This is a genomic window from Cohnella sp. GbtcB17, assembly GCF_019091135.1.
GTDB lineage: Bacteria > Bacillota > Bacilli > Paenibacillales > Paenibacillaceae > Cohnella.
In genome coordinates, this window is the sequence record NZ_JAGXJW010000007.1 from 56,878 (window position 1) to 113,429 (window position 56,552).

Annotated in this window: 57 protein-coding genes, 1 pseudogene and 1 riboswitch (2 of these 59 only partly in view); of the genes and pseudogenes, 45 read left to right on the plus strand and 13 right to left on the minus strand. The window is 60.2% G+C overall.

The window, feature by feature from the left end:
- A protein-coding gene (locus KVT38_RS05385) for a FecCD family ABC transporter permease (RefSeq protein ID WP_217592665.1) crosses the window boundary here: on the plus strand, positions 1-254 show its 3' end. The gene continues 769 nt to the left of window position 1, outside the view; the window shows 254 of its 1,023 coding nt (coding positions 770-1,023); the start codon falls outside the window, past its left edge; the stop codon is at positions 252-254.
- 112 nt (positions 255-366) lie between these two features.
- Here KVT38_RS05385 and yicI read toward each other — a convergent pair whose 3' ends face one another.
- On the minus strand, positions 367-2,715 hold the full coding sequence (gene yicI, locus KVT38_RS05390) for an alpha-xylosidase (protein WP_217592666.1): 2,349 nt from the start codon (positions 2,713-2,715) through the stop codon (positions 367-369).
- 127 nt (positions 2,716-2,842) lie between these two features.
- On the opposite strand from yicI, the gene KVT38_RS05395 reads away from it, so the two are divergent.
- Positions 2,843-3,766: an AraC family transcriptional regulator gene (locus KVT38_RS05395; RefSeq protein WP_217592667.1), complete on the plus strand. Its 924-nt coding sequence runs from the start codon at positions 2,843-2,845 to the stop codon at positions 3,764-3,766.
- A 29-nt stretch (positions 3,767-3,795) separates the two neighbouring features.
- On the opposite strand, the gene KVT38_RS05400 is transcribed toward KVT38_RS05395, so the two are convergent.
- Positions 3,796-4,110, minus strand: coding sequence for a DUF2627 domain-containing protein (locus KVT38_RS05400; protein ID WP_217592668.1), 315 nt, complete (start codon positions 4,108-4,110; stop codon positions 3,796-3,798).
- 292 nt (positions 4,111-4,402) lie between these two features.
- Between KVT38_RS05400 and lpdA the strand changes: the two genes are divergently transcribed.
- From lpdA to lipB, 5 genes are all read left to right on the plus strand, one after another.
- Entirely contained in the window at positions 4,403-5,842 is a 1,440-nt protein-coding gene (gene lpdA / locus KVT38_RS05405) for a dihydrolipoyl dehydrogenase (protein ID WP_217592669.1), read from the plus strand.
- A 278-nt stretch (positions 5,843-6,120) separates the two neighbouring features.
- Complete coding sequence (locus KVT38_RS05410; protein WP_217592670.1) at positions 6,121-7,149, plus strand: thiamine pyrophosphate-dependent dehydrogenase E1 component subunit alpha; 1,029 nt, start codon at positions 6,121-6,123, stop codon at positions 7,147-7,149.
- A 3-nt stretch (positions 7,150-7,152) separates the two neighbouring features.
- Entirely contained in the window at positions 7,153-8,139 is a 987-nt protein-coding gene (locus KVT38_RS05415) for an alpha-ketoacid dehydrogenase subunit beta (RefSeq protein ID WP_217592671.1), read from the plus strand.
- 55 nt (positions 8,140-8,194) lie between these two features.
- On the plus strand, positions 8,195-9,655 hold the full coding sequence (locus KVT38_RS05420) for a dihydrolipoamide acetyltransferase family protein (protein ID WP_217592778.1): 1,461 nt from the start codon (positions 8,195-8,197) through the stop codon (positions 9,653-9,655).
- A gap of 149 nt (positions 9,656-9,804) precedes the next feature.
- Entirely contained in the window at positions 9,805-10,521 is a 717-nt protein-coding gene (gene lipB / locus KVT38_RS05425) for a lipoyl(octanoyl) transferase LipB (protein ID WP_217592672.1), read from the plus strand.
- Here lipB and prli42 read toward each other — a convergent pair.
- A complete protein-coding gene (gene prli42 / locus KVT38_RS05430) occupies positions 10,484-10,582 on the minus strand; it encodes a stressosome-associated protein Prli42 (protein WP_217592673.1) in 99 nt (32 codons plus the stop codon). The two genes, lipB and prli42, sit on opposite strands and share 38 nt — an antisense overlap.
- A gap of 88 nt (positions 10,583-10,670) precedes the next feature.
- On the opposite strand from prli42, the gene KVT38_RS05435 reads away from it, so the two are divergent.
- Positions 10,671-11,801, plus strand: coding sequence for a M20/M25/M40 family metallo-hydrolase (locus KVT38_RS05435; protein ID WP_217592674.1), 1,131 nt, complete (start codon positions 10,671-10,673; stop codon positions 11,799-11,801).
- Positions 11,802-12,730: 929 nt separating this feature from the next.
- Here the strand turns inward: KVT38_RS05435 and KVT38_RS05440 are convergent.
- Positions 12,731-13,804: a serine hydrolase domain-containing protein gene (locus KVT38_RS05440; RefSeq protein ID WP_306795290.1), complete on the minus strand. Its 1,074-nt coding sequence runs from the start codon at positions 13,802-13,804 to the stop codon at positions 12,731-12,733.
- Between the two features lie 180 nt (positions 13,805-13,984).
- Between KVT38_RS05440 and KVT38_RS05445 the strand changes: the two genes are divergently transcribed.
- From KVT38_RS05445 to KVT38_RS05465, 5 genes are all read left to right on the plus strand, one after another.
- Positions 13,985-14,956 carry a LacI family DNA-binding transcriptional regulator gene (locus KVT38_RS05445; RefSeq protein ID WP_217592676.1) on the plus strand — a complete coding sequence of 324 codons (972 nt, stop codon included), beginning with the start codon at positions 13,985-13,987 and terminating at the stop codon, positions 14,954-14,956.
- 169 nt (positions 14,957-15,125) lie between these two features.
- On the plus strand, positions 15,126-16,430 hold the full coding sequence (locus tag KVT38_RS05450; RefSeq protein ID WP_217592677.1) for a sugar ABC transporter substrate-binding protein: 1,305 nt from the start codon (positions 15,126-15,128) through the stop codon (positions 16,428-16,430).
- Between the two features lie 103 nt (positions 16,431-16,533).
- Positions 16,534-17,406, plus strand: a complete 873-nt coding sequence (locus KVT38_RS05455; RefSeq protein ID WP_217592678.1) for a carbohydrate ABC transporter permease — start codon at positions 16,534-16,536, stop codon at positions 17,404-17,406.
- On the plus strand, positions 17,406-18,242 hold the full coding sequence (locus KVT38_RS05460) for a carbohydrate ABC transporter permease (protein ID WP_217592679.1): 837 nt from the start codon (positions 17,406-17,408) through the stop codon (positions 18,240-18,242). The genes KVT38_RS05455 and KVT38_RS05460 overlap by 1 nt, the downstream gene beginning before the upstream one ends.
- Before the next feature lie 54 nt (positions 18,243-18,296).
- A complete protein-coding gene (locus KVT38_RS05465; RefSeq protein ID WP_217592680.1) occupies positions 18,297-19,949 on the plus strand; it encodes a glycoside hydrolase family 13 protein in 1,653 nt (550 codons plus the stop codon).
- A gap of 59 nt (positions 19,950-20,008) precedes the next feature.
- On the opposite strand, the gene KVT38_RS05470 is transcribed toward KVT38_RS05465, so the two are convergent.
- The 5 genes from KVT38_RS05470 to KVT38_RS05490 all read right to left on the minus strand — a co-directional run bounded on the left by KVT38_RS05470 (position 20,009) and on the right by KVT38_RS05490 (position 25,664).
- Positions 20,009-21,559 carry an MFS transporter gene (locus KVT38_RS05470; RefSeq protein ID WP_217592681.1) on the minus strand — a complete coding sequence of 517 codons (1,551 nt, stop codon included), beginning with the start codon at positions 21,557-21,559 and terminating at the stop codon, positions 20,009-20,011.
- Between the two features lie 53 nt (positions 21,560-21,612).
- Positions 21,613-22,137, minus strand: coding sequence for a PadR family transcriptional regulator (locus tag KVT38_RS05475; RefSeq protein ID WP_217592682.1), 525 nt, complete (start codon positions 22,135-22,137; stop codon positions 21,613-21,615).
- Between the two features lie 340 nt (positions 22,138-22,477).
- Positions 22,478-23,521 carry an ABC transporter permease gene (locus tag KVT38_RS05480; protein ID WP_254639016.1) on the minus strand — a complete coding sequence of 348 codons (1,044 nt, stop codon included), beginning with the start codon at positions 23,519-23,521 and terminating at the stop codon, positions 22,478-22,480.
- Positions 23,505-24,500, minus strand: a complete 996-nt coding sequence (locus KVT38_RS05485; protein ID WP_217592683.1) for an ABC transporter ATP-binding protein — start codon at positions 24,498-24,500, stop codon at positions 23,505-23,507. The genes KVT38_RS05480 and KVT38_RS05485 overlap by 17 nt, the downstream gene beginning before the upstream one ends.
- Before the next feature lie 3 nt (positions 24,501-24,503).
- Positions 24,504-25,664, minus strand: a complete 1,161-nt coding sequence (locus KVT38_RS05490) for a COG1470 family protein (protein WP_217592684.1) — start codon at positions 25,662-25,664, stop codon at positions 24,504-24,506.
- Between the two features lie 209 nt (positions 25,665-25,873).
- Here KVT38_RS05490 and KVT38_RS05495 point away from each other — a divergent pair, with 209 nt between their 5' ends.
- Both KVT38_RS05495 and KVT38_RS05500 read left to right on the plus strand, forming a co-directional pair.
- A complete protein-coding gene (locus KVT38_RS05495; RefSeq protein ID WP_217592685.1) occupies positions 25,874-26,476 on the plus strand; it encodes an RNA polymerase sigma factor in 603 nt (200 codons plus the stop codon).
- The gene (locus KVT38_RS05500; RefSeq protein ID WP_217592686.1) at positions 26,469-27,335 is read left to right on the plus strand and encodes an anti-sigma factor; all 867 of its coding nucleotides are present in this window, start codon (positions 26,469-26,471) and stop codon (positions 27,333-27,335) included. Before KVT38_RS05495 ends, KVT38_RS05500 begins: the two co-directional genes overlap by 8 nt.
- Before the next feature lie 85 nt (positions 27,336-27,420).
- On the opposite strand, the gene KVT38_RS05505 is transcribed toward KVT38_RS05500, so the two are convergent.
- Positions 27,421-28,602, minus strand: a complete 1,182-nt coding sequence (locus tag KVT38_RS05505; protein WP_217592687.1) for an MFS transporter — start codon at positions 28,600-28,602, stop codon at positions 27,421-27,423.
- Between the two features lie 110 nt (positions 28,603-28,712).
- Here KVT38_RS05505 and KVT38_RS05510 point away from each other — a divergent pair, with 110 nt between their 5' ends.
- Positions 28,713-29,657 carry a helix-turn-helix transcriptional regulator gene (locus KVT38_RS05510; protein ID WP_217592688.1) on the plus strand — a complete coding sequence of 315 codons (945 nt, stop codon included), beginning with the start codon at positions 28,713-28,715 and terminating at the stop codon, positions 29,655-29,657.
- A gap of 31 nt (positions 29,658-29,688) precedes the next feature.
- Here the strand turns inward: KVT38_RS05510 and mciZ are convergent, their stop codons facing one another.
- Positions 29,689-29,862 (minus strand): Z-ring formation inhibitor MciZ, encoded by a 174-nt coding sequence (mciZ, locus tag KVT38_RS05515; protein ID WP_217592689.1) that lies wholly within the window; start codon positions 29,860-29,862, stop codon positions 29,689-29,691.
- Positions 29,863-29,997: 135 nt separating this feature from the next.
- On the opposite strand from mciZ, the gene KVT38_RS05520 reads away from it, so the two are divergent.
- The 4 genes from KVT38_RS05520 to fur all read left to right on the plus strand — a co-directional run bounded on the left by KVT38_RS05520 (position 29,998) and on the right by fur (position 33,104).
- Complete coding sequence (locus KVT38_RS05520; protein WP_217592690.1) at positions 29,998-30,582, plus strand: NUDIX domain-containing protein; 585 nt, start codon at positions 29,998-30,000, stop codon at positions 30,580-30,582.
- The gene (locus KVT38_RS05525) at positions 30,579-31,793 is read left to right on the plus strand and encodes an endonuclease Q family protein (protein ID WP_368859055.1); all 1,215 of its coding nucleotides are present in this window, start codon (positions 30,579-30,581) and stop codon (positions 31,791-31,793) included. The genes KVT38_RS05520 and KVT38_RS05525 overlap by 4 nt, the downstream gene beginning before the upstream one ends.
- A 65-nt stretch (positions 31,794-31,858) precedes the next feature.
- The gene (gene spoIIM / locus KVT38_RS05530; RefSeq protein WP_217592691.1) at positions 31,859-32,479 is read left to right on the plus strand and encodes a stage II sporulation protein M; all 621 of its coding nucleotides are present in this window, start codon (positions 31,859-31,861) and stop codon (positions 32,477-32,479) included.
- Positions 32,480-32,615: 136 nt separating this feature from the next.
- Positions 32,616-33,104, plus strand: coding sequence for a ferric iron uptake transcriptional regulator (gene fur / locus KVT38_RS05535; protein WP_217592692.1), 489 nt, complete (start codon positions 32,616-32,618; stop codon positions 33,102-33,104).
- A 113-nt stretch (positions 33,105-33,217) separates the two neighbouring features.
- On the opposite strand, the gene KVT38_RS05540 is transcribed toward fur, so the two are convergent.
- On the minus strand, positions 33,218-33,694 hold the full coding sequence (locus tag KVT38_RS05540) for a glutathione peroxidase (protein ID WP_217592693.1): 477 nt from the start codon (positions 33,692-33,694) through the stop codon (positions 33,218-33,220).
- Between the two features lie 271 nt (positions 33,695-33,965).
- Between KVT38_RS05540 and KVT38_RS05545 the strand changes: the two genes are divergently transcribed.
- Together KVT38_RS05545 and KVT38_RS05550 are read left to right on the plus strand one after the other, a co-directional pair.
- Positions 33,966-34,427: a MarR family winged helix-turn-helix transcriptional regulator gene (locus tag KVT38_RS05545; RefSeq protein WP_217592694.1), complete on the plus strand. Its 462-nt coding sequence runs from the start codon at positions 33,966-33,968 to the stop codon at positions 34,425-34,427.
- Between the two features lie 3 nt (positions 34,428-34,430).
- A complete protein-coding gene (locus KVT38_RS05550) occupies positions 34,431-34,895 on the plus strand; it encodes a glutathione peroxidase (protein ID WP_217592695.1) in 465 nt (154 codons plus the stop codon).
- Positions 34,896-35,015: 120 nt separating this feature from the next.
- Here KVT38_RS05550 and KVT38_RS05555 read toward each other — a convergent pair whose 3' ends face one another.
- Positions 35,016-36,233 carry a S8 family peptidase gene (locus KVT38_RS05555; protein ID WP_217592696.1) on the minus strand — a complete coding sequence of 406 codons (1,218 nt, stop codon included), beginning with the start codon at positions 36,231-36,233 and terminating at the stop codon, positions 35,016-35,018.
- Positions 36,234-36,400: 167 nt separating this feature from the next.
- On the opposite strand from KVT38_RS05555, the gene KVT38_RS05560 reads away from it, so the two are divergent.
- The 23 genes and pseudogenes from KVT38_RS05560 to ytfJ all read left to right on the plus strand — a co-directional run.
- Positions 36,401-36,634: a DUF4227 family protein gene (locus KVT38_RS05560; protein ID WP_217592697.1), complete on the plus strand. Its 234-nt coding sequence runs from the start codon at positions 36,401-36,403 to the stop codon at positions 36,632-36,634.
- Between the two features lie 74 nt (positions 36,635-36,708).
- On the plus strand, positions 36,709-37,629 hold the full coding sequence (gene xerD / locus KVT38_RS05565; protein WP_217592698.1) for a site-specific tyrosine recombinase XerD: 921 nt from the start codon (positions 36,709-36,711) through the stop codon (positions 37,627-37,629).
- Between the two features lie 31 nt (positions 37,630-37,660).
- Entirely contained in the window at positions 37,661-38,836 is a 1,176-nt protein-coding gene (locus KVT38_RS05570; RefSeq protein WP_217592699.1) for a phosphopentomutase, read from the plus strand.
- Positions 38,837-38,867: 31 nt separating this feature from the next.
- Entirely contained in the window at positions 38,868-39,692 is an 825-nt protein-coding gene (locus tag KVT38_RS05575; protein WP_217592700.1) for a purine-nucleoside phosphorylase, read from the plus strand.
- Between the two features lie 35 nt (positions 39,693-39,727).
- Entirely contained in the window at positions 39,728-41,038 is a 1,311-nt protein-coding gene (locus KVT38_RS05580) for a pyrimidine-nucleoside phosphorylase (protein ID WP_217592701.1), read from the plus strand.
- A 227-nt stretch (positions 41,039-41,265) separates the two neighbouring features.
- Positions 41,266-41,433, plus strand: a pseudogene (locus tag KVT38_RS35525) (transposase); the annotation flags it as partial.
- A 78-nt stretch (positions 41,434-41,511) separates the two neighbouring features.
- On the plus strand, positions 41,512-42,150 hold the full coding sequence (locus KVT38_RS05585) for a hypothetical protein (RefSeq protein ID WP_254639017.1): 639 nt from the start codon (positions 41,512-41,514) through the stop codon (positions 42,148-42,150).
- A 406-nt stretch (positions 42,151-42,556) separates the two neighbouring features.
- Positions 42,557-43,726, plus strand: a complete 1,170-nt coding sequence (locus tag KVT38_RS05590; protein ID WP_217592781.1) for a D-alanyl-D-alanine carboxypeptidase family protein — start codon at positions 42,557-42,559, stop codon at positions 43,724-43,726.
- 166 nt (positions 43,727-43,892) lie between these two features.
- A complete protein-coding gene (gene spoIIAA, locus KVT38_RS05595) occupies positions 43,893-44,246 on the plus strand; it encodes an anti-sigma F factor antagonist (protein ID WP_090112966.1) in 354 nt (117 codons plus the stop codon).
- On the plus strand, positions 44,243-44,689 hold the full coding sequence (spoIIAB, locus tag KVT38_RS05600) for an anti-sigma F factor (protein WP_217592703.1): 447 nt from the start codon (positions 44,243-44,245) through the stop codon (positions 44,687-44,689). Before spoIIAA ends, spoIIAB begins: the two co-directional genes overlap by 4 nt.
- A 22-nt stretch (positions 44,690-44,711) precedes the next feature.
- Positions 44,712-45,470, plus strand: coding sequence for an RNA polymerase sporulation sigma factor SigF (gene sigF / locus KVT38_RS05605; protein WP_090112963.1), 759 nt, complete (start codon positions 44,712-44,714; stop codon positions 45,468-45,470).
- A 104-nt stretch (positions 45,471-45,574) separates the two neighbouring features.
- Positions 45,575-46,249, plus strand: coding sequence for a stage V sporulation protein AA (locus tag KVT38_RS05610; protein WP_254639019.1), 675 nt, complete (start codon positions 45,575-45,577; stop codon positions 46,247-46,249).
- Positions 46,242-46,676, plus strand: coding sequence for a stage V sporulation protein AB (locus KVT38_RS05615; RefSeq protein ID WP_217592705.1), 435 nt, complete (start codon positions 46,242-46,244; stop codon positions 46,674-46,676). The genes KVT38_RS05610 and KVT38_RS05615 overlap by 8 nt, the downstream gene beginning before the upstream one ends.
- 18 nt (positions 46,677-46,694) lie before the next feature.
- Positions 46,695-48,371 (plus strand): spore germination protein, encoded by a 1,677-nt coding sequence (locus tag KVT38_RS05620; protein ID WP_254639020.1) that lies wholly within the window; start codon positions 46,695-46,697, stop codon positions 48,369-48,371.
- 166 nt (positions 48,372-48,537) lie between these two features.
- On the plus strand, positions 48,538-49,869 hold the full coding sequence (lysA, locus tag KVT38_RS05625; protein WP_217592706.1) for a diaminopimelate decarboxylase: 1,332 nt from the start codon (positions 48,538-48,540) through the stop codon (positions 49,867-49,869).
- Between the two features lie 147 nt (positions 49,870-50,016).
- A complete protein-coding gene (locus tag KVT38_RS05630; protein ID WP_217592707.1) occupies positions 50,017-50,445 on the plus strand; it encodes a peptidylprolyl isomerase in 429 nt (142 codons plus the stop codon).
- Positions 50,446-50,658: 213 nt separating this feature from the next.
- A riboswitch (FMN riboswitch) is annotated at positions 50,659-50,842 on the plus strand.
- A 365-nt stretch (positions 50,843-51,207) separates the two neighbouring features.
- On the plus strand, positions 51,208-51,879 hold the full coding sequence (locus KVT38_RS05635) for a riboflavin synthase (RefSeq protein WP_217592708.1): 672 nt from the start codon (positions 51,208-51,210) through the stop codon (positions 51,877-51,879).
- A 28-nt stretch (positions 51,880-51,907) separates the two neighbouring features.
- Positions 51,908-53,194, plus strand: a complete 1,287-nt coding sequence (locus tag KVT38_RS05640; RefSeq protein WP_217592709.1) for a bifunctional 3,4-dihydroxy-2-butanone-4-phosphate synthase/GTP cyclohydrolase II — start codon at positions 51,908-51,910, stop codon at positions 53,192-53,194.
- A 5-nt stretch (positions 53,195-53,199) separates the two neighbouring features.
- Positions 53,200-53,670, plus strand: a complete 471-nt coding sequence (gene ribH / locus KVT38_RS05645) for a 6,7-dimethyl-8-ribityllumazine synthase (protein WP_217592710.1) — start codon at positions 53,200-53,202, stop codon at positions 53,668-53,670.
- A 97-nt stretch (positions 53,671-53,767) separates the two neighbouring features.
- On the plus strand, positions 53,768-54,580 hold the full coding sequence (locus KVT38_RS05650) for a segregation and condensation protein A (RefSeq protein WP_254639021.1): 813 nt from the start codon (positions 53,768-53,770) through the stop codon (positions 54,578-54,580).
- Entirely contained in the window at positions 54,549-55,289 is a 741-nt protein-coding gene (scpB, locus tag KVT38_RS05655) for an SMC-Scp complex subunit ScpB (protein WP_217592711.1), read from the plus strand. Before KVT38_RS05650 ends, scpB begins: the two co-directional genes overlap by 32 nt.
- Before the next feature lie 67 nt (positions 55,290-55,356).
- Positions 55,357-56,061 carry a DUF2953 domain-containing protein gene (locus tag KVT38_RS05660; RefSeq protein WP_217592712.1) on the plus strand — a complete coding sequence of 235 codons (705 nt, stop codon included), beginning with the start codon at positions 55,357-55,359 and terminating at the stop codon, positions 56,059-56,061.
- A gap of 145 nt (positions 56,062-56,206) precedes the next feature.
- Positions 56,207-56,552, plus strand: partial view of a GerW family sporulation protein gene (ytfJ, locus tag KVT38_RS05665; protein WP_217592713.1) — the 5' portion only. 143 nt of this gene lie beyond the right edge of the window; only the first 346 of its 489 coding nucleotides appear in the window; its start codon is at positions 56,207-56,209; the stop codon falls past the right edge of the window.

The window sequence follows — 56,552 nt, forward strand, 5'->3', positions numbered from 1 at the left end:
CGGCGGTCGCGCTTGCGGGCAGCTGCGTCGCCGTCGGCGGCGCGATCAGCTTCATCGGGCTGATCGGTCCGCATCTCGCCAGACGGCTCGTCGGCTCCAGGCACGAGATCTTGCTGGCCGCGTCCGCACTGTCCGGCAGCGTGCTGTTGATCGCGGCCGATACGATCAGCCGCGTCTCCGACACGCCGACGGGCATCATCGTCGCGATCATCGGCGCGCCGTATTTTCTATATTTGCTGGCGCGGGCGAGATAAAAGCGAGGACTCGGTCGCCGTTATTGCAGCGTTCCAATACCAAACAAAGGAGCCACTCGGCCGTCATTCCATGGCGGCAAGGTGACTCCTTTGTTGCGTTATATGCCCAATCTTAAAGCTCGATAACGATACGGCGCTCGCCTGCCAGGCGGCGCAATCTCAGCCCGAGCCCGAGTCCGTCCGCCTCGGCTGCTTCGCCGCCGGTCGCAGCGCGAACGGCGGCGATGCCGCGCAGCAGCACCGACCAGTCCGCGGTATCGGCCGCTTCGCCCGTCGCCGTCACCGAGATCGTGCCACCGCTGCGCTCGGCCGTAACGCTCAGCCGCACGACGCCGTCTTCGCCGACGATATCGGCAGAGGCGTTCGCGCCGTCGCCTAGCTGGAACAGATGCAGCGTGACGCCATCCGTATAATCGTAGTCCGGACGGTCGTCGGTCGCGCCGACCGCGATGAGCGAGCCTTCGCGCGCATACAGCGGCAGGCTCATGTAATCGTACGTCTCGCGATGCCAGGAGCCGCCCTCGACGACTTCGCCGGACAGGAAATGCGTCCATTTGCCCTTCGGCAAGTAATAAGCCGATTCGCCGTCGCTATTGAAGATCGGCGACACGAGCAGAGCGTCGCCGAGCATGAATTGGCGATCCAGGTAGTCGCAGGCCGGATCCTCGCCGAACTCGAGCAGCATCGCCCGCATCATCGGCAGTCCGATGCGGCTGGACGCGGCCGCCTGGGCGAACAGATAAGGCATGAGGCTCGTCTTCAGCTTGGTGAAGCGGCGGAGCACGTCGACCGCTTCCTCGTCGAACAGCCACGGCACCCGGTACGAGGTGCTGCCGTGCAGGCGGCTGTGGCTCGACAGCAGTCCGAAGGCGACCCAGCGCTTGTACAGGTCGGGCGTCGCGCTCTGCTCGAAGCCGCCGATGTCGTGGCTCCAGAAGCCGAAGCCCGACAGGCCGAGCGACAGGCCGCCGCGCAGGCTTTCCGCCATCGACTCGAATGTCGCCTCGCAATCCCCGCCCCAGTGTACCGGAAACTGCTGGCCGCCCGCCGTCGCCGACCGGGCGAACAGCGCCGCCTCGCCGCGTCCCTTTTTCTCCTCGAGCACGTCGAACACGACTTTGTTGTACAGCTGGGTGTAGTAGTTGTGCATCTGCTGCGGATCCGAGCCGTCGAAGTAAACGACGTCTTCTGTCGGGATTCGCTCGCCGAAGTCGGTCTTGAACGAGTCGACGCCCATGTCGATGAGCTCGCGCAGCTTGTCCCCGAACCAGCGGCAGGCGTCCGGATTCGTGAAGTCGACGATGCCCATGCCGTATTGCCACAGATCGGTCTGCCAGACGCTGCCGTCCGTCCGCTTGAGCAGGTACCCGTTCGCCATCCCTTCGTCGAACAGCTTGGAGCGCTGGGCGATATACGAGTTGATCCAGACGCAAATTTTGAGCCCCTTCGCCTTCAGCCGGTCGAGCATGCCCTTCGGGTCAGGGAATACGCGCGCGTCCCACTCGAAGTCGCACCAGTGATATTCCTTCATCCAGAAGCAGTCGAAGTGGAAGACCGACAGCGGAATATCGCGCTGCGCCATACCGTCCACGAAGCTGTTCACGGTATCCTCGTCGTAATTCGTCGTGAACGACGTCGTCAACCACAGGCCGAACGTCCAGGAAGGAGGGAGTGCGGGCTTGCCGGTGAGCGAAGTATAGTTCGCGAGCACGTCCTTCAGCGAATCGCCGCCAATGATCATATACTCAAGCTGTTCGCCCTGCACGCTGAACTGCGTCTTCGATACCTTTTCCGAAGCGACCTCAAACGAGACGAACTCGGGATGATTGACGAACACGCCGTAGCCCCGATTCGTGACGTAGAACGGCACGTTTTTGTACGCTTGCTCGGAAGCCGTGCCGCCGTCCTGGTTCCAGATGTCGACGCTTTGCCCGTTTTTGACGAAGGCGGAAAACCGTTCGCCCAGCCCGTATACCGTCTCGCCGACGGCCAAATCAAGCTGCTCTCGGAAATAATGAACGCCGTCCGCGCCTTTGACGAATCCGGTCTGGCGGAATCCGCTGCCCGTCAGCTTGCGACCTTTGTACGCATACGTAATGCGGAGCGGATGCGCCTTTGTTACTGTGACGCTCGTATCGCCGCTGGTCAGCGTAACCCGGTCTTCCCCGTCCTCGATCGAAACTGCAGCGCCGTTTTGGCCGCTAACGAGCGGGAACGAGCCCGGCGCAAGCCGCCTGCGTCCTTTATGCCGGTACAGCTTCACGCGGATGACGTCGGGAAGCGGAGAGTCGAATTCGATCGTCGTGAGCGCTTCGTTCAGCGTATTGCCGCGATGCTCGAGATGGCGGTGCGGTGCGAATACGGTCAGTTTGTTCGGCGCAATATCGACACTGTGCACCTCGTAGGGTGTCAGCACCTCGAAGCCTTCGCGGGTGAGCCAGTATCCGTTGCTGAATTTCATGGAATCGGACCTCCTGTTCGAGCGGTAGGAAAACGCTCTCTTTGAGTAACATAATACCGATTGATTTATCGAATTTCTTGCAATATTATGCTTATAAATAACACGATTATGAGGCGGATGAGTTGACATGGACAATAAATGGTTAAAGGAGGACCGCCGCCACGGCACGCCTGGCTTCCCGGTCGGCTTCTATCAGCAGGCGCGGACGCCTCAGGAAGGCATTCTCGATTTTCACTGGCACGAGGAGATCGAGTTTTTAAGGGTGACGTCCGGCCGCGCGACTTTCCAGATCGGCTTGTCCGCTTACGAAGTGTCCGCAGGAGAGGCCTTGTTCATACCCGGCGGGCTGCTGCACGGCGGATATCCCCTCGATGCTTCGGACTGCGCGTACGAAGCGCTCGTCTGCGATCTCGGCTGGTTGGACGGCGGCCCGGACGACGCCATCTCCGTGCGCTATTTGCGCCCGCTGCAGCGCGGTCGGTCGGGACCGCCGCACCACTGGACGCCGGATACGCTTTGGGGCGCGGAGGCGATCACGGCGATCGCTGCGATTCAGGCGCTTGAGCATGCCGCGGAGCCGGTTCGAGCGCTTAGGGTCAAAGCCGGCTTGCTGAATCTGATCGCGGACCTGATCGACGCAGGCCAGTGGCAAACGCGGTCGCATTCGGACGAAGGCGACAGCCATGCGGCGGAACGGCTGAAGGAGGTTCTGGTTTATATGGAGACGAATTTCGCGCGCAAGCTAAGCCTGCGGGAGCTGGCTGACGTGGCCGGAATGAGCGAGGGGCACTTCAGCCGTACGTTCAAGGCGTATATGCGCAGGACGCCGATCGAATACCTCAACCGTCACCGTATCCGGTACGCCGCCGGCAGGCTAACCGCGTCCGATTCGACGATTTCCGAGGCGGCGCTGGAAGCGGGGTTCGATAACTTCAGCTATTTCATCAAGCTGTTCCGCAGCATCTACGGCTGTACGCCGAGAGCTTACCGGACGGCCGGCTCGGCGGGCAGAGAAGGGCCGTCGACTTCGGGGGAAATGAAAAAGGAATAGCGCCGCAAAGACGCCATTCCTCTTTAAGTTTATTGGCCGCCCGACTTGCTGCCGTCGCGTGGAGGACGCGGAGGGCGCTTCGCGCGGAAGCGCGGCGACACGTAATTGTGCTTGCGATCGCGGAAAAAAATCCAGCCGCCGATAAAGCCGACGCCGGCGAGGAACAGGATAAATCCAAGCAAAAAGCGCCATAGGTCAAAATGGGGATCCGGCAGATTCACGTTTCCGAACTGCGCGAAATACTCGAACAAGGCGTCCTTCATCAGCAGGAAGCCGTAAGTGGCGGCGATGCCGGGTACAACGAGCAAGAGAATGGCGATCAAGCGCGAGATGACGAGCTTCAACGGTCATGTCCACCTTCCTGTTCTATGCTCTAATGATAGCGATTTATCGAGAATATGTCCATTGTAAATGAGAACGTATTGGACAAGTGTCCATCGTATCGTTCGGCTTTAACAAAACTGGTTGGAAATGGGGAGGCGCCCGCTGCGTCGCGGCGAACTTTTTTGTTGCGTCGACAGGCGCTATAATGAGAGGGTCGGCAGAAATTCAGGAAAACGTCGAATTTTTCGAAAACGCCAGGCCCTATATACATATTTATGCTGCCCCAAAGCCTAATTTTCCGGAGGAACCTTCATGCCAATCGAAGTCGATGTCGCCATTCTCGGCGGCGGTCCCGGCGGGTATACCGCCGCCGTTCGCGCCGCTCAAGCCGGACGAAGCGTAGTCATTATCGAAAAGGACAAGCTCGGCGGTACCTGCCTGCATCGCGGCTGCATCCCGAGCAAAGCGCTGCTTCGCAGCGCAGAAGTGTACGCTACCGTTCGGGGCGCCGAAGCTTACGGTATTCGTCTAGCCGAGGGCCAAGCGGCCAGCGTGGATTGGAGCGCCGTCATGAACCGCAAGGATGGCGTCGTCGCCCAGCTTCACAAGGGCGTAGAAGCGCTTATGAAGCAGAATCGCATCCAGGTCATTAAAGGCGCGGGCCGACTGACGGGTCCGTCGATCTTTTCTCCGCGCGGCGGCGCCGTCGCCGTCGAGCTCGAGGACGGGGAGTCCGAGACCGTCGTGCCCCGTCATCTCATTCTGGCGACGGGCTCGCGTCCGCGCAAAATAGAAGGGCTGCCGTACGACGGGACAAGCGTCGTGACGAGCGACGAGGCATTGACGTGGCCGTCGCGGCCGGCCAGCGCGATTATCGTCGGCGGCGGCGTCATCGGCGTCGAATGGGCGTCGCTGCTCGGCGACTTCGGCACGACCGTGACGCTCGTAGAGACGGCGGACCGCCTGCTGCCCGGCGAGGACAAGGACATCTCGTCGGAGCTGGCGCGACAGCTTGAGAAGCGGGGCGTGAAGCTGCTTCTGGGCGCCAAGCTGGACGCCTCGTCCTGCGCCGTGACGGAGGGAAGCGTCTCCGTCCGTGTCGAGACAGCTGCCGGAGACGCCGCGACGCTCGAAGCGGAGCGCATGCTCGTATCCGTGGGCCGCATTGGCAACGTCGAGAACCTCGGCTTCGAAAATACGGACGTCAAGGCGAGCGGCGGCTTCGTGACGGTCAACCCGGCGACGCTGCAAACCGGGGAGCCGCACATCTACGCCGTCGGCGGCGTCATCGGCGGCGTGCAGCTGGCTCATGCGGCGATGCACGAGGCGGAGGCGGCGGTCGCGCACATTCTCGGGCAGCCGATCCCCCGCGCGCCAGACCGGGATGTGCCGCGGGCGATCTACAGCCGGCCGGAGGCGGCGGCCATCGGCTGGACCGAAGCGGCGGCCAAGGCCGCCGGCTTCGAGACGCGCGCGGTGAAGCTGCCGATGCGCATCTTCGGCAAGGCGCTCGTGTACGGCGAGTCCGAAGGCTTCGCGAAGGCGGTCGCCGACCGGAAGACGGGCGATCTGCTCGGCGTCCATCTCGTCGGTCCCCATGCGACCGACCTGATCGCCGAAGCCTCGCTCGCGAAGCTGCTCGATGCGGTGCCGTGGGAGATCGGCCGCGCCATTCATCCGCATCCGACGTTGTCGGAGGCGATGCAAGAAGTGATGCAGGCCGTCTCCGGCTCCGCGTCGCACGGTTCATAACACAAGCAGCGCCGGGCTGTCGCCGCGGCGCTGCGCGCACGCGGTTTCGCCCGTTGACTCAGGCGAGACCGTTTTGCGTTGCGGAGCCGGCCGGAGACACGGGGCCCTCCCTTGATCGTTGCGAGGCTGAGCTAATCACCAGTCTCGCGGGTACGCGGTTTCTTTTTAGAACGCGCCGCTGTATAATAGGTTCTAGGTTCAAGTATTAAGACCAGGTTATAACACTAACGACAACTCCTTCAACGAAACCTAAAATTGAAAGCCGGGAGGGACGCTTCATGACCCAGAAAGGCAGCGTAGAACGGCAAGCGCGGCATACCGAGCTGGGCTTGACGGACGAGCGGGCCGTCGCCATGTACGAGACGATGATGCTCGCGCGCAAATTCGACGAGCGCGGCCAGGTGCTGCAGCGCGCCGGGAAGGTGAACTTCCATATATCGGGCATTACGCAAGAGCCGTCGCAGGTGGCGATGGGGTTTGCGATGGACCGCGACAAGGATTGGTTTTTGCCCTATTACCGCGATTACGGCCTCGTGCTGACGGTCGGCATGACCGTCAAGGAGCTCATGCTGGCGCTATTCGGCAAAGGCGAGGACCCGAACAGCGCAGGACGCCAGATGTCCGCGCACTTCGGCTGCCGCCGTCTGCGCATCGCGACGGGCTCAAGCCCCGTCACGACGCAGGTGCCGCATGCGGTCGGCTTCGCGCTCGCCTCGAAGATCCGCGGCGAATCGTCCGTGGCGATCGTCACGTTCGGCGAAGGCTCCAGCAACCAGGGCGACTTTCACGAAGGCTGCAATTTCGCGGGCGTCCAGAAGCTGCCGGTCATCTTCGTTTGCGAAAATAACGGCTATGCGATCTCGGTGCCGCTGTCCAAGCAGACGGCCGGCCGTATCAGCGACCGTGCGCTCGGTTACGGTTTCCCGGGCATTCGAGTCGACGGCCACGATCCGCTTGAGGTTTACCGTGTATTTCGCGAAGCGCATGAGCGTGCGCTGGCGGGCGAAGGCCCGACGCTCGTCGAGATCATGACGTACCGCGTCACGCCGCACTCGACGTCGGACAACGATATGGCGTACAGGACGAAGGAAGAGGTCGACGAAAATCGGGAGAAGGACGCGCTCCCGGCATTCCGCGCGTATTTGGAGCAGCTCGGGCTGTGGTCCGACGCGCAGGAGCAGGCGCTTCAGCAGCGCATCCGCAAGGAGCTCGACGAGGCGACGGCGTATGCCGAGCAGGCGCCGTATCAGTCGGCGGAGGACGCCTTCCGCTACGTGTACGCCGAAGACAACGGGGAGGTGCGCTGACGCATGCCGGTAATCGAATATATAGACGCGATCCGATTGGCCATGAAGGAAGAGATGGAACGGGACGATAGCGTGTTCGTCTTAGGCGAGGACGTCGGACTCAAAGGCGGCGTGTTTGGTACGACCCGGGGACTGCAGCAGCAGTTCGGTGAGGATCGCGCCATCGACACGCCGCTGGCGGAATCCGCGATCGCAGGCGTCGCGATCGGCGCCGCGATGGCGGGCATGAGGCCGATCGCCGAGATGCAGTATTCGGACTTCATGTTCCCCGCTGCCAACCAGATCATCAGCGAAGCGGCGAAGATCCGCTATCGCTCGAACAACGACTGGAGCTGTCCCGTCGTCATTCGCGCGCCGATCGGCGGGGGCGTGTTCGGCGGCCTGTACCATTCGCAGTGCACCGAGTCGGTGTTTTTCGGCACGCCGGGCCTCAAAATCGTCGCGCCTGCAACCGCTTATGACGCCAAGGGCCTGCTTATCTCCGCGATTCGCGATCCGGATCCCGTCCTTTATTTCGAAAATAAAAAATGCTACCGTCTCGTGAGCGGCGAGGTGCCGGAAGGCGAATATACGGTGCCGATCGGCAAAGCGAACGTGCTGCGCGAAGGCAGCGACATTACGGTCATCAGCTACAGCATGCCGCTTCACTTCGCGATGCAAGCCGCCGAGGAGCTGTCCCGCGAGGAAGGCATCGAGGCGCATATCCTCGATCTGCGCACGATCCAGCCGCTTGATCGGGAGGGCATTCTCGAAGCGGCGGCGCGCACGGGCAAGGTGCTGATCGTACACGAGGACAACAAGACCGGCGGCGTCGGCGCAGAAGTCGCCGCGATCATCGCAGAGGAACTGCTCTATGACCTCGACGCGCCGATCCGCCGGCTGTGCGGTCCGGACGCGCCAGCGATGCCGTACAATCCGGTCGGTGAAAAGCAATTTATGCTGAACAAGGAAAAGCTGAAGGCGGCCATGCTGGAGCTGGCGCGATATTAACACCGTCACGGGAAGGAGTTGAACGGACTTGAGCAAAAAGATTACCGAAATCATCATGCCGAAGCTGGCCGAGTCGCTGGAGACGGCGACCGTCGACCGTTGGCTGAAAAAGCCGGGCGACTATGTCGAGATGTATGAGCCCCTTTGCGAGCTGATCACGGAAAAGGTGAGCGCCGAGCTGCCGTCCACGGCCCGCGGCGTGCTGGTCAAGGTGCTGGCCGGCGACGGCGAGACGGTAAATGTCGGCAGCGCGATCTGTCTGATCGAGGAAGAGGAAGCCGATGCGTATGCGGAAATTCCTGGCGGCGCGCTTGCGGCCGGCCTTCAGCCGACCGCTGACGCGGTGCGCGCCGCGGAACGCGAGGCTAACGCCGGTACGGCGGCGACGGAACCGGCTTCGGCGCCTGCCGCAGCTGCAGGCGCGGGGCAAGAGATGCGTCAGCGCTACTCTCCGGCCGTGCTGAAGCTCGCCTCCGAGCACGGCATCGATCTGGCTCGCCTGGCGGGCACCGGCATGGGCGGCCGCATCACGCGCGCCGACGTGCTGGCGGCGGCTGCGTCCGGCGGCGCGGGGGGCACGCAAACGCAGGCGGTTCCGGCCGCGCCAGCGGCTGCGTCCCAGGCGGCTGCTTCGCAAGCTTCTCCGCAGGCTGCGCCGGCGACTGCCGCGACGCAGACGTCCGCGAGCGCCGCGCCTTCGTCCGCGAAGCCGATCGAGCCGATGGACCCCCGCGTGCAGGTGCGCTCGGGCGGGCTTCATCTGTCCGAGTCGCCGCGCATTCCGACGATCGAGATCGAGGGCCACGAAGTGCCCGGCCGCGGCGAATATTTCATCGACGTCACCCCGATTCGCAATACGATCGCCACCCGCATGCGCCAAAGCGTGACCGAGATCCCGCACGCCTGGACGATGATCGAGGTGGACGTGACCAATCTCGTCGTGCTGCGCAGCAAGCTGAAGGACGAATTCAAACGGACTGAAGGCATCAACCTGACGTACATGCCGTTCCTCGTCAAGGCCGCCGTCGGCGCGATAAAGGACTATCCGATCATGAATTCGGTGTGGGCGACCGACAAGATCATCGTCAAGCGCGACATCAACATGGCGCTGGCGGTAGGGACCGAGGATTCGGTCGTCACGCCGGTCATCAAAAACGCCGACCAGAAAAACATCGCCGGCATCGCGCACGAGATCGACGATCTGGCCAACCGCGCGCGCCACGGCAAGCTAAAGCTCGAGCATATGCAGGGCGGCACGTTCACGGTCAACAACACGGGGTCGTTCGGCTCGATTCTGTCGCAGCCGATCATCAACTACCCGCAGGCCGCGATCCTGACGTTCGAATCGATCGTGAAGCGCCCCGTCGTCATCAACGACATGATCGGCGTGCGTTCGATGGTCAATCTGTGCCTGTCGCTCGACCACCGCATCCTCGACGGCGTCATCTGCGGACGGTTCCTGCAGCGGGTCAAGGAAAACCTCGAGAGCTACAGCCTCGACACCAAGCTTTATTGATAAAAAGGCATTTACGTAAACGGCGAGAGGTCGCCCGCGAGCGCGCTAGCGCGGCCGCGGGCGACCTTTTGGCATCGCACGGACAGGTGGCGGAGCGTTTGCGGCGGCATCGGGCTTGCGATACAATAGGGAGGTTAACGGGAGGCGAGATGGACATGAGTATGCTGGACACGGCCAAGCTGGGCCGGATCGAGTACGGAGAAGCGTGGGACCTGCAAAAAGCGCTTATCCGGGACATCGGCGCAGGGGAGCGCGAGGATACGCTGCTGCTGCTCGAGCATCCGCCGACGTATACGATCGGCACGGACCGTCATCCCGAGCATCTGCTGATGTCGCCCGACGAGCTCGCGCGACGGGGGATATCGGTGTTCGAGATCGACCGGGGCGGCGATATTACTTACCACGGCCCGGGACAGCTCGTCGGCTATCCGCTGCTCTATTTGGACGCCGAGGGACTCGATTTGCATAAATACTTAAGAGATCTTGAAGAAGCGCTCATTCGCCTGCTCGCGGAGTTCGGACTCGTAGGCGGCAGGAAGCCGGAGTATACCGGCGTCTGGATCGGCGACCGGAAGGTGGCGGCGATAGGCGTCAAGTTCAATCGCGCGCGCGCAAGACGCGGCTTCGTGACGAGCCACGGCTTCGCCTTCAACGTGAAGCGGGGCGTCGAGCAAGAGGGGTTCGGCGGCATCGTGCCGTGCGGGATCCAGGAATACGGGATCACCTCGCTCGAAGCCGAGACGGGCTTGACGCTTGAGGTCGAGGAGATCGCGGAGCGGGTGCTCCCGCATTTCCGGGACGTATTCGGTTACGATAGCTTGCGGACCGTCACTGAAGCAGCGATCCGATCGACAGCAGCACGGTAGAAGCGATCATGGCGATCAGCATGACGTAGACGACGATTTTAAACCAGCGCTTGTTGTTCATCGGAACCATCCTTTGCGGCAAAATAAGAACTGAAAAGGCATCCTTTTTATTTTAACCGATTTGACGCACGCTTACGAGGAGGATTCGTATGATCCAAAAACAACGGCTGATCGATGAATTCATGGAATTGGTGCAGATCGACAGCGAGACAAAGCATGAGCAAGAGATCCGCAAGGCGCTTATCGCGAAGTTCGAGGCGCTCGGACTTACGGTCGAGGAAGACGACGTTGCGGACAAAATCGGCCACGGCTCCGGCAACCTGTTCGCCTGGCTGCCGGCGTCGACAGGTGCCGAATCCGCGCCGACGCTGCTGTTCACCTCGCATATGGATACGGTCGCGCCCGGCCTTGGCATCAAGCCGCGGCTGGACGACGACGGCTATATCCGCAGCGACGGCACGACGATTCTCGGCGCCGACGACAAAGCCGGGCTTGCCGCGATGTTCGAGGCGCTCCGCGTGCTGAAGGAGACCGGCGCCTCGCACGGTGCCGTTCAGTTCGTCATCACCGTCGGCGAAGAGTCGGGCCTGCTCGGCTCCCGCGCGATGGACGGCTCGCGTCTCAAGGCGAAGTTCGGCTACGCGCTCGACTCCAACGGCAAGGTCGGGGAGATTGCCGCCGCGGCGATCACGAATTCGCGCCAGTACATCACGATCCAGGGCAAGGCCGCGCATGCCGGCGTCAACCCGGAGGACGGCATCAGCGCCATCCAGGTCGCCTCGAAGGCGGTCTCGAAAATGAAGCTTGGACGGATCGACAAGGAGACGACCGCGAACATCGGGCGCTTCGAAGGCGGCGGCGAAGTGAACGTCGTCGTCGACAAAATCAAGATTTATGCGGAAGTGCGTAGCCGTTCGAACGAAAAGCTTGAAGCGCAGGCGGAGCTGATGCGCCAGGCCGTGGCGAGCGCCTGCGAAGAGACGGGCGCATCTTTTGAATTCGTCAGCGAAGTTATCTATCCGGCTTACAGCTATACCGAATCGGACGAGGTCATCCAGATCGCGAGCGCCGCGATCCGCAGCATCGGTCTCGCACCCAGTCTGTTCGCCTCCGGCGGCGGCTCCGACGCCAACATGTTTAACGGCAACGGCGTGCCGACCGTCAACCTGGCCGTCGGCTACGAGGACATCCATACGACGAAGGAGCGAATCAAGGCCGACGACATCGTGAAGGTGACGGAGCTCGTCCTTGCGATCGTCGAAGAAGCGAAGCGTCATTGATTCAAGCGCAAGCCATTTTAAAAAGCCGGATCTCCGGCGGCACAAACTGCCGCGAGATCCGGCTTTTTTAACGACCCAGAAAGCTATAAATCGACAAATAACGCTGTGCAGCGCCTCTTGGGCCTGGAATGCGCCGCAGTCCCGGCAGGTAATGCTGTACAACGCCTCTTCGGCCCGGAATGCGCCGATGTCCCTACTGGTAACGCTGTACAACGCCTCTTCGGCCCGGAATACGCCGAGGTCCCGACAGCTAACGCTGTACAACGCCTCTTCAGCCCGAAATACGCCGCAGTTCCCGACATTTACGCTGTACAACGCCTCTTCGTCCGAAATACGCCAACGTCCCGATCAGGTAACGCTGGATAACGCAGGCTTTTCAGCCGATTGAACGAGCCGAGGCGAAAATGCTTGCCCATCCTTTGCAGGCAATCGTAGGTCATCCTCCGCGCAGGCAGATTGCGAACGGGAGCGGCGGTGTTCAATCGCCCCTGCGGGGCTCCGTTTGCTAACCTGATGGTGTCGATGGGCGGCAAGGTAAGATTAAGATGCAAATGAGAATTGCGGAAGTAACTGTAGGCAAGCGGAGTGAAGATGCCGGACTCAGATGACGTTATTTCGTAAAAAAAGGTGCTATTGCGATCATTTCGGACTGGAGAGTCGTTATTCACCCGGATCCAGGCAAAACAAGGTCTCCAACCCCGCAATAGAGGCTCCCAGGTCCGCAAGAAGGCCGCAAAGCGAGATAGGAACAAAATAAGGGCTCCTCAGTCCGTAAGCTGCGCCGCCATTGCGCAAACGAAAGCCCCAAGCAGCTTTTCAAAGTGAAAGCGGTGAGATTGGCGGGTGACGCAAATGATAATCGCCAGCGGCTTGTATCCAGCGATGAACCGCGAGGGACCCTTTCTCCCGCATGATCCGCCATGTATTGATCATAGCGGGAACAGGGCAGGCCCGATAACCTCGGCGAACCAATCCGGCTGCTTGCGTTTGCGGCTGTCCTGCGTCAACACCGCTACAAGCTCCGCTTGGGGGACGACGTAAATAAACTGACCGCCGAAGCCGCGCGCGTAGTAGTAAGGAATCGATCCCGGCCTCCCATTCCTCACGTTCGATGAAAGGACGGACAACCCTTCGGCATCCGCACCGGAAGACGGAGACGGGGAACTGTCCTGCGCCGTGCGGTTATGCTCCTCAGACGGAACGTCCCAGGGCTCGGCGCTTGCACCCTGCTTGTCGGGGACATCGCCCGGCGTATAGGTCCCGCACCACCAGTGCCAGGCATAAGCGCCGTCATAGGGCGGGCTCGCCTGCACGACGGGCTGTACGGCAGCATCGGCGAGCTCGGCCGAATAGAGCCGATGCCCTTCCCAGCGTCCGCGCTGCAGCTGGAGCTGCCCCAGTTTGAGCATGTCGGCGGGACGCAGACGAAGTCCGAAGCCGCCCGTATGGATGCCCTGCGGGTCGGTCTCCCAAGCATAATCGTCGATGCCGAGCGGTCCGAACAGCGCCCGTTCGGCGAACGCCGCGACCGTCATGTCCGCCGCCCGGGACAAAATCGCGGACAGCAGCTGCGAGACGCCCGAATTGTATGTCATTTTATGACCGGGCGCTTCGGAGAGCGGCTGTTCGAGGACATGCCCGACCCAGTCGGGCGTGTGCGTCATGCGCGGAAAGCTGTTCAAGCCTCCGAACTCCTGCCAGCGAATGCCGGACGTCATCGTCAGCAGGTGCAGCAGCGTCATCTCCCGTTTTCGCGTGTCCGGGTCCAAGGCCAGCTGTGGGAAAAACAAGGATACGGGCGCACCGGCCGGAGCAGGCAGAACACCGCGATCGATCGCGATGCAGAGCAGCATGGACAGGACGCTTTTCGTGCAGGAATTGATCTTAGCCGGCGTCTGTGCCATGTCCGGATCGCGGTATTGTTCGAATATGAGTCGGCCTTGCCGGCTGACCAGACAGCTGCGGAGCGAATACGGCACGATCGCCGCACGTAATCGATTCAAGTCCAAGGGCGATCACCTCGCGTGTTTTTGCGTTTTGCTCTATTTTACCCGATTCCGGCTTCGCGGACAGGCTGTTTACGACATACCTTTTCATCGTTAGTAAAATTTATAAGTAAATTTACAAAAAAAGCACGGTGCGTTATTATAAAAGGAAAACGCTTGCCGAAAGGGAGAAGGACGATGATTGCCTTAAAGGACATCGCCAGAATCGCGGACGTATCCATATCGACCGTGTCGAACGTTTTGAACGGACGCAAAAATGTCGGTCAGGAGACCCGGGAGCGCATTTTGCGGATCTGCGAAGAGTACGGCTACGATACGAGCGGCGCGGGGAAGAAGGCCAAGGCAGGACAGAGCAACACCGTGCTGTTTATTTTCAGCGATTTCGACCGGGACTTTTATATGAAAATTATAGAAGGAATTAGCGATTGCTTAACGGAAAATGGCTTCAATCTCGTCGTCTGCACGAACAAGTCGAGCGCTGACTTTATGCGTTCCAGCTTCGCCGGCGGCGCGATCTGTCTCGACGGGAGCATGACCGATGCCTTTCTGGCGGGGGTGGCTTCGAAGGAGATGCCGGTCGTCGTCATGGATCGGATCATGGACGGCGGTCAGGCCAACGCCAAAAGCGTCGTCGTCGACAATTATCCGGTCATGTGCGAGCTCGTTCAAGCGCTTGTCGATCGCGGCATGAAGCGCTTCGGCTATATCGGCGGCCTGAGCCATACGCTGGACAACAAGGAGCGGTTTGCCGGCTTTGCGGATACCCTGGCGAATAATCGAATGACTTTTGATCAAAAATACTACTATCACGGCAATTACCGCGAAAACAGCGGATATCAAGCTGCGAAGCTCATGCTGCTCAGCAACGATCTGCCCGATGTCGTCGTCTGCGCGAACGACAGCATGGCGCTCGGCGCCATCAAAGCGTTCGAGGAGCATCGCGTACGCGTGCCGGAGGACGTGTCTGTCACAGGCTTCGACGATTCGGCGATCGCGGAGATGGCGGGATTGACGACAGTCGCGATACCGAGATACGAAAGCGGCTATATCGCCGCCAAAAAGCTGCTTGAGCTGATCGGCGGACAGCCGGCCGAAACCGGTCCTTTTAAAATGGGTGCCACGGTACGGTGGAGAAAAACAGTAAAGTAAACTTGTTTTATTACATCAAATAAATGATTTTTACTGAATATTTTACTTATATTTTTGATAAAAACGCTTCCTTCTTCGTTGACAGCGATTTCAAAAGCTTATATAGTGGGTATATAGTCAACATGAGTGATGATTTTACTTCACAAAATGAAATTGGGGGGCGTTTTACTTGAAATTAGTAAAAAACGTTTCGGTTTTACTAACGGCAACCGCTGTCGTCGGCATGCTCGCGGCATGCGGCAACTCGAATGGCAACAACAATGCGGGCGCTAGCGGATCTGCTGTCGCCAGCGGAAGCGCAAGCGCCACGGGCACGGCTTCGGCGGCGCCCGAGAAGCTGAAAAAAATCTCGCTCTTCCAATCTAAAGTCGAGATCGCGGAGCCGCTCGAGAAGCTGGCCGACACGTACAAAAAAGAAACGGGCAACGAAGTGGAAGTATGGGGTTCCGCCGGAGACGCCTACATGACCCAACTGCAGGCGAAGCTTGCCGCAGGAGAAGGCCCGACGATTTTCAGCGTAGGGACCGGAGCAGAAGCGGAGAAGCTGAAGTCGTATTACGCGGACCTTTCCAACGAGCCGTTCGCTAAAAATATTGCGCCGGACATGGCGCTCAAGGACGGCGACAAGATCGTCGGCGTGCCGTACGGTGTCGAAGGCTTCGGTCTCGTCTACAACAAGAGCCTGATCGATCCGAAGGACGTCAAGGACGTCGACGCGCTGACGAAGGCGCTCGAGAAGTTCAAGGCCGAGGGCAAGAACGGTCTTAGCCTCTCGCAGGAAGCTTACTTCCTGATCGGACATATCATCAATACGCCGTTCGCGCTGCAGGCCGATCCGACAGGCTTCATCGACAAGCTGAACAAAGGCGAAGTGAAGATGGCGGATACGAAGGAATTCCAGGAATTCGCCAAAGTGATGGAAGCGATCCGCGCGAACAGCGTCAATCCGATGGAAGTGAAGTACGATTCGCAAATGGGCGACTTCGCCATCGGCAAGACGGCGATGGTCCACCAGGGCAACTGGAGCTACGGCATGCTGAAGGACTACGGCGATCTCGGCTTCGACATCGGCATGATGGCGCTGCCGATCGCCGGCAACGACAAGATTGCGGTCGGCGTGGCGAGCAACTGGGTCGTTAACAACAAGGCCGATGCCGATCAAATTAAAGCAGCCTCCGCATTTTTGAACTGGATGCTCACAAGCGATGCCGGTAAAAACGCGATCGTGAACGAATTCAAGTTCATTCCGGCGATGACGAATATCGATGCGGGCGATCTGGACCCGCTGTCGCAGACGGTGTTCGAAGCGACGAAGGCGGGCAACACGATCCCGTGGGCGCTTAACTACTTCCCGCAAGGGATCATCGTCAACGATCTGGCCCCGGCAGCCCAGCAATTTTTCCTCTCCAAGGACATGACAGGCGAGCAGTTCCTGCAAAACCTGGATAAAGCTTGGGCGAACGGAGCGAAATAAAAGAAGCCTTGACCGAAGGCGAGACGAAAGCCTAACCCGATACTGGCGTTAGGCTTTCGTTGTAGTCGGGTCATTGCCATTCATTCGAATCGAGGTGATTCCCTTGTCCAAAAACAATAAGGGCTGGTTTGCTTTATTTACCGTACCGCTGCTGATCGTCTTCACGACGGTCGTTATCCTGCCGTTTATTATCGGCATCGGCTATTCCTTCGTGTCCTGGGACGGCATCCCGGCGAATCCGAAGGTGTTCGTCGGACTGGACAATTATGCGACCTTGTTCCATGATGACCGCTTTCTTAATTCCGCATGGCGGACGATTGAATTCACCGTGCTCGCGCTCATCCTCGTCAACGTGCTCGGGCTTGCCATCTCGCTGCTTGTCACGATGAAGCTTCGCGTCAGCAACGCGGCGCGGACGATGTTTTTCCTGCCGAACCTGATCGGCGGTCTGATTCTCGGCTATATTTGGCAGTTCATTTTCACGGACGTATTCAAATTTTTAGGCGACAAGACGGGGCTCGATTCGGTGTTTTTTAATTGGCTCATCCATCCGCAGTTCGCCTTGTATGCGATGGTTATCGTATTCACCTGGCAGATGGCCGGCTATACGATGATCATCTACATCGCCGGCATCCAGGGCATTCCCGACGAGCTGAGCGAAGCCGCCCGGGTTGACGGCGCTAATCTGTGGCAGCGGCTGACCCGGATCGTATTTCCGCTGCTCATGCCGTCATTTACGATCTGTCTGTTCCTTACGCTGTCCGGCGCATTCAAAATTTTCGACGTCAACCTGTCCCTCACCAAAGGCGGACCGAACAATGCGACCGAGCTATTCGCAATGAATATTTTCAATGAAATATTCGGCTACGGCCACTATGGCCTCGGACAGGCGAAGGCGATCATATTCTTCATTCTCGTAGCTGCGGTCACGCTGACGCAGGTCGTCATCACGAAGAAGAAGGAGGTCCAGTACTAATGAACAGAGCGAGCCGAACGACCGTCAGCACGCTGCTGATCGCCCTGGCGCTGGCCTTCCTGTCGCCGATCTACCTGATGCTCGTCAATTCGTTCAAGGACCGGGCCGAGCTGTACAAAAGCGCGCTTGCGCTTCCTTCGTCCTTCAGCTTCCAATATTACGCCAAGGCGATGGACAAGATGAATTTCTTGACCGCCTTCGGCAACTCGCTGTTCATTACGATCGTCTCCGTGATTTTTATCGTCGTTCTCTCCTCGATGACGGCCTGGATGCTCGTTCGTACGGACAATCGGCTAAGCCGGATTATTTTCCTCGTATTCGTCTCGACGATGCTGATCCCGTTCCAGACGCTGATGATGCCGCTGATGCAGGTGATGGACTGGATCCGGACCACGCTGCACATTCCGATGCTCAATACGCGCGGCGGCCTCATCTACATGAACATCGGCTTCCATGCGAGTATGGCGGTATTCCTGTTCCACGGCTTCATCAAGTCCGTGCCCGTAGCGCTTGAGGAAGCGGCCACGCTGGACGGCTGCAGCAAGTTCGGCGTGTTTTGGCGAATCGTTTTTCCGATGCTGAAAACCATTACGATCACGGTCGCCATCCTGGACGTCATCGCGATGTGGAACGACTACCTGCTGCCTTCGCTCACGCTGTCCGACAAGGCGCTGCGCACGATTCCGCTCTCGACGTTTTACTTTTTCGGGGAATTCACGATCCAGTGGAATCTGGCGATGGCCGGGCTCACGCTTACGATCATTCCGGTCGTCATCTTTTATATGTTCGCCCAGAAATACATTATCAAGGGCATCGCCGCCGGCGCGGTCAAGTAAGCGTAATAACGGACGGTCGACATCGAGACAAGACTTCAGCTTGGGGGTAGGGCAGTGGCTGCGAACAAAAAAGTGTGGTGGAAAGAGGCCGTCGTCTATCAGGTTTACTGGAGAAGCTTCTTCGATACCGACGGCGACGGCGTCGGCGACCTTGAAGGAGTTATTCAAAAGCTCGATTATATCCGCGAACTCGGCGTCGACGTCATCTGGCTGAACCCGGTGTACGAATCGCCCGATCTCGACAACGGCTACGACATATCGGATTACGAAGCGATCATGCCCAAAGCGGGTACGATGGAGACGTGGGACCGGCTGCTCGCCGAGACGCACAAACGAGGCATGAAGCTGATCATGGACCTGGTCGTCAACCATACGTCGGACCGGCATCCGTGGTTTATCGAATCGCGTTCGTCCAAGGACAGCCCGAAGCGCGACTGGTATATATGGAAGGACGCCAAAGAAGGCGGCCCGCCGAACAATTGGCGATCGTACTTCGCGCCTTCAGCCTGGCAATGGGATGCTGCGACCGGGCAATATTATTTTCATTCGTTCGCCGTCGAGCAGCCCGACCTGAACTGGCACAATCCGGACGTCCGGCAGGCGGTATACGGTATGATGCGCCGCTGGCTGGACCGCGGCATCGTCGGCTTCCGCCTGGACGCGATCGCGCTGCTGGCGAAGCCCGAAGGCTATCCGGACGCGGAGCGCCCTGAGGATATCCGGTATTTGACGAACAACCCGGGCCTGCACGATTTTTTGCGGGAAATGAATGAACAGACGTTCGCGGGCTACGATATCGTAACGGTCGGCGAAGCGGCATTCGTGACGCCGGAGGAAGGACTGAAGTTCGTCGGCGAGGATCGGGGCGAGCTGGATATGCTGTTCCACTTCGAGGTGTGCGACGAGATGCCGGAATGGGATATGCTCCGCTTTAAGCGTATACAGCGACGCTGGTACGAAGGCTTGTGGGGTAAAGGCTCGAACTCGCAATTTTTGAACAATCACGACCATACGCGGCAGGTTACGCGCTACGGCAACGACGGCACCTACCGCGTACAGTCGGCCAAGCTGCTGGCGACGATGCTGCACACGCTGCCCGGCATTCCTTACATTTACCAGGGCGAGGAGATCGGAATGACGGGCGTCCGCTTCGAATCGATCGAAGATTACGACGATATTGCAATGCGCAACCGGTATGCCGAGGAAATCGGGAAGGGAAGCGATCCGGCCGAAACGCTGAAACGCCTGCAGCCGCTCAGCAGGGACAACTCGCGTACGCCGATGCAGTGGAACGACTCGCCGAATGCAGGCTTTACGTCGGGCACGCCCTGGATCAAAGTCAATCCAAATTACCGCGAGCTGAATGCGGCGCGCGACCTCGCCAATCCGGATTCCATCTATGCGTATTATCAAAAGCTCATCAAACTCCGCAAAGAAAACGAAGTGATGGTGTACGGCGACTTCGAGGAATGGCAGGCGTATGCGGACGACGAGCATTTGTACGTCTATACGCGTACACTGGACGGCGTATGCTGGCTGATCGCGCTTAACCACGGAGACGAACCGGCGAAGCTTGCTTGGCAAGGGAGCGCCGAAGCTCGGAAAAGACGGCTATTGCTCGGCAATTACCCGGTGAGCGGAGAAGACGAGGAAGCGGGCGAGCTGACGCTGCGTCCGCACGAAGCGCGCATTTATGCGCTTGAATAAGAAGAAAAAGGGACGATGTCGCCTGTTTGGCGCTCGACCCTTTTTGCGCTGTTGGCCGCTTATCCGACACTCGTAGCGCGCGCGGAAACTTCCGGATCCGTCGACTGCACCGCGTCGGCCGGCTTCCGGTACCGCGCATTGCCCACCGAGAGCGCGACGATCGCGCCTGCGATCATGACGATAAGAGACAAGACGAAGCCGTGCGAGATCGCACCGCCGATCTCGCCGCGCATGAAGGCGAGCAAGTCCGCGGGCAGCTTGGATGCGCCTTTGATGACCGTCTCCGGATTCGCCAGCGTGCCGGCTTGATCCGAAGGAATGCTGAACTTGGCGATCGCTTCCCGCGAGCTGTCCTTGAGGCTTGCATTGACGAGCACGGCCATGACGGATGCGCCGATGACGCCGCCGATGTTGCGCCAGAAGCCGACGACAGAGGAGGAGATGCCGATATAGCGCGGATGAACGGACATGGCGACTGCAGTCTGGCCGAGGCTCATGAGCGGACCGATGACGCCGAGACCGAGCAGGATCATAATAGCGATGACCTGCCAATATGCCATATCGGGAGACAGGTTCATAAGCAGGACTGCGGCAACGACGCCGAGCGCCATGTTGGCGAACAACACGGTGCGGAAACGCAGGCGTGCGACGAAAAATCCGGATACGATCGCGCCGGCGATCAGGGATGCCATCATCGGCGTCAAGATACCGTTCGAGTTTGATTTTCCGAGAACGGCCGTCGCATAAAGCGGAAGATAGGCGATTGCCGAAAACATGATGACGCCTTGGCAGAAGCAGAGCAGGCTGACGCCGAGTACGAGCCGGTTTTTAAAAATGGACAAAGGAAGCACGGGCTCTTCCGCCTTCAGCTCCACGGCGAGGAACGATGCACCGGCGATCGCGCCAAGCGCGAACAAGCCGAGGATCTGCCAGGAGCCCCAGGCATAATCTTTGCCGCCGAGCTCAAGTGCCATGAGCGTGGAGACGGTGGCGGCGACGAGCAGAAGGGCGCCCCAATAGTCGATACGCGGTTTTTTATCCGCCTTCGACTCGCGAAGCGAGAAAACGAGCACGAGCATCGAAGCGATGCCGATCGGCACGTTCACGTAGAAGCACCAGCGCCAGCTCATCTGCTCGGAAATCAACGTGCCGAGCTGCGGACCCGCCACGGAGGACAGGCCGAATACGGCGCCCATCACGCCGGACAGCTTCGCGGCCTGCTTCGGGTCTGCGAACAGCGTGAAGATGATCGAAAAGGAAATCGGGAACACCGAGCCGGAGCCGACGCCTTGGATGACGCGAAACCAGATCAGCTGGTCGATCGTCTGCGCCATTCCGCATAGCGCGGATCCGAGTAGGAACAAGCCGATGCCGATCAAATAAAATCGTATGCGGCCGAACATGTCGGACAGCTTGCCGAATATGAGCATCGTACTGGTGGAAGCGAGCATGTAGGCAGTGAACACCCAAGATACTTTCTCGAACCCGCCGATGTTCTCGATCACCTTGTTCATGCTGGCGGACACGATCGTGTTGTCCAGCGAAGCCATTAACAGGCCGAGCGCCATCGATAACACGATCAATCCCGTTTTTTTGGATACGGTCGACATTGGTGAAAATTCTCCTCTCATCTAACTTGCAGTAGACTTCAGGGCTTCCGGCTTTAAGCGTCCGACCCCGTAAGTCGCTTCAGCGCCTCGCGCAGCGTATGGCCCTTGGATGCGTTCAGCTCGATGCCGATATCCAGGCACAGCGTTTTCGAAGCCGGCGCGCCTTCGGCCCAATCCGCTTTCATTTGATTCAGGTGCACGGCGGCCGCTTCGGCTTTGCCGATCTCGTCGCGAATCCAGTCCGCGAGCGTCTCCTCGTCCGAATACTCGCCGAAGAACATTCGGACAAGGAAGTCGGAGCGATAGCTGTCCTTCTCGACGGGGGATTGCAAATATTTCGCGAAGTGCGCTCTGCCCTCCGTGGTCAGCGAGTACACGTTTTTATTCGGTCGTCCTTCCTGTACGACGCTCTCTTTGGCGATATAGCCCATCGCTTCCATCTTGGCGAGTGTTGGATAGATCGTGCCGAAGCTGGCGTCGAAAAAAAACGAGAGCGGCATCTCAAGCTTTTGCTTGATCTCGTAGCCGGATAGCGGGCCTCGGTGCAGCAAGCCCAAGATGACATCTTGACTGTTCATGGGGTAGTTCTTCCTTTCGTTCATGTCTGAGTGTAGGGTCATTATATCGATATGATATATATCGTGTCAATATATAAAAAAGAGGACCGAGTCGCTTGGTGGCGATTCGGTCCTGTATTTGCGCACCGGACGGGGCTTATCCCGTTCGCTCACACGGCTGGGTTTGCGGCGATGAGCGAAGGGGATGAGCCCTCCCCGGCACTGCGGATGCAGATAGATGAGCGAAGGGGATGAGCCCCCTCCGGTCCTCGCGGCGGTAGATAGATGAGCGAAGGGGATAAGCCCCCTCCGGTTCTCGCGCCGACATCAATTCGCGGTGCAGAGCCCCCTGGAAGTCAGCTTAGGAGCGTGACCTGATTTCCTGGCGCATAAAAGCGACGTAGGCGGCGGCGAACGAGACGGTCGTCTCCGCGACGATCGCCACGACCTGCGGCCATACGAGCAGCAGGCTCTGGCCGAACGAGAGCGGCGCATTGATGGCCAGGTAGGCTTGATCCTGGGTGATAAACGGGTTAAGCGTCCGCGTGTCCGGCAGCATGAGCGTCGAGGCCGCTTCCTGGAACAAATAGGCCGGCGACAGGCGCGAGAGCAGCATCATCCAGTCCTGATGACGGATGACGACGCTGGCGGCGGCCGTATCGGCAGGCGACGTCGCGTTGCCCACGAGGCTGACGATCATGCCGTAGAACACCAGGAAAAAAATCCACAGCGCGATGCCGCACAGCGCCGAGGTCGCCGCCTGGCGGAACCGGACGGAAAATAGCAGCGACAGATTCAGCCACAAGCCGACGTACACGACCGTGATCAGAAGCATGACGACGACGCGCCAGAACTCCTCCGGCGTCGGCGGATAGCCGATCGTGAACAGCCCCATGCCCATAACGAGGAAGCCCAGGGAAAAGATAACGACCGCGATGAGCAGAAGCCCGGCGACGAACTTGGCGTTCAGAAAGTCGTCTCTGTACAAGGGCTGGGAAAGCAGTCTGCTGAGCGTGCCTTTATTGCGTTCGGTGTTAACGGAATCGAAGCCCAGCGCGATGCCGATCAGCGGCGCCAGGAAGGACAAGAAAGTCAGGAAGCCCGGCAGCGAGCCGTCCGTTTCGGTGAACATTTTCAGAAAAAGAAAGCTGGAGCTCCCTTCGCCGGACGCGGCGCTCGCCGATTGCCCGTCCTTCAACGCGGAGACGGACGCATACAGCGAGCCGGCGCAGGCGAGGACGACGATCGCGAGCAGGATGACGAACCGCCAGCTGCGGATATGATCGCCGAATTCTTTGCGGACCATGACCCAAAATGGGGAAGGACCGCGGCTTGCGGCTGACGTCGGCGGCCCTTCTCTTGAGCCGGCAAGCGCGGGCTTCAGCTTGTCAATGAAGTTGGCCAACGGTATTCCCTCCTTCGAAATAACGGTGATAAATCTCGTCGAGCCCGTAGCGGAGCGGGCGCAAGCCGAGGAGCGACGCTCCGCTGCTCACGACCGCGGCGGCAAGCTCGGCGGCGATATCGTCCGTGCCGGTGACGCGAACGGTCACGAAGCCGTCCGACCGGTCCGTAGCCCTAAGGGCGTCCGTCTCCTGCAGGTCGACGGCGGTGACGCGATCAAGGCCTCGCAACGCGTTCGCGAGCGCATCGGACCAGCCGCCGACGTCCAGCTCGACCGCATAGGACGAGCTGCCGTCCAGCAGCTGCGACAACGCGGCAAGATCGCCGGACGCGATGAGCCGGCCGCCGACGAACAGGCCGACTCGGTCGCAAATTTGCTGTACCTGGTGCAAATGGTGCGAGGACAGCAGCACGGTCAGCCCCTCGTCGCGGCTGAGCTCCCGAATGAGCGCGAGCAGCTCTCGCACCCCTTCGGGGTCGATGCCGAGCGTCGGCTCGTCGAGAATGACCACTTCGGGCCGCTTGATCAGCACGTCGGCCAGGCCGAGGCGCTGCCGCATGCCTCTGGAATAGGCGCCTGTTTTTTTGCCCAAAGCGGCGCCCAGCCCCACTTTGTCGAGCAGCTCGACCGCCCGCCGCCTGGCTTCGGCTTCGGGCACCCGGTTCAGCATGGCCGTATACATCAAGTTGTCGAGACCGGTCCGATCCTCGTAGAAACCGATGTCGTCGGGCATATAGCCGACTCTTCGCTTTACCTCGATCGGATTGCGCGTAGCGTCGATGCCGCATACGCTCGCATGACCACTCGTAGGCTCTGCGAGTCCGAGCATCATGAGGATGGTCGTCGTTTTGCCCGCGCCGTTCGGCCCGAGCAGGCCGAAGATTTCCCCCCGGCGGATGTTCAGGTCGAGCTCGGACACGGCGGTGAATTCGCCGTAGCGCTTGGTCAGACGGCTAAGCGCGATTACCGTATCCTCCATGGCTCAGCGCCTCCCGTACTTGCGGAACAGCCAGTAAACGCCGGCCAGCACGACAAGAATGATGAGCACGCCGATCCAGCCCCACAGCACCGAGGTTTTGACCGTTACGCGGATCGCGGCGTCGGCCGATTTCTCGGCCGCCTGCGCGGTCAGGCCGACGACATAGTCCCCGGACAACGATTTGTCCGAGCTGTGAATCGTGGCCGTGACGGGCACCGACTCTCCCGCCTTGATGGACGGAATCGTCTTCGGCTCGAACGTGACCTCCCAATCGGTCGGCGCGGTGTTCGTCAGGCTGACGCCCGTCAGCTCGGCGGTTCCCGTGTTCTTCACGGCAAGCTCAAGCGTCCGTTTGCCGCCGGCCGTCACATTCGTGCTGAGCACCTGGTTGCTCGTCGACAGTTCGATGCCGTAGGTGCCCGTGATGACGGCTTCCATCGTTACGTCGGCGGAGGTGCTGCTGTTGGAGGCGTGGACGGGAATTTTGTACGTTTGCGCCGCGGCTTTTTCGGAAGGCGTCAGCGTCAGCGTAATGGATGAAGTCGCGTTCGGCTCGATGTCGACGGCCGTCACATTGTTGCCGCCCGAGCTGAACCGCGCGTCCCAGCCGGCCGGCGGCTCGGCGGTCAACGCGTATTGCTGCTTGCTGGCGGTCCGGTTGGCGAGCGTCAGATTATAGGTGAAGGTCGAATCGCTGTGGCCTTCCATATTCGGCTGCTCGGCGCTAAGCTCGGTCTTGTAGGTGCCCTGCTCGGTTACGTTGATCTTGAGCGTGAGGCTGCCGAACGCGCCGGCGTTCAGTTGAAGCGCGTAGCTGCCCTTGGCGACTTCGAAAGGCACGAGCACGCTAAGCGATGCCGATTGCGTTTCGTGCGGCTTGACTGCGACTTCGGAGATGGGGTGGCCGCCTGCGGTCAGGTCGGTTTTCCAATCCTTGGACGGCGGCGTGAAGCTCAGCGCGGCTGTCTGAATGCCGTCGCCGTCGTTGATCAGGTCGATATCGTACGTGATCGATTCTCCCGGCGCGGCCGACAGGCTGACATAAGGCGTGTACAGCTTGGCGGTTCCCGCGGCGGAAGCGGGCGCGGACAATCCGAGGACGCCCAGCGCCATCAACAGTGTCATTGCGATGCTTGCCCATTTTTCCAATCTTGGCTTGATCATGACTTTCAAGACCTCCCGGCAATATATTTTTCACCTGGAGTACGCGGGAGAGATCGTTCCGGATTTAGGATTAGGCCGGTTTTTTACATAAAAAAACGCTTAAAGCAAGCTTAAAATCAGATAAAAATCGCGCCTGACCTGTACGCGGACCGGCCTGGATCTGCTATGAATATAGTAAAAACGTCTGTCGACGGAGGGGAACGAGCGACATGAACGGGACTTCGGCGGAGACTGTCCTGGAGATGGCCGAATGGCTGAAAAAAATGGAGGAAGGCGATCCGCGGGCCTTCGAAAAGCTGTACGAGCAGGCCGTACCCTATTTGCTGCCGCTGGCCTGCCATATGCTCGGGGACCGGATGGAGGCGGAGGACGCCGTCCATGACGTGCTCCTCGGCGTGATCCGGTCTCCTGGGCGCTACGACGCTTCCCGAGGCTCCGCGCAAGCCTGGCTCGCCGTGCAGGTGAAAAGCAGATGCCTCGACCGGCTGCGCAAGCGCAGCAGGACGGTGCTGCGCGGCGAGGCCGAGGAGCCGGCCGCCATTGCCATGCCCGCCGCGCAGCCGGAGACTGCGGTGCTCGCGCGCATGGAGCGCGAAGCGGTGCGCAGCGCGCTCCGGCAGCTTCCGGGCGTGCAGCGCGGGGCGCTGGCGGCCGCGTACTTCACGCCGCGCAGCCAAAAGGAGCTGGCCGATGCGTGGCAGGTGCCGCTCGGCACCGTCAAATCGCGCGTGCGCTACGGCTTGGGCCACCTGCGCAAGGCGCTCGACCGCATGGGCTGGGGTGCCGGAGAAGGAGGCGACGACCATGCGTGAGCGATCGTGCGGCGTTCCGGAGGAGCGCTGGATCGACCTGCTTGAAGGCCGGCTGAGCGAACGGGATGCACAAGCGCTTATGGCGCATAAGGGGGGATGTCGCGACTGCCTCGCTACGTACGCGCAGTGGGCGGAGCTGCTCGGCGCCGGGAGCGGCGTTGCGCCCAGGCTGGCAGGGCAGGCCGGGCCGCGTCCGAAGGCTGCGCAGGCGGATGCGGCCGCGCTGCCCGGCGCTGCGCCGGCGTTGTCGCCTGGGCGGCGGCGCAGCCTGCTGCTGCGCGCGGGCGTCTACGCCTTCGCCAGACGCGCGGGGCGCGTTTGGCGCGCGGCAGCGAAGCGGCCGGCGCTTGCCGCGTCTTGCGGACTCGGAGCGGCCGTCGTCGCTACGCTTCTGCTGCTGCACCCGTTTGCAACCGACGGCGGCAAAGACGCGGGGAGCGAGCTTAGCCCCGCCGGCTACGCTCGCCTGCATGAGCCGGCAGGTGCGTCGGTTCTCAGCGAGCCCGACACGGTCGTGTACAAATCCGGAGAGGACGGGCGCCAGGGGATGGCGATCGGCTTGCCCGGAGGCGCGAAAGAGACGCTGTGGCTGAACGCGCGCACGCATGAGCTTTTTCTGCTGATGGAAGGACTGCTGCCTTCGGCTCGCACCGACGTTCAGGCATGGGCGAGATTCGGCGCGACGAACGCCAATCTCGGACTGCTGAGCTTTCACGACAGCCGCGCGCATTTGTATGCCGCGAACGTCCGGCCCGAGGAGTGGGAGTCTGTGCTGCTCACGATCGAGCCTAAAGGCGGCAGCGCGATGCCGACCCGGCCCGAGACCGTATCGATTCCGCTTCGCGAGGCGACGGAATGAGACGCGTCAAACATACCAACGGTTCGATGCCGTAATCGGACTCGGCCTGCAAATGGTCAGCATGGAGCCTGATCGACGTTCTGCGTTAAGCTTGCTCTCGGCCGTGACCGCGCGCCGGACGGCGAACGAAGACGCCGCTTGCCGCAAAGGCGGCGAGCGAGAGCGCGAGACTGACCGATGCGAAAACGCCGATCGGCATATAACCGCCGAGCTGAACGTACAGCAGGCCGGCAACCCAAGCGCCGAGCGTATTCGCTCCGTTCATGGTGGCGTTGGCGAGACTTGATATCGTGCCGCGCAGCGAGGCGTCGAGCGACGTAAGTGCGCCCATGACGATCGGGAAAAGGATGCCGAGCACGGCGAAAATGATTACGTAGCAAACGGTCGCCAAGGTTAGATGCGGGAGTCGGGGCAACAGCACATACAGCGCGACCAGCAGCGTCATTCCCGCGTACACCATGCCCGCCGCGCCGAAGCGGCGGGACGCGGACGCGCTCACCGTGCTCCCGAGCATATTGCCCAGCCCGAGGAACAGCATGGCGACGCCGATCTGGCCGACCGTCAGCTCGAAGCGATCGGACATCCATTTGCCGGCGAAGGCGAATGCGGTGCCTCCGCCGAGGTGCAAGAGCAAATAGGCGGCAAAGCCGCCGCGGGCCTTGGCGTTGCGAATTAACGGTCGGTAGCGGCTTAGTATGGCGATGCGCCCGATTGACTCCGCTGGCTTGATGTCAGGCAGCTGCCAGAAAGCGAAGGCGGCAAGCGCGAGCGACGCCGCGCCGATCGTCCAGAAAGGCGCCGGCCATCCGCCGGACGCGAGCCAGCTGCCGATCGGCACGCCAAACGCTTGGGAAGCGGCGAGTCCGGCATAGGCGACGCCCATCGTCTTGGCGATTTTGGACGGGGGCATGACGGAGGGGATGTAGGCCCAGATCTGCGGCGCCGTGAACGCGGCGCTGATGCCGGCGGCAAGCCGGAACAAGCACATTGCCCAGAAGCTGTCGGCGAAGCCGCAGAGGAACGTCGATACGGAGAACGCGATCAGGCCGCACAGCAGAACGGTTCGCCGATTCCAGCCGTCGGACAGCGGACCGGCGATCAGGGCGAAGAGGGCGGAGCCCAGCGTATAGGCGCCGAGCATCCAGCCCGTCCATTCGGTCCGGACCCCGAATGCGGCCTGCAGCTCGGGCAGCAGGGGCGAGATGAGGAACGTATCCGTTCCGATCATGAACATGACGAGAAAAAAGAGCAGGGCATACTTGAACATCGGTCGATCACTCCCGGGATAGGTTGCTTGCGGTTCCCATCATAAGTCATAATGGTGACAACAATTGTCATGAACCCGGCAAGCATTTCTCAGGCGAGGAGGAACGTCCGATGCCCAAATCCAAGCGGCTGATGGAGCTGATGATGACCGTCAACCGCAAGCGGCGGTTCAAAGTGCAGGAGCTGGCCGACGAATTCGGCGTGTCGAAGCGCACGATTTTAAGGGATCTTCAGGAGCTCGGCGAGCTTGGCGTGCCGCTCTATTCGGAGGTCGGTCCCCATGGCGGCTACCAGGTCGTCCGGGAGCGCGTGCTGCCGCCGATCGCTTTTACCGAAGAAGAGGCGGTGGCGATGTTTTTCGCGGTGCACGCGCTTCGTCACTACGCCTCGCTGCCGTTCGAGGCCGAGTCGGCTTCGGCGCTGAGCAAATTTTACCTGCACATGCCGGGCGACATCAGGGACCGGATCGACGGCATGAAGCATCGGGTCGACTTCGTGACGCCCGCGCGCCGCGGCGAAGCGCCTTGCCTCGCGACGCTGCTCGATGCGGCCGTTCGGCAGCAGGTGCTTTCGATCGTCTATACTTCGCGGGAGGAGGGCGAGCATGCCAGACGGATTCAACCGGTATGCATTTATGCGAACAACGGTCTTTGGTATTGTACGGCCTATTGTTTTCTCCGAGAAGGCTTCCGCGTATTCCGCTGCGACCGGATCCGCGAGGCTGCGCCTGACCCCGCAGGAACGGCACCGCGCGATCTGGGAGACGTGGCGCTTAGCCGCCGGGAAGCCGCCGAGCCGATCGCGCCTGTCAGGCTTCGCGCTGCGCTGAGCAGGGCGGGCGTGCAGCGCTGCGAGGCGGAGCTGTGGCTCGCGCCGATGCTGGATGTGCGGGAGGACGGCAGCGGCGCCATCGACCGGGACGTGCCCGCAAGCGAGCTCTCTTTTTACGCCGATTTCTTTCTCGGCTTGGGCCGGGAGGCGACCGTAGAAGCGCCCGAGGCGCTGCGGGCAGCGATACGAGACAAGCTATCGGATTTGCTCGAGCGGTACAACTGACCAAATCGCCAAATCATGAGGCCGCGAGTCGTTACCTTCTCCTAACACCTTCGAGTCGGGGCGCGGGAAGCGCTATTTCCGGCAGCAATTCCTTCAGGCGGGCGCTCCCGCCTTTTTGGCGTTCGAGAATGCGCAGCGCAGCTCTGATCTCCCAAGCTTTTCCCGACCACCGGATGCGGTCCGGCTCCGTGTAGCGCTTCAGCATTTGCGAGTCCCCCTTCTGCATGCCTCGCCGGCCGTCGTTGCGATCTTGCATTTGGCCGGACAAGCCTATATGGTTGATCTATGCGCCGGCGAGCCGGCAGATGACATTTAAATGAAGAAGCAGGAGGCCGAAATAATGAGTGCCGAACATAACCGCGCGGGTGGCGAAAAGCACCCGTTTTACGAAGAAACCTTATCGACGGATAAAAGATTCGATGGAAAAATCATTTCCTTGCAGGTGGATACCGTCCGGTTGCCGGGGGGCGGAACGGCGACGCGCGAGATCGTGAGACATCCGGGCGCGGTCGCGGTCATCGCGGTGCACGAGGGCAAGCTGCTGGTTGTCGACCAGTTCCGCAAGCCGCTCGAGCGCATGCAAGTGGAGATTCCGGCCGGCAAGCTGGACGCGGGAGAGGAACCCGAAGCGGCGGCGATTCGCGAGCTTGAGGAGGAGACGGGCTATCGGGCGAGGAGTATCCGGTTCGTGCGGACGTTCGCGACTTCGCCGGGCTTCGCCGACGAGCTGATTCATCTGTATTTTACCGACGATCTCGAAGCGGGCGAGCTGAAGCTGGATGAAGACGAGTTTTTGAACGGCGAGGCGCTGACGCCCGAGCAAGCGGACGAATATATCGCGAGCGGCCGCATCTGCGACGCCAAGACGCTGATCGGCGTGCTCGTCTGGCGCCACTGGCGGCAAACGGGAGCATTCGGAGCGTGAGCGGACTGCGTCCGTGCTTCGCGGACATGCATGTGCATATCGGCAGCAGCGGAGACGGGCGTCCGGTGAAAATCAGCGCGAGCCGGGGCCTTACGTTCCAGGCGATTGCGGAGGAAGCGTCCGAGCGGAAAGGGATCGCGCTGCTCGGCGTCATCGACTGCCATTCGCCTGCGGTACAGGCCGATATCGGTCGTCTGCTCGATACAGGCGAGATGTCGGAGGTGCAGGGTGGCGGCATTCGTTATCGGGACACGGTCATCGTGCCCGGGGCGGAGATCGAAGTTCGCGAGCCGGGCTGGGGCGGCGGCCCCTATCACGTGCTCGCTTACTTGCCGTCGCTGGCCGCTATGAAGGAATGGACGGCCTGGATGTCTCCGCGGATGAAAAACGTAGCGCTAAGCTCGCAGCGCATCCGCGCGACGGGCCGCGAACTGCAGCAGGAGCTGCTCGACCGGGGCGGCTTGCTTGTGCCCGCCCACGTTTTTACGCCGCACCGCGGACTGCTCGGCTGTTCGGCGGATCGGCTGTCCGACCGGCTCGATCCGGACGGCATCGCGGCGGTCGAGCTCGGCCTCAGCGCGGACAGCGCGATGGCCGGCCGACTGTCGCAGCTCGACCGCTACCCGGTGCTAACGAATTCCGATGCCCATTCGACGGGGATGATCGGCCGCGAATGCAACGAGCTGCTCCTCGGCGAGCCTTCGTTCGCCGAGTTCGCTTTGGCGCTGCGCGGGCAAGACGGCCGGCGGGTGACCGCGAACCTCGGGCTGCATCCGAAGCTGGGCAAATATCATGCCAGCTATTGTCCTTCCTGCCGCTCCCCATTGCCGGACGGCGAAGCCGGCGCCGTCTGCCCGGCCTGCGGCAGTGCGCGCCTCGTGACCGGCGTCGACGCGCGAATTTCCCGGCTGGCGGACCGGGATGAGCCCTTTTGGCCCGCGGGCAGGCCGCCATACCGGCATCAGGTGCCGCTTCACTTTTTTCCGGGCGTCGGGCCGAAGATGAGGGAGCGGCTGCTCCGCGAGGTTGGCACGGAGATGGACGTCCTGCACCGGATCGACAGGGAACGGATCGCGGCCGCGGCGGGCGATCGGATCGCGGAGGCGATCCTGGACGCGCGCGCCGGGCGGCTGGAGCTGACCGCGGGAAGTGGAGGAACTTACGGCCGCATCGGCGGCCGCGAGAAGACGCGCACGGACGATCGCGCATAACGGCATCGATCGCGGCATACGTATAGGCGTTGGAACAAGCCTGTGCGGCGGGAGGCGATCGGCCGATGAAGCGCGGCAAGTTGGGGAAGCCGCTTGGCGGCAAGCTGAACCTTTATTTGTTCGTCGGCGTCCTGATCGCCGTCGGGGCGGTATTCGGGGCGCTCGTCGTGAACGCGCTGTCGCTCGAGCAGCAGCAGAGCCTGTCGGACGAGCTCGGCGCCTATCTCGGCGGGACGGCTGCCGGCGCCGAAGCGCCGATCGACGTGTTTCGCGATCGTCTCTTTTTTCATTTGAAATGGCTGGGTCTGATCTGGATTCTGGGCATTTCCGTCGTGGGCAGCCCCTTCGTGCTGGCGCTGGATTTTTTAAAGGGCGTACTGATCGGCTTCGCGGTCGGTTTGACCGTGCGTCACCTGGCGTGGAAGGGCGTGGCCGTGTCGCTTGCCGTCGTTGCGCCTCAAAATTTGGTTATCGTGCCCGCGCTTGCGATCGCGAGCGTGTCCGCGATCCGGTTCGCCTATTATGTCGGACGCGAGCGCCTCTTTCTCGGCAGAGGCCAGCTGCTGCCGCCTTTGGCATCGCACACGGGCACGTCCGCCGCGCTTTTTATCGTGCTCGGCATCGCGGCGATGTGGGAGGCGTTTGTCGTGCCTCACCTCGTAGCTGGCCTGTCCGGCTGGCTGTGACGTTTTCCGTGAAGCTGAGTTTCCCGATTCCGGAATTTGCCGAATCCCGGCATTTGCCGACGATGCGGGTTTGACTTCCTGAAGAGGCTCCCCCTATAATGAAATCAAGTGTGTTTTGGGGCGGAGGGGGAAGGACATGGAAGCCCGTATTGACAAAGTGAAGCAGCAGCTGCAATCGCAGGGCTACAAGCTGACCCCGCAGCGGGAGGCTACGGTCCGGGTACTTTTGGAGAACGAAGAGGACCACCTGAGCGCCGAAGACGTATTTATGCTCGTGAAGGACAAGGCGCCGGAGATCGGCCTCGCCACCGTGTACCGAACGCTCGAACTGCTCAGCGAGATGCATATCGTCGAGAAGATGAATTTCGGGGACGGCGTCGCGCGATACGATCTTCGCACCGATTCGAACAAGCACCATCACCATCATTTAATCTGCGTGCAGTGCGGGACGATGACCGAGATTCTGGAGGACTGGCTGACGCCGCTCGAAGAACGGCTGGAGCGCGAATACGGCTTCAACGTGCTGGATCACCGTCTCGACTTCCAGGGCATTTGCGCCAAGTGCCAAGCGAAGAACGAAGCGGCGACGAAGAGCGCCGAAGAAGCGGCAGCCTCCGGCATTTGACGAATAGAGCGTTTATGACCGTATAAAAAGAGCAAAGCCCCGGCAGGCCACTGCCGGGGCTTTGCGGCGTCATGGGCGTCATGGGCGTCATGGGCGTCGGGGCGTCGGCAGATTCAGAGCAGGTCGCGGATGCGGCCTTCGATTTTCTCGGGCGTATCCGTCGGCGCGTAGCGCTTCACAACCTTGCCGTCGCGTCCGATGTGGAACTTGGTGAAGTTCCATTTGATTTTTCTCGTGCCAAGCAATCCCGGCGCTTCGCGGGTCAAGTGCTTGAATAGCGGGTGCGCATCCTTGCCCTTGACGTCGATCTTGGCATAGAGCGGGAAGTTGACGCCGTGGTTCAACTCGCATGCCTCCGCGATCGCTTCGCCGTCGAGCGGCTCCTGGTTCGCGAATTGATTGCTCGGGAATCCGAGCACGGCGAAGCCCTCGTCCTTATATTTGTCGTACAGCTTCTGGAGGCCCTTGAACTGAGGCGCAAAGCCGCACTTGGTCGCCGTATTCACGATCAGCAGCACCTGGCCTTTGTATTCGGACAGCGGATGTACGGCTCCGCGGGCATCGGACACTTCAATATCGTAGATCGACAATGGAATTCCTCCTCTGTTTGATTTCGCTTTGTTGCAATGTGCGTTGTTTTAATCGGTTTGAATTGTTTTAATCGTTGTTAATTGCTTAAAACGTTTGAATTGCTTTAATCTCGTCAAATTAAATTGTATGCAATTAAAATAAAAAGTCAAGCGTTTGACACCGAAGTTCGGGACATTTAATATTGGATTTGATTCGATTGCAGGCAATTTAATTGTGTATGCCATGAGCGTGCAATAGATGCGCGGCTGCACAGAGAGGAGAGGAGGTTCCATGTCTTCCGAAGAAGTGTTGAAGCTGGAAAATCAAACTTGTTTTGCCGTCTATGCCTGCGCCAAGGAGATTACGAGGCTGTATCAGCCCGTGCTCAAGGAGCTGGGCTTGACCTATACGCAGTACATCGCGATGCTCGCGCTGTGGGAGCGGGACGCCGTCAGCGTGAAGGAGCTTGGCGAGCGGCTGTACCTCGATTCGGGCACGCTGACGCCGCTTCTTAAGAAGCTGGAGGCGCAGGGTCTGCTCACCCGCGCGCGGGATGCCGGCGACGAACGTCAGCTGCTGATCCGTTTGTCGGCGGCGGGCAAGGCGCTGAGGGAGAAGGCGCTTGAGGTGCCGGAAAAGGTGTTTTGCCAGTCGGGCGTGAACGTCGAGATGATGCTTAAAATACGCAGTCAAATGGGCGAGTTGATGACCGCGCTGCAGCCGGTCGCGGCCGCCGATCAGAGAGGGGAATAAACCATGTCCGTTTACGAATTCAAGGCGCCTTCCATCCGGGGCGAGCAAGTCGATCTGTCCGAGTATCAGGACAAAGTGCTCATCATCGCCAACACCGCGAGCAAATGCGCCCTGACGCCGCAATACGAAGGCCTTCAGGCGCTATATGAGAAGTATGGAGACCAAGGCCTGGTCGTCCTGGGCTTCCCTTGCAATCAATTCGCGGAGCAGGAGCCGGGTACGGAAGCCGAGGTCGAGAGCTTTTGCAAGCTGAATTACGGCGTGACGTTCCCGTTGTTCGCCAAGGCCGACGTGAACGGCGACCATGCTTTGCCGCTGTTTAAGTATTTGAAAAGCGAGACCGGCGGCGCCGATATCGCGTGGAACTTCACGAAGTTCGTCATCGACCGCGAAGGCCGCGTCGCGAAGCGCTTCGAGCCGAAGGAAACGCCGGAGACGATGGCCGCGGACATCGAAGCGCTGCTTTAAACCGGCCGACCGTCGCCGAACACCAAAAATCCCCTCGCCGCGAACGAAGGCGGGGGGATTTTTGCGCCTGAGGGCCGGCAGCCGGCCCTTAAGCGGCGCGCGTCGAAGCGCCCGCCGCGCCTACGGACGGCGAGGCCGGCCGCGCTTGCCGCGCGCGACGCTTCCGCCGCCGGCGCGACCCGCATGCTTGGCGCCGAGTGCGGCAGCGGCGGGCGCCACCTGCAGCAGGCCGGCGCCGACCGCCTTGCGACCGCCGGGCAGCGGCTTGGCGGCCGCGACGAGCTTGCGCGCGATGCACGCTGCCGGCGCGCGGCGCGCCAAAGCGCGGAGCAGCGCCGCCCCGCCAGCGGCATGCGGCGACGACATGGAGGTGCCGCTCATGCGCACGTAGCCGCCGCCCGGCGCGGTCGACAGGATGTTGACGCCGGGAGCAGCCAGCGCGATCCCTTTTCCGCGGCTCGAGAACGACGCGACGCGGTTGCCCCTGGTCGTGGCGGCGATGCCGAGCACGCCCGGATATCTGGCCGGCGCATCGATGCGCGCATTGTCAGGACCGTCGTTGCCGACGGATGCGGTCATGACGATGCCCTTGCGCCTCGCGCGGGCGACGGCTTCGCGCAGCACCCGGCTATCCCCCGCCAAGCCGAAGCTCATATTGATGACGTCCATGCGGTTTTTGACGCACCAATCGATGCCTTCGGCGATGTCGGAGACGAAGCCGACGCCGAATTGGTCGAGCGCTTTGACCGCGTACAGCTTAACCCTCGGGGCTGCGCCGTAAATCCGCTTGCGCCCGGTCGCCGCGGCGATGCCTGCGACATGGGTGCCGTGTCCGTTGTCGTCCTTGAACGATCCGCCGTCGATCGTGTTGATGCCTCCGGTGACCTTGAGGTCGGCGTTCGGACCGATTCCGGTATCGACGACGGCGAGTCTTGCGCATGCGCCTTTCGTCCGCCTCCAGACCGGAGGCGCCTCGATGCGGGCGATGTTCCACGGAATTTTGGCGGGATCGATTCGGCATTTGCCTATTGGGCGCGCTGCTCGGCCTCGACCGGAACGAGCCGCCCGGACATGCGCCTTTACGAGCCGGTCTTTCTCGATATAGGCGACGCCGGGATGGCGTTTTAAGGCGGTCCAGTCGACGCCCCTCGGCGCTTCGCAGCCGATTAGGCGGCAGCGCCGCACGGTTTTGACCGGGCGGATGCCCGCCGCTTTCAGATGCTTGATGCAGGCGTCGTAGCCCTTCTTGTTTTTGAGCACGATGACGCTTCTTGTCGTCCGCCTCGCCTTGCCCCCTGCCTTCCATTGCCGGACAAGCTTGCGAATCGCCTCTTTCATGACATTCGCCTCCCCGGTGCGGCATCGCCGCCATTATCGTACGCGAGCAGTTTACGGCCGAGGGGGGCGATTGGTGCCGCGTCCGGGTCGTTGGCCCGGGCATGATCTGCCCTGCGCGCACATACGGTGATTGTAGAAAGGGACGAGCGAGTCGAGGAGGAAGACGCATGGATCGATCGATCGGAAAATGGTGGGACCGTCTGCAATTTACGCTTCTGTTTTTGTCGCTCACCGTGGTTGCCCACTACGCGTACGGCTGGCTGCAAACCGCGTTATCGCCGCTGGACCCTTATCGCGTGCCCGAGGGACGCGCCGAAAAGGTATTCGGCGCCGACGGCTCGAACGCAGGGCCCTCTTCCCAGGCGGACCGGCTTCGACTGTTTTACTGGCTCGGCGAATAGCCCTCGGGGAGGAATCGGGGCCGCTTGCGTGGAATTAACCGGTAAAGGCAAACGAGGAAGGAATATACGACCCCATGAACCAGGACATCCAACCGTTTCTGTCTTATCTGAAGTCGACGAGGCATCTGGCCGCCAACTCGCTGGACGGGTACCGGCGGGACCTGGAGGATCTTGCGCGCGAGCTGCAGGCGCATCACGATATCGTTCGGACGGCGGACATCAAACCCTTTCACCTGTCGTCTTATATGAACAGGCTGAAGGAGCAGGGGCGAACGAACGCCACCATTTCGCGCAGGATCGTCTCCTTCAAGGCCTTTTTTCAGTTTGCGCTCGAGACCGGCCTGACGGCGGCCAATCCCGTGCTGCGGCTCTCCGCGCCCAAAGCCGAGCGCAGACATCCGCGCGCGCTGTCTTTATCCGACGTAGAACGGCTGCTGGAGGCACCGGATCTCGGAGACGAGGCGGGCATAAGGGACAGGGCCATGCTGGAGACGCTATACGCGACGGGGATGCGCGTCACCGAGCTGACGAACCTGAACGTTGCGGACGTGCGTACGGATCTTCGTCTTTTGGCCTGCCGCGGAACGGGCGGACGCGAACGAATGATCCCGATCAGTTCCATGTGTCGCGATTGGATGCTAAAATACTTGCAGGAAGCCAGGCCGAAGCTGCTGCGCGACGGAGCGGTTGAAAATGCTTTGTTTATCAACCATCTGGGCGGCCGGATGACCAGGCAAGGCTTCTGGAAGCTCATCAAGAAACATGCGGCATCGGCCGGCGTCAGCACCGAGGTTACGCCGCATACGCTAAGACACTCGTTCGCCTACCATCTCGTCGACAACGGCGCCGACCTTCGCTCGGTTCAAGAGATGCTCGGGCACGCCGATCTCACGGCGACGCAGGTGTACCAGCCTTCCAGCAAGGCCAAGCTTAGAGACGTATATGACAGCTTTCACCCCCGCGATCGCGGCGGGCGGAGCGAAGCAGAAGAGTGAGCGATTCACGGATACGAGGGAGGACGACAGCATGCCGTTTAAAAGAATAGCCGTCATCGTGCTCGACAGCGTCGGCATCGGCGAGCTTCCCGACGCAGCAGAATACGGGGACGCGGGCGCCCATACGTTGGGGCATATCGCATCGGGACCGACGGGCCTGGCGCTGCCGAATATGAGGCGGCTCGGCCTCGGCAACATCGCCCGATTGGACGATTGGCAGCCGGATGAAGCCCCGACGGCATACTTCGGCAAGATGGCGGAGGTGTCGGTCGGCAAAGATACGATGACGGGGCATTGGGAGCTGATGGGACTCAAGGTGGACAAGCCGTTTAGGACATTTCCGAACGGGTTTCCGCGAGGGCTGATCGAAGCGTTCGAGAAGGAGACGGGACGCAGCGTCATCGGCAACAAACCCGCATCGGGCACTGAAATTTTGGACGAGCTCGGCGCAGAGCAAATGCGCAGCGGATCTTGGATCGTGTATACGTCCGCGGACAGCGTATTTCAGATCGCCGCGCATGAGGACGTCATCCCGCTCGAAGAGCTGTACGAAGCCTGCCGCATTGCCCGTCGGCTGACCAACAAGGACGAATATTCCGTCGGCCGGGTCATCGCCAGGCCCTTCGTCGGCAAGCCGGGCAGCTTCCAGCGCACGTCGAACCGGCACGATTATGCCGTCAAGCCTCCGGAGCCGACCGTGCTGAGCGCACTCAAGAAGGCGGGCAAGCAAGTGATTGCCGTCGGCAAGATCAACGATATTTTTTGCGGCGAAGGCATCACCAAGGCGATTCCGACGAAAAGCAATGGGGACGGCGTGGATACGACGATCCGCCAGCTGGAAAGCTCTTTCGAAGGCTTGCTGTTCACGAATCTGGTCGATTTCGATTCCTTGTACGGACACCGACGCGACGTGGACGGCTACGCCCGCGCGCTCGAAGCCTTCGACGAAGCCCTTCCCGGGCTGCTAGAGCGGCTTGGACCCGACGATCTGCTCGTTATTACGGCAGACCATGGCAACGATCCCGTTCATGCTGGAACCGACCATACGCGAGAGTACGTACCGATTCTGGCGTACGGTCCTTCGCTGCAAAAGCCCGGCGATTTGGGCACCCTTGCGACCTACGCCGATCTGGCGGCCACGATCGCCGACAATTTCGGCGTGCCGAAGACGGCGCACGGGACGAGCTTTCTCTACAAGCTGATTTAATAAACCTACGGGCAAAAAAGGAGCTATTCCATTGGTCTATCCAACAATTCAGATTATCGAAGAAGCTGCGGCTTACATCGCGGAGCGCACGAATCTGCGGCCGGAGGTCGGTCTTATTCTCGGGTCCGGGCTTGGCGTCATCGGCGACGAAATGGAGCAGGCGGTGACGATTCCTTACGAGGATATCCCACATTTTCCCGTATCGACGGTCGAAGGACACGCGGGCGAGCTCATCGTCGGAAGGCTGCAGGGACGTCCCGTTGCGCTGATGCGCGGACGCTTCCATATGTATGAGGGCTACGAGCCCGAGCGCACGGCGCTGCCCGTTCGCGTCATGAAGCAGCTTGGCATCAAGACGCTATTCGTAACGAACGCGGCCGGCGGCGTAAATTTATCGTACGAGCCGGGCAACCTGATGATTATTTCCGATCATCTTAATTTGACGGGGCGCAATCCGCTCGTCGGCCCCAACGACAACGCCCTCGGCGTGCGCTTCCCCGATATGTCCGACGCCTACACGCGCAGATTGCGCGAGATCGCCAAGGAGACCGCTGCTGAGCTCGGCATTCCGGTCCGCGAAGGCGTATACGCCGGACTGCTCGGCCCGAATTACGAGACGCCGGCCGAGATCCGAATGCTGCGGGTCATCGGCGCCGACGCCGTCGGCATGTCCACCGTATCAGAGGTGCTCGTCGCCCGACATTCCGGTCTTGAGGTGATCGGGATCTCGTGCATCAGCAACATGGCGGCCGGCATTCTCGATCAGCCGCTGTCTCACGAAGAAGTCATGGAGACGACGGAACGCGTCAAGCAGCAGTTCATTCGGCTGGTTATGGCGCTGCTGCCGAAGCTTTAATTCGAAGGCAACAGGAGAAGGAGGTCGCTGCGACCATGAGAGCCGTAGACATCATACGCAAAAAACGGTTCGGCGGCGAACTGAGCGAGAGCGAGATCGGCTTTTTGATTGCGGGACTCGTTGACGGCACGATACCCGATTACCAAATTTCTGCGTGGGCCATGGCGGTCTGCTACATGGGCATGACGGACAAGGAAACTGCCGCTCTGACCCTTGCGATGGCCAACTCGGGGGATACCGTCGATTTGTCGCCGATCTCGGGCGTCAAGGTGGACAAGCACAGCACGGGCGGCGTGGGCGACAAAACGACGCTTATCGTCGCGCCGCTTGTCGCGGCTTGCGGCGTGCCGGTCGCCAAGATGAGCGGCAGAGGGCTCGGCCATACGGGCGGCACGATCGACAAGCTCGAATCGATACCGGGATTTCGGACGGAGCTCGGCCGCGAAGACTTTTTCGCGCAGGTCGACGACATCGGCGTCGCGGTCATCGGACAGAGCGGCAATATCGCGCCGGCCGACAAGAAGCTTTACGCCCTGAGGGACGTTACCGCCACCGTCGAATCGATCCCGCTCATCGCAAGCTCGGTCATGAGCAAAAAAATCGCGGCCGGCGCCGATGCGATCCTGTTGGACGTCAAAACGGGTGACGGCGCGTTCATGAAAACGCCCGAGGAAGCCGTCAAGCTTGCTTCGGCAATGGTCGCGATCGGCAGCCAGGTCGGCCGTCGCACCGTCGCGGTCATCAGCGACATGGACCAGCCGCTCGGCCGTACGATCGGCAACGCCCTCGAAGTCCGCGAGGCGATCGAAGTGCTGCGCGGCGAAGGTCCCGACGACCTGCGGGAAGTCTCGCTCGTGCTCGCCAGCCACATGCTCGTGCTTGGCGGCGTCGCGGACGATATCGAATCCGCGCGAACGCGCCTTGAGGCGGCCATATCCTCCGGCGAGGCGCTGCGCAAGTTTGCCGCCTTCGTGGCGGCGCAGGGAGGCGATCCCGGCGTCGCCGACGATTTGTCTCGACTTCCCCAGGCGCCGCTCCGACTGCCCGTATCGGCCGTCATGGAAGGCTTTGTGCTGGCAATCGAGGCCGAAGCCGTCGGCTTGGCCGCCATGACGCTAGGCGCGGGACGCGCGACCAAAGACGACGCGATCGATTACGCCGTCGGCATCGAGCTTGCGGCGAAACCGGGCGATTTTGTGCGCGAAGGCGACCTGCTCGCCACGCTCTACGTTCGAGCCGACGACGAGCGTGCGGCCAGCGCCGTCGAAACAGTACGCGGCGCCTATCGGCTAGGCGCGGAGCGGGGTCCTGACAGGCCGCTGCTTCACGGGATCGTGCATCAATAAGTAGATAAAGCGTTACAATAGTTGCTCCGCGTGTTCTTAGGCCCTTTCATTTCGAAAGGGTTTTTTTTGATGGGAATAAATGGATGACCCATGGCGAATAAATCATGCTCTGACGCGTTTCCGGGCTTATTCCGTTCGCTCAGCAGAAGTTTTTAAAGGGCTTGACAGTCCATTAATAACCAATTTAAAATGAGAACATAAGTTCTTATTTGGCGGGTGAAAAACGAATGTTGATCGCATTTCCGGAAGGACCCTGGGAGTCGTGGACCGAAGCGCAGTGCGTTGAGGCGCTCCGTCAGGCACGCTGGCCTGACGGCTTTCGCTGTCCGGTTTGCCGTTATCCGCATTACTCCGTTATTCGGACCCGGAGACATCCTCTCTATGTTTGCTCCTCCTGTCGCCATCAGACGTCGATCACGGCTGGGACAGCCATGCACGGTACGCGCACCCCCTTGCGCTGCTGGCTCAGAGCCATGCAGTGGCTCGGAGACGAATCGACATCGGTCGAACTCGCCGAGCTTTTAGGCGTGACCTACAAAACGGCTTGGCTGATCGGACACAAGCTGAGAGACGCGTTGACATTGGAGGCTGACGAGAAGAAGCTTTCCGGCGACGTGGCAGTGACGGGGGGCGTATACGGATGGCGGTGCTATTCAAGCCTGATTCCGGAGCCGACGGATCAGCCTATCGTGATCGGCGGAGAGATGAACGGCGAATCCGTTCTGTTTGTGAAGCTTGTTCAAATGGATCCTCGTCTTGCAGGCAAGTCGCGTTTGTTGACCCGATATGTATACGATGTTTTTTCCGAGGTGCACGTCGAGACGGAGTTTAAAAAGGTGAAATCGTTCGCCTATCGCGGCATGCGCAGTCTAAAGCCGTTATCGGCCGTTCTGATGCATGCCATGAACTGGTTTGACCATACGCTTCAAGGGCTTGGACCGAAGCACTTGCAAGCTTATTTGCATCATCAATCGTTTGTTCATAACTTTTCTCATAGTCGAACGCGAATGCAGAGCCATATTTTACGCTTATCGAGTTCCGTTCGATCGATTACGTATAGAGAGTTGACGCAGAAGAAGCGCATTTTCGCAAATTATCGCCAGGTGGCGTAACCGGTGTTGTTCAAATGGTGCATATTTCGTGAAATGCTTCGCGCCTCATTGCGCGCAGGTACAATTGCACACACCAGCATTGGTACACCAGCATTGGTACACCAGCATTGGTACACCAGCATTGAGCATACCAGCATTGAGCGAAGGGGATAAGCCCGGAAACGTGTCACGAAGTGTTTCTCCATTAGCACGATCCATAAATTACCACCCCAATCTTCGCTCTCTCCCATCGGCTTTTTCCCCGCCTATTTAGAATCCGCCCCACAACTTGGAATATGATGCAGATGCTGCGGGCACACTAGTTCTCAAGACGATTCCAGGACGGCGACTTGGCCGGCCGGCAGGAGGGACATCATTCTTGAGCCACCAGCAACTTAAACTTCACAGACGTCCTTGGGGGCGGGCGCTGACGCTTAGTCTCGCGGCTTCGCTGCTCATCCCCGCATCGGCTTGGGCGAAGGAAAGCGCTGCGCCGCCTTCCGGGGGTCCTCAGACGGATCTCGCGGCGAACGCGCGCTCCGCCGTGATGATGGATGCCGATAGCGGCACCGTCGTCTATGAGAAAAACGGTCACACGGCATTGCCGCCGGCGAGCATTACGAAAATTATGACGATGCTGCTCGTCATGGAAGCGATCGACGACGACCGCCTCAAGCTGACGGACCAGGTATCGACCAGCGAGTATGCCGCTTCGATGGGCGGATCGCAAATTTTTCTGGAGCCCGGCGAGCAGATGACGGTTAACGACATGCTTAAAGGCGTGGCGATGGCTTCCGGCAACGATGCATCGGTGGCACTTGCAGAAAAGCTGGCGGGCAGCGAAGAAGAGTTCGTCAAGATAATGAACAAACGCGCGGAAGAGCTTGGTATGAAGGATACCCGATTTGCGAACTGCAACGGACTTCCTGCGGCGGGACACGTATCGTCTGCGCACGATATCGCAGTGATGTCGAGAGAGCTTCTGAAGCATCCGGAGATTACCAAGTATACGGGAGCCTATCAGGACTATCTTCGTAAAGACAAAGAAAAACCGTTCTGGCTCGTCAACACGAACAAACTTGTGCGCTTTTATCCGGGTGCAGACGGTCTGAAAACCGGCTTCACAAGCGAAGCGAAGTTCTGCTTGTCGGCGACCGCAAAGCGTGACAATCTCCGCATGATCGTCGTGGTGATGGGAGAGCCCAATACGAAAACCCGCAATGCGGAAGTGTCGAAGCTGCTGGATTATGCGTTTTCGCAATATTCGAACGTACAGATCTATAAGGCCGGGGATACGATCGGCAAGCTCAAGATCGAAAAAGGCGAATCCGCGGAGCTGCCTTTGACGGCGAAGCATTCTTACAGCGTGCTCGTGCGAAAAGGCGAGGGCGGCAAGGAGATTCGCCACGAGCTGGCGCTGCAGGACAAAGTTACGGCGCCGATTGCGGCTGGCCAGCAGGTCGGCAAGCTGATCGTGTACCGGGGCAACGAGGTGCTCGCGGAGTTCCCGATCGAAGCGCCCGAGCATGTAGACAAGGCGGGCTATTGGACGCTGCTCAAACGTTCGACGGGCAAACTGTTTTTAGGCGGGAAGTGAAGGAACGCAAGGCGGCGGGACGAAAAATCGTCTCCGCTGCTTTGCGTATTTTGTCGCCTTTTCAAAGGCTTCTTCTAGTTTTGTCGGAGGGCAGGAATAGGGAGGCGATTCGTAGAAAGGTATGCATCTACCATAAACTTGAAGGCGCATGAGAGGAGAATCGGAAATGAGCTTGCAGGTGGAACTGGAGCAGCAGCGCAACGTGCTCATCGTTCGCTTGAGAGGGGAATTGGACCATCACACGGCGGATATCGTTCGCTTTAAGATGGAGGATGCGATACTGCGCGGCAGGTGTGACCACGTGGTGCTCAGCCTGAGGGACCTGCAGTTCATGGACAGCTCGGGTCTCGGCGTCGTACTGGGGCGCTACAAGCTCGTCAAGGGCCGCGGCGGCCGCATGGTCGTCTGCGATGCGCACGACAACGTCAAACGGCTGTTCGAGCTGTCGGGCTTGTTCAAGATTCTATCGTTCTATGACAATGAGCGTTCGGCGCTGGCCGGTCTGGAGGTCGTATCATGAGCATCGACAACCATATGAAGCTTTCCTTTGCCGCAAGATCTGAAAACGAAGCGTTCGCGAGGGTCGCGGTTGCCGCCTTCGTGTCCCAGCTCGATCCGACGATGGACCAAATCAACGATATCAAAACGGTCGTATCCGAGGCGGTCACCAACTCTATTATTCACGGCTACGACAACGATCCTGCGGGAATCGTTCATCTAGAGGTAGAGATCGCGGGCGATACGATCTCGATCCTCATCCGCGACGAAGGAAGAGGCATCGAGGACCTCGATATTGCGCGGCAACCGTTGTTCACGTCGAGACCCGAGCTCGAGCGCTCGGGCATGGGCTTCACGATCATGGAAAACTTCATGGACGAATTCGAAGCGACGAGCGCGCCTCGGCAAGGGACGAGCCTACGAATGAAGAAGCGAATCGAGTCCAAAAAAGCATTGTTCAACTAATACCGCGGCAGGGGTTGGGGGCATGGATATCGAATGGAAACGATCTTCGCCGCCGGGTTATCTTGAAGATGCGGAGGTCAAAAGGCTCATCGCGCTCAGTCAATCGGGCGACAGTTCGGCTCGGGACACGTTGGTGTCGAGCAATATCAGGCTTGTCTGGTCCGTCGTGCAGCGCTTCGCCGGCCGCGGCTACGATCCGGACGATTTGTTCCAGATCGGATGCATCGGGCTGCTGAAGTCGGTGGACAAGTTCGACCTCTCTTACGAGGTCAAGTTCTCCACCTATGCGGTGCCGATGATCATCGGCGAAATTCAACGTTTCCTGAGAGACGACGGGACGCTGAAGGTCAGCCGGTCGCTGAAGGAAATGGCGGGGAAGGTGCGAAAAACGAAGGACGAGCTGTCCAAGGTGTTAGGTAGACAGCCTACCATTGGCGAAGTCGCCGAACGGCTTGGCGTGACGCCGGAAGAAATTGTGTTCGCCCAGGAGGCCAACAAGCCGCCGACCTCGATTCACGAGACCGTTTTCGAGAATGACGGCGACCCGATCACGCTGATGGACCAGATCTCGGACGATGCGCAGGAGAAGTGGTTTGACAAGCTCGCGCTGACGCAGGCCATTCAGGCGCTGTCGGAAAGGGAGCGGCTGATCGTATACTTGCGGTATTTTCGCGACCAGACGCAATCCGAAGTCGCCGGCCGACTCGGCATCTCCCAGGTGCAGGTGAGCAGACTGGAGAAAAAAATACTGCAAAGCATCAAGGAGCAAATCGCCCAATAAACGCGCACATCGATGCGCGAGTGGATGGCTAGCTTCAAGACCGTTCGCCCGTCTTAGCGGGTCGCACGGTCTTTTTGCTTTGGGAGCGGATGGGATGGCTGGCGTTGCTTCATACTACATGGAAACGATCGCTGGAGGTGCGGCGGTTGAAGGCCGGTATCGTATATTTACGTTTGCGAAGACGCGTCGAGGTGCTGCCTGGCGCAGTCATTAAACTTGGGGATATCGCATCGATCGAGACCGATCGCCGTTACGCGGACCGCATTCGCGAATTGATCGTCTGGAAAATGCGGCCGGAAGACGGGAACCTGCTGATGATCGACATGCTTCAGATCGTGCGGCTGATTCGTCGCTTCGATCCCGATCTGACTGTCGAAACGTTCGGCGAGCCGCATGTGTTGCTTGAAACGACGCCAAGCGGAAAGGTAAAGCCGAGGTACGTGCTACTCGTCGCCGCATGGCTGCTGCTTTTTTTCGGATCGGGCATGGCTATCATGAACTTCCATGCGGACGTGGATATGCCGGTCGTCCAGCGGCGAATTATCGAATTGCTGACAGGGCGCCCGGACCGTCACGCCTGGTTGTTCGAGGTTCCTTATTCGCTCGGCGTCGGACTCGGCATGCTCATCTTTTTTAACCGCGTCTTCCGCAAGAGGCTGAACGACGAGCCGAACCCGTTGGAGGTCGAGATGTTCATGTATCAGGAAAACGTAAACCACTACGTCATCACGGAAGAATATGCCAAAACTCGTGAAAGGGAGGCGGGACCGGATGCGTGAGCTCGGAGGCGAAGCGCTCGTGGCGATCGTCGGCCTGTCGGGCGGATTCGCGGTCGGAAGCGCGTTCGTTGCGCTGCTCATCGTACTGGATCTCGTGCCCAGACTTGTTCAACTGACGCGGGCGTATAGGCGCTCGGCGATTTTCGAGTCTGCGCTGCTTGCGGGCGTCATCGGCTTCAACTGTGCGGATCTATTCGACTGGCGGCTGTCGCTGGGGAAAGGCTGGCTGCTCGCGCCGGCTGTTTTCCAGGGCATCTTCGTAGGCATGCTGGCAGCCGCTCTGACCGAGGTGCTCAACGTCATCCCGATCGTCGCCAAGCGACTGAAGCTCGGGCCTTATCTGTTCGCGCTGCTGATGGCGATGGTGCTCGGAAAGGTTGCGGGCTCGCTGGCGGATTGGCTGTTGTTCCAACCGATGCATGAATGACTTAAGGGGGTGGCCGGCATGGATATGACCGAACACGGCAGCATGGAGCTCAACAAGGAAGGCGCGAATCGCCCGAACGAACACTCGGACAATATGCCGCCGTTTCGGCCGTTGATACCGACGGATCCGGACAAGAGGAAACGGACGGGCAAGGACAAGTTCGCGCGGCATGACGAAGAGCGAAACGAAAAGGGCAAAGAGAAGCGGGCGCCGCAACCCGACGACGCAAAAAAAACGGAGGAAGGCTTCCCGGCCGAAATCGACGAATGGCTGGCAAAGGTCAAGGAGACGCTAGGCATGCCGGCCGCTTTCGACGTGCAAATCAGAGAAATGACCTTCAGCGGTCGGCGCACGGGCCTTTTATTTTTAAGCAGCTTTGCGAAGGACACCGCGCTGACCGAATTGTTGAAGCGATTGTCCTACCTGTCCCCGGACAGCGTCGGCCACGACGCACTGGAGAGCTTCTTGAATTATTACATGCCTTCGATTCAAATCCGCGAAGTCGACTCGTTTGCCCAAATGGTGGACGATGTGCTCGTGGGAAATGCCGCTTTTTACGTGGACGGCGAACCGCGGGTGCTGCTCATGGACGTCCGGCAGTATCCGGGACGGCAGCCGGAGCAACCGGAGCTTGAGAAGGTCGTTCGCGGCAGCAAGGACGGCTTCACCGAAAGCTTGTTGACCAACGTCGGATTGATCCGCCGCCGACTGCGGGATCCGAAGCTGCGCTTCGAAATTACGCAGGTCGGCGAGCGCACCAAAACGGACGTCGCGATCGTGTTTATCGACGACGTGGCCGATACGAAGCTCGTCGAATCGGTGCGCGACAAGATCAAGGCGGTCAAGGTCGACGGCATTCCGCTGGCCGACAAGCAGCTGGAAGAAATTACGGTCAAGACGGGTTGGAATCCGTTCCCCCTCGTCCGCTATTCCGAACGGCCGGATGTCGTCGCCTCACATTTGCTGGATGGCAGCGTGACCGTCCTCGTGGATACGTCGCCCAGCGTCATGATGCTGCCGACCACTTATTTCGATTTGATCCAGCATGCCGAGGAAAACCGGCAAAGTCCTTTTATCGGAACGTATTTGCGCTGGATCCGTTTTTTCGGTCTGCTGGCGTCGATGTTCCTCATGCCGCTATGGTACATGTACGCGGAATCGCAGCAGCTTCGTCCGTCGTGGCTCTGGTTCCTCGGCGCGGACAAAACCGGCGATCTGCCGCTGATCGTGCAGTTTCTTCTCGTCGAGATCGGCGTCGATCTGATGCGGCTTGCGGCCGTTCATACGCCGACGCCGCTCGTGACGGCGATGTCGCTCGTGTCGGCGATCCTGATCGGCGACATCGCCGTCAAAACGGGGCTTTTTATCAACGAGGTCATCCTGTATATGGCGGTGGCCGCGATCGGAACGTTCGCCACGCCAAGTTACGAGCTCGGACTGGCCAACCGTATCGTCAGGTTGGTGCTTCTGATGGCCGTGTTCCTGTTCCAACTGCCGGGCTTCGTCGCCTGTGCGGCGATTATGCTCGTCGCCTTGGCGTTGATCCGTTCGTACAACACGCCTTATATGTGGCCGTTTATCCCGTTTAACGGTCCGGCGCTATTGAACGTGTTTTTGCGCAGACCGCTCCCTAAGATCCGCATGCGACCGTCGATCTACAGGCCGAAGCAAAGCGGAAGGCAGCCTACGGAATGAGGCGGAAAGGCGCCGGCGGGAAGAAATGCAAATGATGCGCCAATTCCTCCATTTCCCCGAATCGCATCCTGGGATATACTCAGATTATCGCGTATGATGACGGGGATCGCGCCCTGTCCATTCGTACGCCGCGATCGAATTCCAGTCCGAAAAGGGGAAATCATACATGTACTTTCACGGTACCAGCCGCATCAACGACAAGGGACATCTCGAGATCGGAGGCGTCGACACGCTCGACCTCGCGGCGAAGTTCGGCACGCCGCTGTACGTCGTGGACGAGGCGCTTGTTCGCCAGCGCGCCCGCGAATACGTCGAGGCGTTCAAGGCGACGGGCCTGAAGTTTCAGGTTGCCTACGCATCGAAGGCTTTTTGCGTCATGGCCATGTGCCGCGTCGCCGAGGAAGAGGGCATGAGCCTCGACGTCGTCTCGGACGGCGAGCTTTATACGGCGCTGCAGGCGGGTTTCCCGGCTGAACGCATCCATTTCCACGGCACCAACAAGACGCCGGACGAGATCGAGATGGCGCTGAACGCCGGCATCGGCTGCTTTGTCGTCGACAACTTCACCGAGCTCGCCCTGCTGAACGCCATCGCGGCCGAGCGCGGCCAGAAGGTCAACATCCTGTTGCGCGTGACGCCGGGCGTCGAAGCCCATACGCACGACTACATCTCCACCGGCCAGCAGGACTCCAAGTTCGGCTTCGATATCGGCAACGGCACGGCGCTGCGCGCCGTCGAAGAGGCGCTCCGCCAGCCGCAGCTTAACCTGCTCGGCGTGCACTCTCATATCGGCTCGCAAATTTTTGAGGTCGAAGGCTTCCGCATGGCCGTTGAGAAGGTCGCAGCCTTCTCTCTCGAAGTGCGCGCGAAGCTGGACAAGACGTTTACCGTCATCAACCTGGGCGGCGGCTTCGGCATCCGCTACGTTGAAGGCGATACACCGCTGCCGGTAGCGACCTACGTCGAGGCGATCACTGGCGCGATTATCGATTCGTTCACGGCCGCGGACTATCCGCTTCCGGAGATCTGGGTCGAGCCGGGCCGCAGCATCGTCGGCGACGCCGGCACGACGCTGTACACGGTCGGCACGAGCAAGGACATCCCGGGCGTCCGCAAGTATATCGCCGTCGACGGCGGCATGACGGACAATCCGCGTCCCGCCCTCTACGAATCCAAGTATGAAGCGGTGCTCGCCAACCGTCCGGAAGACGAAGCGACCGAGCTCGTATCGGTCGCGGGCAAGTGCTGCGAGAGCGGCGACATGCTCATCTGGGACCTCAAGCTGCCGGCCGTGCAGTCCGGCGACGTGCTCGCAGTGTTCTGCACGGGCGCTTACAACTATGCGATGGCGAGCAACTACAATCGCATTCGCCGTCCTGCCGTTGTCTTCGTGAAGGACGGACAGGCAGACCTTGTCGTCGCGCGCGAATCGTTCGAGGATATCGCCCGCAACGATCTGCTGCCCGAGCGTCTTCGGAAGCAAACGGTCCGCAGCTAACTGAAGCAGAGGCTCCCGCATTGTCGTTGCAAGCCGCTTGTCTCGCGACAGAGGCCGCCGTTCGAGGCGGCCTTTTTCCTTTTTTCGCAAAATGTAGTATGATGGGACAAGTCAAAAACAGTGAATGAGAAGGAGCGTTGATCCGCAATGTCCAAGCAAGCCACGATCAAACTGGCCAACGGCAACGAGGTCGTCATCGAATTGTTCGACAAGGACGCCCCGAATACGGTCGCCAACTTCGAGAAGCTGGCCAATACGGGCTTCTATAATAATCTGAGCTTCCACCGCGTCATTCCGGGCTTCGTCGCCCAGGGCGGATGCCCCAACGGCAACGGCACGGGCGGTCCCGGCTACGAGATCGACTGCGAGATCAACCCGAACAAGCATGAGCGCGGCGCGCTTGCGATGGCCCACCGCGGCAAAAATACGGGCGGCAGCCAGTTCTACATCGTATATTCGCCGCAGCCGCACCTGGACGGCGTCCACACTGTCTTCGGCAAGGTCGTGTCCGGCATGGAGCACGTCGACGCGCTTCGCGGCGGCGACAAGTTCGAGTCGATTTCCGTTACCGAGTAACTTTACTTAGTAACCTATCAGGGTAGCCCGCTCTTGCAGCGGGCTGTTTTGCGTTCAGCCATTCGATCCAAATCCTGTCGATGAAAATCCTTGCTTTTTTTCATTGATGGTGCTAACATGCCTATAAATCGTTCATTCCGATTTTACGAGTCGGATATAGCTTGTCATACGGATCACTGCAGACGATGCGATGTTCGACGAACGATTTTTGATGCTTACCTTCGGGGCGGGGTGCAATTCCCCACCGGCGGTGATCGGCCTCCGCGCGATACGATCGCAACGACAGCCGTCAGTCCGTGACCCGCAGTAGCGCCTTTCATTCCGATGACGGCGCGAGACGGCGGATCCGGTGTGAATCCGGGACCGACAGTGGCAGTCTGGATGGGCGAAGGCAGCGCAGCACGGCCGAATGCGTCTATGAAGCGAGAAGTGCGGGATGAGATGACGGGAAGTCGTATTCAGCAATGATTGTGTTTGTGCTGCATTTCACAATCATCGCGGCGATTTTTTCGTTTCTAGCCGGACGACTTCTTTATACATGCCGCTGGCCTGTTTGATGCTGTGCGACTATTCGACCCGGGGGAGCACTCCGGGTTTTTTTGCGTACTTAAGCCAGTTGCCGAGCTCGCGAGCGGAGAGGAAGTGACAAGAGGCGAAGCTGCGAGAGAACGCGACTGCATTCGCTTCGCGCTTCGAATGTCGGGCGGCGAATCGACGCGCGCGACCGGTTAACCCGAGCGGCGCGAGGAAGGAGGATAGTGGATGTTCACGGGACTCATTGAAGAAGTCGGCAAGCTGCAGCGGATCGAGAGCCGCGGCGAAGCGCTTGTCGTGACGGTAGCCGCGCGCAAGGTGCTGGAGGATGTAAAGCTCGGCGACAGCATCGCCGTGAACGGCGTCTGCCTCACGGTCGTCGCCTACAACGGCAGCGGCTTCAGCGCGGACGTCATGCCGGAGACGTACAGACATACGAATCTGAAGCATTTAAAGCCGGGCGAACCCGTCAATCTCGAACGGGCGATGCTCGCCGGCGGCCGTTTCGGCGGCCATATCGTACAAGGACATGTAGACGGCACGGCGGTGATCGTGTCGCGGACGCACGAGGCCAACGCCGTCGTATTTCGGCTGCGGCCCGAACAGGCGCATCTGCTGAGGCTCGTCGTGCCTCAGGGCTCGATCACGCTCGACGGCATTAGCCTGACCGTTGTGGAAGCGGACCGGACGTCCGGCACGCTAACCGTATCGATTATCCCGCACACGCTGGCGGAGACGGCGCTCGCGCACAAGCAGCCCGGCGCTACGGTCAACGTAGAAAACGACATTTTGGGCAAATATATCGATCATCTGCTGCATGAGAGACACGGAGGACCGGCGCCCGCACCGCGGGCCGCCTCGGGGCTTACGGAAGCGAAGCTGAGAGAGTTCGGCTTCTGACTTGAAAGGCACAAGGGGGAAATGAGAAATGGAAAGCGAAACATTCGATACGATCGAGTCGGCGCTGGCGGATTTGAAGCTGGGCAAGATGGTTCTCGTCGTGGACGACGAGGATCGGGAAAACGAGGGCGATCTGATCGCGCTCGCCGAAATGGCGACGCCTGAAGTGATCAACTTCATGATCACGAAGGCGCGCGGGCTCGTCTGTGCGCCGATCACCCAAGAACGCGCGGAGCAGCTCGAGCTGCCGCCCATGGTGACCCACAACACGGATTATCACGGCACGGCCTTTACGGTGTCGGTCGACCACATATCGACGACGACGGGCATCTCAGCCTATGAGCGGGCCATGACCGTGAAGGGATTGATCGACCCCGAGGCCAAGCCGGGCGATTTCCGCAAGCCGGGGCATATTTTCCCGCTGATCGCCAAGAAGGGCGGCGTGCTGCGCCGCTCCGGCCATACGGAAGCCGCGATCGACCTCGCGATTTTGTGCGATTCCGAGCCGGCGGCCGTCATCTGCGAGGTCATCAAAGAAGACGGGACGATGGCGCGGCTGCCCGATCTGCAGCTGTTCGCCAAAGAGCATGACCTGAAGCTGATCTCGATTCAAGAGCTTATTCGCTACCGCAACGATAAAGAAAAGCTCGTCAAACGCGAAGTGTCCGTCCGCATGCCGACCGACTTCGGCGATTTTGAAATGGTCGCCTACTCCAACGAGGTGGATAACAAGGAGCACGTCGCCCTCGTCAAAGGGGTTATCGACGACAGCGAGCCTGTTCTGCTGCGGGTGCACTCCGAGTGTCTGACCGGCGACATCTTCCTTTCGCACCGCTGCGATTGCGGTCCGCAGCTCGAAGCCGCGATGCGCCAAATCGCGCGCGAAGGACGCGGCATACTTCTGTACATGCGCCAGGAGGGGCGTGGCATCGGCTTGCTCAACAAACTTCGCGCTTACCAGCTCCAAGAAGAAGGATTGGACACGGTCGAGGCGAATATAAAATTGGGGTTCGCGCCGGATCTTCGCGATTACGGCATCGGCGCGCAAATTCTTAAAGATCTCGGTGTCCGGCGCATCCGGCTTCTGACGAACAATCCGCGCAAGGTTCGCGGCCTCGAAGGCTACGGCCTCGAGATCGTGGAGCGCGTGCCGATCCAGATGAACGAGAACGACGACAACAAGTCGTATCTTCGGACGAAGCGCTCCAAGCTGGGTCACCTGCTCTCGTTCGCTGAAGGCCAGGAGCAGTCGCTCGCACCGATTCCGACGATCGAACAAAACGAACAGACCGGCCTTGCGCCGAAGAGAGGATGAAAGAAATGGCATTCGTATATGAAGGCAATCTCATCTCCCAAGGGTTAAAATACGGCGTCGTCGTAGGACGGTTCAACGAGTTTATCTCTTCCAAGCTGCTGAGCGGCGCGCTCGACGCATTCAAGCGTCACGGCGCGGAGGATCATGAGGTAGAGGTGGCCTGGGTGCCGGGCGCGTTCGAGATTCCGCTGATCGCGCAGAAGATGGCCGAGAGCGGCAAGTACGACGCGGTCATCACCTTGGGCGCCGTTATTCGAGGATCGACGCCGCATTTCGATTATGTATGCAACGAAGCCGCCAAAGGCGTCGCTGCGGTCGGGCTGAAGACAGGCGTCCCGACGGTGTTCGGCGTACTGACCGTCGACAGCATCGAGCAGGCCATCGAGCGCGCGGGCACCAAAGCCGGCAACAAGGGCTGGGAAGCGGCGGCGACGGCGATCGAAATGGCTAACCTGACGCGGGCGCTGCAAGGCTGATCGCACCTGCCGACAGCCGGGAGCTTATGAAGGCGGCGGAGCCACACGCCGCCTTCGACGCTGTCCGGGGCGCCGTTTGAACGCTGGGGAAGGGTGATTGAACATCGGCACGACCGTTTTATACAAGCTGGAAACGTTCGAAGGCCCGCTCGATCTGCTGCTTCACTTGATCGACAAGGCGGAGATCGCCATCGAAGACATCTCGATCAGCGACATTACCGACCAATACATGTCCTATCTCGAGGCGATGACGGAGCTGGAGCTGGATGTGACGAGCGAATTTCTCGTGATGGCCGCCACGCTGCTGTCGATGAAAAGCAGGCAACTGCTGCCCAAACCGCCGGTCACGGACGAGCCTTGGCTGACGGAAGTCGACGACTTCGGCGAGGATCCGCGCGAAGAGCTCATCCGCAAGCTGATCGAGTACCGAAAATACAAGGCGATCGCCGGGCAACTGCGCGAGCACGAGCTCGAGCGCAGCCTCGTTTTTACGCGCGAGCCTTACGACCTGTCGCCGTTCGAGCCGAGCGTGAAGCGCAATCCGGTCGAGGGGCTGCACGTCGACGATCTGGTGCGGGCGTTCCGCAAGGCGCTGAGGCGCGCTGCCGGCAGAAACCGGATATCGGCCATCCAACGGGACGAGATCTCCGTCAAGGATCGGATTCGCGACATCATGTCCGTGCTCAAGACACGCGGCGCGGCCGGGGAAGCGAAGGTAATGTTCTCCCAGCTGATCGGCGATTCGCCGGTGCGCGAGGAGATCGTAGCCACCTTTTTGGCCGTGCTGGAGCTGATGAAGCGCCGCTGGGTCAGCTGTCACCAGAGCGCGTTGTTCGACGAGATCGTGCTGACGTGGACGGGAAGGGAGGCCGATGACGATGGATTATTCGACCTTGAAATCGGTACTTGAAGGGCTGCTGTTCGTTGCGGGAGAAGACGGGCTCACGAAAAAAACGATCGCGGAAATCGTCGAGGTGGACGGCGACGTCGTCACCGACATCGTCAAGGATTTGCAAAAGGATCTCGTCCGGCGCAAGCGGGGCATCCGCATCGCGGAGATCGCGGGGACGTACCGGCTGACGACCGCGCCCGAGCACGCGGCATACTTCGAGAAGCTCGCCTATTCGCCGGCACGGACGCCTCTGTCGCAGGCCGCGCTCGAAACGCTGTCCATCGTCGCTTACCGTCAGCCGATCACCCGCGTCGAGATCGAGGAGATCCGCGGCGTCAAGGCCGAGCGGCCGCTGCAGACGCTGGTCGCCAAGGATTTGATCGAAGAAGTCGGCCGCGCCGAGCAGATCGGCCGTCCGATTCTGTACGGCACGACCAAGGCGTTTCTCGACTACTTCGGCTTGTCCGGCATCGAGGAATTGCCCGATCCGGTCGTTACGGCCGATGCCGACGAAGATATGGAAGAGCGAACCCGAATGCTGTTCGAACGAATCGAGGGCCGGCAGCTGTCGCTCGACGATCTCGATCGCGCGCTGCTTGAAGGCTTGCCCGCCTACGACGAGGACGAAGCGCCGCCTTCGGATCGAATTCGCGAGGACGAAGACGAAGACGACGATCATGCACGCTCTCCGGCGCCTGCGCCGAAGTCCGACGACTGGGAATTCTAATCTGCATTATGCGCATGATCCCATGCGCCGAGGCCATACTATCCCCATGCGAAAGGCAGGGGAGCGTATGGTTTTTTGGTATTGGGCTGCCGCGGCATGCCTCCTGGCTGCCGTCGTCGCGGCATGTTCGTCTTTCGTCCGCCTTCGAATCCGATATTCCCGCAGCGGCAAGCTGGACCAGCTCATCGTGATCGTGCATGCGCTGTACGGGCTGTACCGTATTCACGTAGAAGTCCCTACGATCAAACTTTCGAAAACCGGCCTGTCGTACCATGTGAAGGAGCAGACGGAAGCGGCCGGCGCGGGTCAGACGTCTTCCCGGGCGGGGAAACGGCTCATCAATGCGCAAAGCCTCCGGCGACTGAAGCTAGCCATCCGGGAGATGCTCGTGTCCGTCAGGGAATTGAAGCCGTGGATGTTCGAGGGGCTTAGCAAAGTCGAATGCATGCGCTACCGGATGGATATCCGGATCGGAACGGGGGACGCGGCGTCGACCGCCGTTGCGGCGGGACTTTGCTGGTCGATCCACGGGATCGCGACCGGCGCGCTGGATCGTTTCATCAGGCTGAACACGCATCCGCACGGTCGGGTGGAGCCGGTTTACGCCGGCGTCGAGCTGACGGTCGTGTGGGAAGCGGATTTTCGCATACGGGCTGGCGCCGTTCTCGCGCACGCGCTTAGGCTGCTGCCGCGTCTGCGCTACGGCTCAGCGCTGCGCAAAGCGATCAGGGACTGGCGCGCGGTCTCGAACCGTCAAGCTTCGCAAACTTAGAGGAGCCGTCGGACGGTGCGGAGCAAGCGAGCGCGCCCGGGGCCGGTTTACATATTCCGCGCCGGCGGCGGTTAACCTATAGCTGGCGGAAGGCTTCATTTATCCGAATGCCGCGCAGCATACAGCATAGGAGGCGAGCGAGAGCATGTCCGAACATCCGATTCAGGGATTGATGCAGACTGCAATGGAAAACATCAAGGAAATGGTCGACGTCAACACGATCGTCGGCGAGCCCGTTCAAACGCCGGACGGTAGCGTCATTCTGCCGATCAGCAAGGTCGGCTTCGGATTCGCGGCCGGCGGCTCCGAGTTCCAAGGCATGGACGAGCAAGGCAAGCGCAAGAACGGTCAAAATCAACAGGACGGCGGCCACAACGCAAGCGTGCAAATGCCTTTCGGCGGCGGCAGCGGCGGCGGCGTATCGATCAGCCCGATCGCATTTCTCGTCGTAGGCGCGCAAGGCGTCAAGGTTGTGCCGCTCGACAATCAGA

What these genes read in the sequence shown, in the direction of transcription:
- KVT38_RS05460 (WP_217592679.1), top strand. Translation starts at nt 17,406, where the DNA reads ATGAACAGAGCGAGCCGAACGACCGTCAGCACGCTGCTGATCGCCCTG.
- KVT38_RS05470 (WP_217592681.1), bottom strand. Translation starts at nt 21,559, where the DNA reads ATGTCGACCGTATCCAAAAAAACGGGATTGATCGTGTTATCGATGGCG.
- lpdA (WP_217592669.1), top strand. Translation starts at nt 4,403, where the DNA reads ATGCCAATCGAAGTCGATGTCGCCATTCTCGGCGGCGGTCCCGGCGGG.
- prli42 (WP_217592673.1), bottom strand. Translation starts at nt 10,582, where the DNA reads ATGAACAACAAGCGCTGGTTTAAAATCGTCGTCTACGTCATGCTGATC.
- lysA (WP_217592706.1), top strand. Translation starts at nt 48,538, where the DNA reads ATGTACTTTCACGGTACCAGCCGCATCAACGACAAGGGACATCTCGAG.
- KVT38_RS05475 (WP_217592682.1), bottom strand. Translation starts at nt 22,137, where the DNA reads ATGAACAGTCAAGATGTCATCTTGGGCTTGCTGCACCGAGGCCCGCTA.
- lipB (WP_217592672.1), top strand. Translation starts at nt 9,805, where the DNA reads ATGGACATGAGTATGCTGGACACGGCCAAGCTGGGCCGGATCGAGTAC.
- KVT38_RS05445 (WP_217592676.1), top strand. Translation starts at nt 13,985, where the DNA reads ATGATTGCCTTAAAGGACATCGCCAGAATCGCGGACGTATCCATATCG.
- KVT38_RS05635 (WP_217592708.1), top strand. Translation starts at nt 51,208, where the DNA reads ATGTTCACGGGACTCATTGAAGAAGTCGGCAAGCTGCAGCGGATCGAG.
- KVT38_RS05510 (WP_217592688.1), top strand. Translation starts at nt 28,713, where the DNA reads ATGCCCAAATCCAAGCGGCTGATGGAGCTGATGATGACCGTCAACCGC.
- KVT38_RS05570 (WP_217592699.1), top strand. Translation starts at nt 37,661, where the DNA reads ATGCCGTTTAAAAGAATAGCCGTCATCGTGCTCGACAGCGTCGGCATC.
- fur (WP_217592692.1), top strand. Translation starts at nt 32,616, where the DNA reads ATGGAAGCCCGTATTGACAAAGTGAAGCAGCAGCTGCAATCGCAGGGC.
- KVT38_RS05420 (WP_217592778.1), top strand. Translation starts at nt 8,195, where the DNA reads ATGCCGAAGCTGGCCGAGTCGCTGGAGACGGCGACCGTCGACCGTTGG.
- KVT38_RS05495 (WP_217592685.1), top strand. Translation starts at nt 25,874, where the DNA reads ATGAACGGGACTTCGGCGGAGACTGTCCTGGAGATGGCCGAATGGCTG.
- KVT38_RS05415 (WP_217592671.1), top strand. Translation starts at nt 7,153, where the DNA reads ATGCCGGTAATCGAATATATAGACGCGATCCGATTGGCCATGAAGGAA.
- xerD (WP_217592698.1), top strand. Translation starts at nt 36,709, where the DNA reads ATGAACCAGGACATCCAACCGTTTCTGTCTTATCTGAAGTCGACGAGG.
- KVT38_RS05485 (WP_217592683.1), bottom strand. Translation starts at nt 24,500, where the DNA reads ATGGAGGATACGGTAATCGCGCTTAGCCGTCTGACCAAGCGCTACGGC.
- mciZ (WP_217592689.1), bottom strand. Translation starts at nt 29,862, where the DNA reads ATGCTGAAGCGCTACACGGAGCCGGACCGCATCCGGTGGTCGGGAAAA.
- KVT38_RS05620 (WP_254639020.1), top strand. Translation starts at nt 46,695, where the DNA reads ATGGATATGACCGAACACGGCAGCATGGAGCTCAACAAGGAAGGCGCG.
- KVT38_RS05410 (WP_217592670.1), top strand. Translation starts at nt 6,121, where the DNA reads ATGACCCAGAAAGGCAGCGTAGAACGGCAAGCGCGGCATACCGAGCTG.
- KVT38_RS05630 (WP_217592707.1), top strand. Translation starts at nt 50,017, where the DNA reads ATGTCCAAGCAAGCCACGATCAAACTGGCCAACGGCAACGAGGTCGTC.
- yicI (WP_217592666.1), bottom strand. Translation starts at nt 2,715, where the DNA reads ATGAAATTCAGCAACGGATACTGGCTCACCCGCGAAGGCTTCGAGGTG.
- KVT38_RS05615 (WP_217592705.1), top strand. Translation starts at nt 46,242, where the DNA reads ATGCGTGAGCTCGGAGGCGAAGCGCTCGTGGCGATCGTCGGCCTGTCG.
- KVT38_RS05395 (WP_217592667.1), top strand. Translation starts at nt 2,843, where the DNA reads ATGGACAATAAATGGTTAAAGGAGGACCGCCGCCACGGCACGCCTGGC.
- KVT38_RS05490 (WP_217592684.1), bottom strand. Translation starts at nt 25,664, where the DNA reads ATGATCAAGCCAAGATTGGAAAAATGGGCAAGCATCGCAATGACACTG.
- KVT38_RS05585 (WP_254639017.1), top strand. Translation starts at nt 41,512, where the DNA reads ATGCAGTGGCTCGGAGACGAATCGACATCGGTCGAACTCGCCGAGCTT.
- KVT38_RS05555 (WP_217592696.1), bottom strand. Translation starts at nt 36,233, where the DNA reads ATGAAAGAGGCGATTCGCAAGCTTGTCCGGCAATGGAAGGCAGGGGGC.
- KVT38_RS05550 (WP_217592695.1), top strand. Translation starts at nt 34,431, where the DNA reads ATGTCCGTTTACGAATTCAAGGCGCCTTCCATCCGGGGCGAGCAAGTC.
- KVT38_RS05660 (WP_217592712.1), top strand. Translation starts at nt 55,357, where the DNA reads ATGGTTTTTTGGTATTGGGCTGCCGCGGCATGCCTCCTGGCTGCCGTC.
- KVT38_RS05500 (WP_217592686.1), top strand. Translation starts at nt 26,469, where the DNA reads ATGCGTGAGCGATCGTGCGGCGTTCCGGAGGAGCGCTGGATCGACCTG.
- spoIIM (WP_217592691.1), top strand. Translation starts at nt 31,859, where the DNA reads ATGAAGCGCGGCAAGTTGGGGAAGCCGCTTGGCGGCAAGCTGAACCTT.
- KVT38_RS05520 (WP_217592690.1), top strand. Translation starts at nt 29,998, where the DNA reads ATGAGTGCCGAACATAACCGCGCGGGTGGCGAAAAGCACCCGTTTTAC.
- scpB (WP_217592711.1), top strand. Translation starts at nt 54,549, where the DNA reads ATGGATTATTCGACCTTGAAATCGGTACTTGAAGGGCTGCTGTTCGTT.
- KVT38_RS05435 (WP_217592674.1), top strand. Translation starts at nt 10,671, where the DNA reads ATGATCCAAAAACAACGGCTGATCGATGAATTCATGGAATTGGTGCAG.
- spoIIAB (WP_217592703.1), top strand. Translation starts at nt 44,243, where the DNA reads ATGAGCATCGACAACCATATGAAGCTTTCCTTTGCCGCAAGATCTGAA.
- KVT38_RS05580 (WP_217592701.1), top strand. Translation starts at nt 39,728, where the DNA reads ATGAGAGCCGTAGACATCATACGCAAAAAACGGTTCGGCGGCGAACTG.
- spoIIAA (WP_090112966.1), top strand. Translation starts at nt 43,893, where the DNA reads ATGAGCTTGCAGGTGGAACTGGAGCAGCAGCGCAACGTGCTCATCGTT.
- KVT38_RS05560 (WP_217592697.1), top strand. Translation starts at nt 36,401, where the DNA reads ATGGATCGATCGATCGGAAAATGGTGGGACCGTCTGCAATTTACGCTT.
- ribH (WP_217592710.1), top strand. Translation starts at nt 53,200, where the DNA reads ATGGCATTCGTATATGAAGGCAATCTCATCTCCCAAGGGTTAAAATAC.
- KVT38_RS05505 (WP_217592687.1), bottom strand. Translation starts at nt 28,602, where the DNA reads ATGTTCAAGTATGCCCTGCTCTTTTTTCTCGTCATGTTCATGATCGGA.
- KVT38_RS05640 (WP_217592709.1), top strand. Translation starts at nt 51,908, where the DNA reads ATGGAAAGCGAAACATTCGATACGATCGAGTCGGCGCTGGCGGATTTG.
- sigF (WP_090112963.1), top strand. Translation starts at nt 44,712, where the DNA reads ATGGATATCGAATGGAAACGATCTTCGCCGCCGGGTTATCTTGAAGAT.
- KVT38_RS05545 (WP_217592694.1), top strand. Translation starts at nt 33,966, where the DNA reads ATGTCTTCCGAAGAAGTGTTGAAGCTGGAAAATCAAACTTGTTTTGCC.